The organism is Modestobacter italicus, from assembly GCF_019799965.1.
In the GTDB taxonomy this organism is placed as follows: domain Bacteria; phylum Actinomycetota; class Actinomycetes; order Mycobacteriales; family Geodermatophilaceae; genus Modestobacter; species Modestobacter italicus_A.
In genome coordinates, this window is sequence record NZ_JABGCJ010000004.1 from 55,189 (window position 1) to 111,002 (window position 55,814).

Sequence of the window (55,814 nt, forward strand, 5' to 3'; positions counted from 1 at the left end):
CGACGCCGACCGGGACGGTTCCTGGCAGCTGCTGCTGGACGGCACCCCGCAGTCCCACGTCGACCTGACCGACCCGACGTACCTGGAGTTCGAGTACGTCCGCCGGATGGGCCACGTCCTGGACCTGGTCGCCGAGCCGGGCACCCCGCTGGACGTCGTCCACCTGGGCGGCGGCGCGCTCACCCTGCCCCGCTACGTCGCGGTCACCCGGCCGGGCTCGGCGCAGCGGGTGATGGAGCTCGACGAGCCGCTCACCGAACTGGTCCGCCGCGACCTGCCGCTGCCCCGCGGTGCCCGGATCCGGGTGCGGGCCATCGACGCCCGGGAAGGGCTGGCCGCGCTGCCCGACGCCAGCGCGGACGTCGTCCTGGTCGACGTGTTCGCCGGCGCCCGCACCCCGGCGCACCTGACCACCGTCGAGTTCGCCACCGACGTCGCACGGGTGCTGCGCCCCGGCGGCACGACCGCCTGGAACGTCTCCGACGGCCCGCCGCTGCGGTTCGCCCGGGCCGAGGCCGCGACGCTGCGCGCGGTGTTCGGCTCCGTGGCCCTGCTGGCCGAGCCGGGCACGCTGCGCGGCCGGCGGTTCGGCAACACCGTGGCGGTCGCCTCGGACGGCGAGCTGCCGATCGCCGCGCTCACCCGGCGCTGCGCGGGTGACCCGATGCCCTCACGGGTGGTCAGCGGGGATGAGCTGGACCGCTTCGTCGGCCAGGCGACGCCGGTGACCGACGCCGACGCGCAGCCCTCGCCGGCGCCACCGGCCGGCGTCTTCGACTGATTGCCTCGGGGGTGCCCGGGTTCGCCGCCGGACCGTAGGGTCGGTGCATGACCGCTCCCGCGTCCCGACGGATCACCCGCGACAGCCGGCACAAGGTCGTGGCCGGCGTCTGCGCAGGCCTGGCCCGGCGCTTCGGGCTGTCCCGCAACGGCCTGCGGCTCGCCTTCGTGGCGTCCTGCATCCTGCCCGGACCGCAGTTCATCGCCTACATCGTGCTGTGGGTCGTCATGCCCTCCGACGACCGGTACTGACCCACCCCGCCGCCGGGGCGGCCGCTCACCAGCTGGTGTTGCCCCGGGAGAGACCGCGGACGGCGGGCCGGACGTCCACCAGGTAGACGACGGCGGCGATCACCGCGGGGAGGCCCAGGAAGCTGAGCGGCCCCTGCCACAGCAGGACGAGCGTGGCGATGCCGGTGATCGCCATCCAGGCGGGCTTGGTGAGCTTGCCGGCCGCGACGAACCCTGCTGCCGGACGGATCAACGCGTCGACGAAGGCCCACACCGCGAGGGCGAGGGTCGCGTAGACGACGACGAGGTTGACGAGCCCGTCGAAGGTGGCCATGCCAGCAGGATAGGCGCGTTCGCGGCCCGGCCGGCCCGGTGTCCCACGCGGCACCCCGGGGATGCCCCGGCGGAGTGAGACGCACCGCGCCCCGGCACCCGCCAGTGCGGGCGCCGGGGCGCGGTGTCAGGTCGCTCGCGGTGTCCGCTGCGCGCAGCGGGCGATGAGCTCGGTCGCGAGGAGCGTCGTCAGCCGGCGGTGTCGGGGGCCTTCGCCGGGACCGCCAGCGGGTCGGGCAGCGTCTCGGCCGCGGGGGCGGTGGCCTTCGCCGTCCGCTTGGGGGCGGCCTTGGCCGGGGTGGCCTTCGCGGCCTTGGCGGGCTTGGTGCTGGCGGGCTTGGTGGTGGCGGGCTCGCTGGTGGCCTGCTCGGTGGTCTTGGCCGCGGCGCCGCGGACCGTGCGCTTGGCCGACTCGGCTGCGGCCTCGGTGTCCTGGCCGACCTCGTCGAGGGCCTTGTCGGTGCGCGCCTTGGTCTTCTGCGCGACCGAGGTGATCTGGTCGGAGGCCTTGCCGACGGTCTCGCCGGTCTCGGCGAGCACGTCCTCCACGCCGTCCTCCACCGCGTCGACGGCGCGCTCGGTGCGGGCCGCGACCTTGCGGAACACCGGCTGGGTGCGCAGGCCGCCGACGACCTTCTCCCCGCGGCCGGCGAGCTCCTCGATGGCGGACAGGGCCTGGGTGCGGGCGGCGTCGACCAGGCCGGTGACCGTGCCGAGCACCGTCTCCGGGCGCACGGTGGAGGCGGCGCTGGTCACGGCGGCGCGGGCCTGGGTGGCGGCGTCCTCGGCCTGGCTGCGGGCCTGGCCGGCCCGGGCGCGCGCCTCGGCGGCGGCGCGGGCCGCCCGCTCGCGAGCCTGCTCGGCTCGGGTGCGGGCGTCCTTGGCGGCCAGGTCGGCCTGCACCTGCGCCTCGCCGGGCAGCGCCTCGGCCCGCGAGCGGAAGGTGCCGACGACGGAGCGGGCGCGGTCGACCGCCGCGTCACCGGCGCCGAGCGCGGCCAGCAGGCCGGTGCGGACGATGGTCTCGCCCTGCTGCTTGAGGGTCTGGTGCTTCGGGGTGTCGGTGCGGCTCATGCCGTCTCCTCCTGGGGGTTCGGGGTGGTGGGGGCAGCGGCCTGCTCACGGGCCAGCTGGGCGGCGTGCTCGCGGGCATAGGTCTCGTACAGCTCGAGGAGCACCGCCTTGTGCCGCTCGGACAGCGCCTCGTCGGCGCGGATCGCGGCGACCGTGCCGGCGGTGCCGGCGCGGCGGTCGAGGATGCCGGCCTGCTCGTAGAGCGTCTCCGCGGAGATCTTCAGGCCGCGGGCGATCTGCCCCAGGATCTCCGCCGAGGGCTTGCGCAGGCCGCGCTCGACCTGGGACAGGTAGGGGTTGCTGACCCCGGCCGCCCGGGCGAGCTCACGAAGCGACACCTGGGCGGCACTGCGCTGGCTGCGGATGAACTCGCCGACCTGCGAACCGACGGCCGGCACGTTCGAGGCCACCGTCGACGCCTCGGCGGCAGCCGTCGCGACGGTCCCCCGGACCGCGGTCACCTGCTCCCGGACGAACTCCGTGGGTCGCTGCACGCCACCACGCTAACCCAGAGTGCTAGCTCCTGCAAGCGGCGGGCAAGCGGCGCGCGAGCGAGGGTGACCCGTGGAGCGCAGGGTCGAGCCGCGTGCGCACGCGGCTCGACCCTGCCCGGCGCGGGTCGAGCCGGGCGGGGCCGAGCCGGGCGGGGCCGAGCCGGGCAGAGTCCACCCCTCCATGGGTCCAGCCGGGGCAGGGTCCAGCCGGTCCGGTCAGCCGAGGACGGCGGACGCGCGCACCGAGCCGACCACGCCCTCACCGCCGGACACCGGTGTGCTCACCCAGCGGGACAGCGTCTCCGCCGGCACGCCCAGCCGCAGCAGCCCGGCGGCCAGCGCGGGGGTCCGGCCGCGGTCCCCACCGTCGTCCAGCTTCAGGGCCACGGCGCCCTTGCCGGGCAGCGCGGCGACGTGCACGCCGTCGGCGCCGCCCTTGACCAGCAGGCCGTCCACCGCCTGCATCAGCTCGGTGTCCTCACGGCCGGTGCCGGCGATCAGCCACGGGTGGGCGCGCATCGCATCGGCCACCAGCCGCTCCGGGGTGCCCGGCTCGGCCTGCACCAGCGAGAGCACACCGCGGGCCAGGCCGGTGAGCGAGATCGCGTGCTGCGGAGCGCCACAGCCGTCGATCACGACTGCGGCCACCGGCTCGCCGGACACCTCGCCCAGCCGCGCCTCGATCGCCCGCTGCAGCGGGTGCCCTGGGTCCAGGTAGCCCGCCGTCGGCCAGCCCGCGGCCACACACGCCGAGAGCATCGCCGCGTGCTTGCCCGAGCAGTTCATCGCCAGCCGCTCCGGCGCCCGGCCGGACACCAGCCACTGCGCCCGGGTGGCCTCGTGGCCCGGCAGGGCAGGCGGGCAGCCCAGGTCGTCGGCGGTCAGCCCGGCGGCGGCGAGCAGCTCGGCGGCCAGCTCGCGGTGCCCGTCCTCACCGCTGTGCGAGGCCGCGGCGATGGCCAGCTCGCGGTCGTCCCGGGGGCGCCACCCGGCCCGCAGGTAGGCGGTCGCCTGGACCGGCTTGTTCGACGAGCGCGGCAGCACCGGCCGGGCGACGTCCCCGGCCGTCAGCAGCGGCTCGCCGTCGGCCCCCAGGACGACGAGCGCCCCCCGGTGCACCGACTCCAGCACCTCGTCGTCGAAGCCGGCCCGCCACACCTCGACCAGAACCGGGTCCTCGGGCCAGGTGGTCAGGTCGCCGGCGCCCACCGGCATCAGGCGCCGTGCCGGGACTCGTCGGCCAGCAGCTGGGCCACGTCGGCCAGGCCCTCGCGGTAGCGCCGGGCCAGCTCACCGGCGACGGCGTCCATCACCTGCTGCACCCCGCGGCGCCGCTCGGAGAGGTTCCGCTCCCCCTCGCCCAGCGCGCGGGCGGCCTGCTCCAGCCGCTCGTCGGACAGCGAGGGGACGTCGGAGAGGTCGACGCCGGGCGCCAGGCCGTTCACCCAGGTCTCGAACTGCTCGGGCGAGGTCGGCTGCACGGTCTGGTGCCGACCGAGGCCGTGCGCCGGGCCGCGGCCCTTCTCCGAGAGGATCTCCGGCAGCAGGTCGACCAGCGACCGGCCGTCGTGCTCGGCCCGCCGCTGGAGCTCGCGGCGGACGATGTCCAGCCGGCCCTGCAGCAGCCGCCGGGTGTAGGAGAGGTTGACCTCCTCCTGCTCGGCGCGGTGCCGCAGCGCACGCACCTCGGCCATCGGCAGCTCCTCGACGCCGTCCAGGAACGACGGGTCGAGCAGCTCGTCGACGCCGGCGCCGCCGGCGGGAGCGGGGGTGGGGGCAGTCATCGCGGGACCTCCACGGGAACGGGGGCGGTACGGGGGCTGATGCCCAGCAGCTGCCGGGCCTCGGTCGGAGACAGTGGCGGGCGCTGGGCGATCCGGGCGAGCCCGGCCGCGCGGGCCACCAGCTGGGCGTTGTCGCGCACCGGCTCACCGGGCGCGTAGGTCAGCGTGTCCTCCATGCCGATGCGGAGGTGGCCCCCGGCGGAGAGCGCGGCGAGCATCACCGGCAGCGAGGTGCGGCCCACGCCGGTCGCGGCGAAGGTGGCGCCGGCGGGGAGGAACGGCAGGCAGGCGGCCAGCGCCGCCGTCGTCCCGGGCATGCCGCCGGGCACGCCCATCACCAGGTCGACGTGCACGTGGCCACCGTGCGGCGGGCCGTGCCGGTCCAGCAGCCGGGTGAGCGTGGCCAGCTGCCCGAGGTCGAACACCTCGTACTCCGGCACGATCCCGCGCTGCTGCATCCGGGTGTGCAGCTCGACGATGAGGTCCCACGGGTTGTAGAAGACGTCCCGGCCGAAGTTCACCGTGCCCAGCGACAGCGAGGCCGCGTCCGGCTCGGCGTCCAGCACCGCCAGCCGGGCGTCGGCCGGGTCGGTGACCGCGCCACCGGTGGACAGCTGGACCACCAGGTCCGAGGACTCGCGGACGGCGGCGACCACCTCGCGCACCCGCGGCAGGTCCAGCGTGGGCCGGGTGTCGGCACCCCGCACGTGCAGGTGCAGCACCGCGGCACCCAGCGCCTGACCGTCCCGCGCGGTGCCGGCCACCTCCTCGACGGTGACCGGCAGCGCCGGCACGTCGGCCTTGGCCGACTCCGCGCCGGTGGGCGCGAGGGTCAGGAGCGTGCCGGGCGTCACCGGCCGATCGTCGCAGACCGGACGGCGCGCACGCGGTCACGGGCCGCGGCCTGGGTGTCGTCGAGGCCCGCCGGGGCGTCGTCGGGGTCGATGGCGGCGGTCGCCTCCCCCACGGCCAGCGCCGCGTCCTGGGCGACCGACTGCTTCACCAGGGCCAGCGCGACCATGCCCAGCTCGTGGTGCCGCACCGCGGTGCCCACCCGGCCGACCTCGCGGGTGCCGCTGGTGACCGGCGTGCCGGGGGCGGGCAGCGACTCGCTCATCCCGTCCAGGTGCAGCAGCACCAGCCGCCGCGGCGGGCGGCCGAGGTTGTGCACCCGGGCCACCGTCTCCTGGCCGCGGTAGCAGCCCTTGTCCAGGTGGACGGCGGTGTGCAGCCACTCCAGCTCGTTGGGGATGGTGCGGTGGTCGGAGTCGACCCCGGCGCGCGGCCGGCGGGCCTCCACCCGCAGCGCCTCGTAGGCGTCCAGCCCGGCCAGCACCGCGCCGCCGGAGAGCAGGGCGTCGGCGCGGGCGGCGAGCTCGGCGCGGGGCACGAGCAGGTCGACCACCGCCGCCGTCCCGTCGCCGATCGCCGGCATCCGGCGGGCCCAGCCGCCGCCGTCCAGCGGGACGACGGAGTACGGCCCCTCGGGCACCGGCCAGCCGGCCGCGGCCAGGACGGCGTCCCCGCGGGGGCCGACGAGGGACAGCAGCGCCCACGCACCGGTCACGAGCTCCGGGTCGACCCGCAGCATGAACCGCATCTTCTGCAGGAAGCCGGTCAGCGCGGCACCGGCGCCCGGCTCGACGTCGGCCCAGGTGGTGCCGGCCAGCTCGGTGAGCACGACGTGGTGCTCCACGCGGCCGTTCGGGTCGAGCACCAGGGCCTCGGCACCGGTCGCGTCGCCGAGGCGCTCCAGGTGCTGGCTGGTCAGGCTGTGCAGCCAGGAGAGCCGGTCGGCGCCGGGGACCACGAGCACGTCACGGTCACTGCGGTCGACCAGCCCGGCACCCTCGGCGAGCCGGCGCTGCTCGGGCAGCGGCTCCCCGTAGTGGGCCGCGACCGGGCCACCCCCCTCGACGTCGAGGGCGACGGCTCCGGGACGTCGCAGCAGGGGCGACGGCTCGACCCCCGACCCGGTCGCCTGCTCGCCCGTCGTCTCCGCGCTCATGCGTTCTCCTTCTCCGCGCAGGCTCGACAGGTGCCGGACAGCGCCACGTGGCCCACGTCCAGGGTGAAACCCAGCTCGGTGCCCAGACGTTCCGCCGCCGCGTCGAGCACCGTCGGGTCGACCGAGCTGATCTCACCGCAGGACTGGCAGGCGACGTGCACGTGCCGGTGCTGCTGGCCGGCGTGGTAGATCGGCGCGCCCTTGCCCAGGTGGGTGTGCCAGACCAGGCCGAGCCGCTCCAGCAGCTCGAGGGTGCGGTAGACCGTCGAGGTGTCCGGGGCCGCGCCGTCCGGCCCGGCGTCGGCGCGCAGCCGGGCGCCGATCTCCTCGGGGGTGCCGTGCTCCAGGGCGGACACCGCCGCCAGCACCCGCTGCCGCTGGCTGGTCAGCCGCAGCCCACGGGCGCGCAGCTCGGCCGCCAGGGGTGGCGCGCTCTCCTCACCGGACACGGTCGGAGCCTAGTTCGCCGGTACGGCAGGGTGGAGCCGTGAGCACCTCGCGAGTGGCGGTCTGGCGGAACGGCGCGGCCTCGGTGGTCGGCCCGGACGAACCGGTGGTGACCGCGTTCGACCTGGGCCTGGGTCGCGGCGACGGCGTCTTCGAGTCCGTGCTCGTCGCCGGCGGGACGACGCCGCACCTGGACGCGCACCTGGACCGGCTGCGCCGCTCCACCGGGATCATGGGCCTGACCCACCCCGGTGACGACGCCGTGCGCGCGATGGTCGCCGCGGTGACCACCGGCTGGCCCGAGGGCACCGAGGGCGCCTGCCGCGTCTTCCTCACCCGCGGCCTCGGCGACGGCACCCCGCCCACGCTGCTGGCCCTGCTGGCCCCGGTGCCGGCCGAGACGCTGCGGCAGCGGACCGCGGGCATCGCGGTGGTCGCCCTGTCCCTGGGCGTACCGGCCGACTTCCGCGCCACCGCTCCCTGGCTGCTCGGCGGGGCGAAGACGCTGTCCTACGCGGTGAACATGGCCGCCCAGCGGCACGCGCACGCCGTGGGCGCCGACGACGTCGTCTTCACCTCACTGGAGGGCCGGCTGCTGGAGGGGCCCACCTCGACCGTCGTCTGGGCGGCCGGAGGGCGGCTGCACACCCCACCGGTGGAGACCGGGATCCTGCCCGGCACGACCCAGGCCCGGCTGTTCGCCAGGGCGGAGGCCGACGGCTGGCCCACCGCCGTCACCGACGGCACGGTCGAGGACCTGCACCGCGCCGAGGCCGTCTGGCTGCTCTCCGGGATCCGTGGCGCCACACCGGTCACCCGGGTGGACGGCGTGGACCGCGGGGACGCCGGGCTCTCCCCACGAGTTCGGCAACTGCTCGCCCGGTAGTGTGGACCGAGGTGCGCCGGGAAGTCTGGTCGGCAACTCCCTTCCCGACCCCGCACATCGGAGCTGCCACGTGAGCACACCCACCCGCCTGTTCAGCCGCGGGTCGTACCCGGAGGCCACGCGCATCGCCGCGGTCCTCCGCAAGGAGACCATCGGCGGGGCCCTCCTCCTGGTGGGCACGGTGATCGCCCTGGTCTGGGCGAACTCGCCCTGGGCGGACTCCTACGAGGCGCTGCGCGACACCCGGGTCGGCCCGGAGTCGCTGCACCTCGACCTCACCCTCGGCACCTGGGCGGCCGACGGGCTGCTGGCGATCTTCTTCTTCGTGGTCGGCCTCGAGCTCAAGCGCGAGTTCGTCGCCGGAGACCTGCGTGAACCCCGGCGGGCGGTCCTCCCGGTCGCCGCCGCGGTCGGCGGCATGGTCGTCCCCGCCGTCCTCTTCGTCCTGGTGAACCTGGGCACCGGCGACGGCGCGCTGCGCGGCTGGGCCATCCCGACGGCCACCGACATCGCCTTCGCCCTCGCCGTCCTCGCGGTGATCAGCACCCATCTGCCCACTGCGCTGCGCACCTTCCTGCTGACCCTGGCGGTGGTCGACGACCTGCTCGCCATCACGGTCATCGCGATCTTCTACACCTCCGAGCTGGCGGTCACGCCGCTGTTGCTCTCGCTGATCCCGCTCGCCGTCTTCGGGTTCCTCGTGCAGAAGCGGATCCGCTCCTGGTGGCTGCTCATCCCGCTCGCCGTCGTCACCTGGGTGCTGATGCACGAGTCCGGGGTGCACGCCACCGTCGCGGGCGTGCTGCTGGCCTTCACGGTGCCGGTCATCCGGAGCCAGGCCGCCGGCGGCCCGGACGCCGGCCCCGGCCTGGCCGAGCACTTCGAGCACCGCATCCGCCCGATCTCCGCCGGGTTCGCCGTCCCGGTGTTCGCGTTCTTCGCCGCCGGCGTGACCATCGGCGGGTTCTCCGGTCTGGCCGAGTCGCTGTCCGACCCGGTGGCCATCGGCATCGTGGTCGGCCTGGTGTGCGGCAAGACGATCGGCATCACCGGGGCCACCTGGCTGGTCTCCCGGTTCACCCGTGCCGAGCTCGACGAGTCGCTCGGCTGGCCCGACGTCATCGGCCTGGCCATGCTCGCCGGGATCGGGTTCACCGTCTCCCTGCTCATCGGCGCACTCGCCTACGGAGAGGGCTCGCTGCGCGACGAGCACGTGAAGGTCGGCGTCCTCGTCGGCACCCTGACGGCGGCCCTGCTGGCCTCGATCCTGCTCAAGACGCGCGACCGGCGGTACCGCCGGATCGCCGCCACCGAGACCGAGGACCGCAACCAGGACGGCGTGCCCGACGTCTACCAGACCCAGGACGGCCGGGAGGTCCACACCGTGGACGACAAGGCCACCCACGACCCGGACTGGAAGGACGCGACCCCGCCCGGGCGCACCGCCGGGCCGTCGTCCGACACCTGAGAAAAGGTCGTTGCCGAGCCCCTCTCCGCGTCGTACCGTCGAGGTACACGAGAGAGGAGGTGGTCCCTAAGTTGATGACTTACAGGACGCGTGAGGTGGCTGTCCGCTAGCCGCCGTCCAGATGGGCCGCCCGCTCAGCCACCGTGGAAGACCCACGGTCAGGCCTGAGCAGCGGCATCCCGCCCGTCCGTCGATGGCGGCGAGCGAGAACCGGACAGTCACCCGACCCCCGGGCTGCCGACGTTGTCCAGTCGGCCCGTGCGCAGCTCCCCCGTTACGGTGGGCACAGCGCCACGGAGCAGCCCGGGGGTTGTCCGTTGTCCGGGGGAGGTCAGACCGTGCAGTTCGCCGGCCGGCCCGTCGCCCTGGACACCTCCGCCGGCATCTGGCTGGCCGAGGCCGCCCGCGCCGCCGCCCCCGAGACGGTCGCTGCGCTGGCCCCCGCTTCCTTCGAGGCCGTCGCCCGGGTCTTCCACCCGGCCGTGCGCTACGTCGGGGACGACGACGTCGAGGTCCCGTGGTCCTCCGTCGCCGCGGCCAACGGCACCACCGCCCACCCGCTCATGCAGTGGGGCTCGGTCACCGGCTCGATGGAGTACTTCGAGAACGACGACCAGGCGCCGCTGTGGCACGGCGCGCCGGCCCGCGGCCACCTGCCGGCCCCGGTCGCCGAACGGCTGGTCGAGGTGCTCGCCCGCTGGACGACGACGCCGGACGTGTGCTGGTTCGCCGTCGCGCAGGGCGGCGCGGTGATCACCGACCACCCGACGCTGAGCCTGCCCGGCCGGGAGTACTGGGTGGTCAACGGCCCGATCTCGCTGGCCGCGGTGAACATGGCGGCCGAGCCGTTCGAGCAGAGCGCCAACCTCTGGTGGCCGGCCGACCGCGCCTGGTGCGTGGTGACCGACATCGACCTGGTCACCAGCTACGTCGCCGGCAGCGCCGGGTGCATCGCCGACGTGCTGGCCGCCGAGGGCCTGGAGGCCGCACCGGCCGAGTTCCGGCAGCGCACCACCTGGGACGCCGACCAGGTCAACCCGACCCCCGCCGACGCCCCCGACTGCTGAAGGACCCCCTCGCCCCCCACCGCTCGCGAGCTCGCGGCGGGCCCCTGCGAGGGGGCCGGAACGACTAGAGCTGGGCGAGCTCGGCGGCGAGGTCGTCCAGGCCGAGACTGCCCTGGGAGAGGGCGGCCATGTGCCAGGCCCGCGGGTCGAAGTCCGCGCCCCGCGCCGCCTGGGCGGCCGCGCGACCCTCGAGCCAGGCCCGCTCCCCCAGCTTGTAGCTGATCGCCTGCCCCGGCATGCCGAGGTAGCGCACCAGCTCGCTGTCCAGGAAGTCGGCGTCCCGGCCGCAGTTCTCCCCGAAGAAGGCCCGCGCCAGCTCCGGCGTCCAGGGCTTGCCCCGGTACTCGGCGACGGCGCCCTCCGCGTCTGCGGGGATCGGCAGCTCCAGGTGCATGCCGATGTCGACGACCACGCGCACCGCGCGCATCTGCTGCGCGTCCAGGTAGCCCAGCCGGGCGCCCGGGTCGGAGAGGAAGCCCAGCTCGTCCATCAGCCGCTCGGCGTAGAGCGCCCAGCCCTCGACGTTGGCCCCGACCGAGCCCAGCGACGTCTGGTAGCTGGACAGGTCGCCGGAGACGTAGGCCCACTGGGCCAGCTGCAGGTGGTGGCCGGGAACGCCCTCGTGGTACCAGGTGGAGACGAGGTCCCACAGCGGGAAGCGCTCCTTGCCCAGCGTGGGCAGCCAGGTGCGTCCCGGGCGGGAGAAGTCCTGCGCCGGCCGGGTGTAGTACGGCGCCGCGGCGCTGCCCGGCGGGGCGATCATCGCCTCCACCTGCCGCACCGGCCCGGCGATGGTGAAGTGGACGCCGTCCAGCGCCTCGATCGCCTCGTCCATCATCGACTGCAGCCGCAGCCGGATCGCCTCGACGCCCTCGACGGCCTCGCCGTGCTCGGACAGCCAGCGCATCGCCTCCATCGGCGTCGCGCCGGGCAGCACCTTCTCCGCCTCGATGCGCTGCTCGGCGAGGATCCGCTGGTGCTCGGCCCAGCCCCAGGCGTAGGCGTCCTCCAGGCCGGTGCCGGCGCCCAGGTCCGAGCCGTTCCAGGAGCGGGCGAACCGGGCGTACCGCTCCCGCCCGACGGCGTCGGGGGTGCCCGTCGCCTGCCAGGCGTACTCGTCGCGCAGGAAGTCCCGGACCTCGGCCACCGCGCCGTCGGCGGCCGCCGCCGCGGCGTCCAGCTCGGCGCGCAGCTCGTCGGGGCCGGCCGCGACGACGCCGGCGAAGTACGGCCCGGCCAGCCACTCGTCGAGCTGGCCGACGACGGTCAGCACCTGGCGCGGGGCGGCGAACAGGCCGCGGGCCGCCCCGGCGGTCAGCGACTCGCGGTAACCCCGGTAGGCCGCCGGCACGCGGGCCAGCCGGCGCGCCAGCACCGCCCAGTCCTCGGTGGTCCGGGTCGGCATCATCGAGAAGACCTGCCGGATGGAGTGCACCGGCGAGAACAGGTTGGAGACGGCGCGGAGGTCCTCCCCCGCCTCGTGCAGGTCGAGCGCGGCGGTGAGGCGCTCACGCAGCAGCCGGGCGCAACGCCGCTCGACCGGGTCGTCGTCCAGCGCCGGGTCCTCGGCGAGCACCCGGTCCAGCTCGGCGAGCGTGGCCCGCATGAGGTCGGCCTCGGCGGCCAGGCCGGCCGGGCTGGTGTCCGGCAGCCGGTCGTCCCCGGGACGGGTGCCCAGCTGGGTGGCGACGATGGGGTCGAGGTCGCAGACGGCGTCGACGTAGGCGTCGGCGACCTGGCGCGGGGTGGTGGGGGCGCTCACGGGGTCAGCGGATCCTCTCGAGCCGGGCGGACATGGTGGGGCGCAGCGGCTGGTCGCCGGCCGCGCGGTCGACGGCGTAGAGCAGCGCCCCGTCGACGATGCCGTAGAGCCGCTTGGCCCGGCTGGTGTCGGGGTGGTCGGGGGTGCGGGCCAGGACGTCGGTGTCCAGCTCCCAGCTGGTCGTCGTCCGGGCGGTGCCGACGTAGATCTCCACCAGCCCGGCCGGGGAGCTGACCAGCAGCTCGACCTCGTCGCCGTCCCGCGGGCGGAGGAAGCCGGACTCCCGCTGGTCGGGGCCGACGACCCGGCCGTCCTCGCCGATCCGCCAGGTCCGCGACTCGTAGGTCAGGAAGTCGCGCCCGTCGTGGGCGAACCGCACCCACTGGCCGAAGCGGTGGTCGCCCTCGGCGCCGGCGGCCTGCCCCTCGCCGTGCCACTCGCCCAGCAGCGGCAGCACCGACAGCAGCTCGTGGGCGACCTCCGGGCCCTCACGGACGTCGACGGTGTCGACGACCGGCAGCTCGGTCGGGCCCTGGACCGGGCCGGTGGGCAAGCCGGGCGGGACGGGGGCGCTCATCGCGTGCGCTCCGGTCGGCGATCGGAGCGCGTCGCCCGCCACGCGGAGGCGGCGAACCCCAGCGCGGCGAGCCCGGTGAGGGTGATGAGCACCCAGGCGGAGACCAGACCCATGCCCGTCACGGTATCCGCGCCCCCCTCCCCGGGCAGTCGGTGCCCCGGGTCAGACCGGCACCCCCGCCCCGACGGTCGCCCGGACGACGTCGTCCCAGGGCGTCGCGGACAGCCCGAACACCGCCGTCGTCTCGGCGGCGTCCAGCACGTACTCCTGGTCCCACTGGTGCCGGATCGCCACGATCTCGCGCATCAGCGGGACGGCGAGCCCCGCGGCGCGCAGCACCGGCCAGGGGGTGCCGCTGACCTTCGCCGGTGGTGCGCCCATCGCCCGGGCCAGATCGGTCAGCGCCTGCCGTTGGGTGCGCGGCGCCGGGCTCGGCACGTGCCACGCGCGACCCCAGGACCGGTCGTCGCTGCCCAGTTCGACCAGGGTGGCCGCGGCGTCTGGCACGTGGGTCCAGCTGCGCGGGACGTCGGGGTCGCCGATCACCCAGGCCCGCCGGCCACGACGCAGGGTGTCCAGCTGACGGACCAGGTGCGACTGTGCGGCGGGGATGCCGGGCCCGACGAAGTCCGAGGCGCGGGCCTCGGTGACCCGCACCCGGCCGGCCTGCTGCGCGGCGAGCGCGTCCGCCCACATCTGCGCCCGCAGCCGCCCCTTGACGTCCGTGGCGGCCAGCGGGGTCTGCGGCGTCATCGGCCCTGCCGGACGCCCGTACCCGTAGAGGTTGCCCATCATGACCAGCCCGGCGCCGGAGCGCTCGGCTGCGGTCAGCAGCGCGGTGGCGATCGGCGGCCAGTCGCGGGCCCACGTCGTGTAGTCCGGCGGGTTGACCGCGTTGTAGAGCACGTCGGCCCGCCCGACGGCGCGCACCAGTGCCTCGGCGTCCGCAGCGTCGGCGGGAACGTGCCGCACCGCGTCGGTGCTGGTGCCGCCGCTGCGCGAGAGGACGACCACCTCGTGCCCCTGCTCGGCCAGCAACCGGGCCGTCGTCGAGCCGACCGGGCCCTTGCCGGCCACCACGTGTCGTGCCATCTCGATCTCCTCGCTCCTGGGAGAGCACCGCTCTCGGACGGCTCTGACGGTGCTCGCTACCGCCAGCGCTGTCAAGAGCACTGCTCTCGATTGCGAGCACTGATCTGCAATGCCATGCTGCGCCGGTGCCCCCGACCGCCCGCGAACGCGCCCGCGCCGAGCTCACCGCCGAGATCACCGGCCTGGCCCGCGCCCAGCTGGCCACCGTCGGTGCCGCCGGCCTGTCGCTGCGCGCCGTCGCCCGCGAGCTGGGGATGGCCTCATCCGCGGTGTACCGCTACTTCCCCAGCCGCGACGACCTGCTGACCCGGCTGATCATCGACGGCTACGACGACCTCGGGGCGGCCGCCGAGCAGGCCGACGACCCGGCGGCGCCGCCGATGCAGCGCTGGCTCGGCATCTGCCGGGCCGTGCGCGGCTGGGCGCTGGCCCACCCGCACGAGTACGCCCTCCTGTACGGCTCGCCGGTGCCCGGCTACCGCGCTCCCCGGGACACCGTCCCGGCGGCTGTCCGGGTCGGCGCCGTCCTCGGCGGGGTCCTCGGGGACGCCGCCCGGGCCGGGTTGCTCCCGCCGGCGACCGGCCGGCCGACCGGCGCGATCAGCCCGGACGTCACCCCGCTGCTGGGCGGGGAGCACCCCGCCCTGGACGACGCCGTGCGGGGCCGGGGACTGCTGGCCTGGAGCAGCGTCTTCGGCACCATCAGCTTCGAGCTCTTCGGCCACCTCACCGGCGCCGTCACCGACCCGGACGCGTTCTTCGACGACGCGATGCGCAGCCTCGCCGGGCTTGTCGGCCTGCCGGAGGGCTGAGCGTGCCGTTCACCGGCAGCCACCCCGCCGCCGTCCTGCCGTTCCTGCGCACTCCGCTGCCCGCCTCGGCGCTGGTTGCCGGCAGCATCGCCCCCGACCTGCCGTACTACGCGCCGGTGCACCCCGGGTTCGCCACGCACACCACGCTCGCCGTGCTGACCGTGGACCTGCTGCTCGGCGCGCTGCTCTGGGCACTGTGGCACGGGCTGCTGTCCGGGCCGGCGCTGGAGTTCGCCCCCGCAGGTGTCCGAGGCCGACTGGACGACGTGCGGCCGGGGCTGGGCCGGCGCCTGCGCACACCGCGGCAGGCAGCGCTGGTCGTGGCGGGGCTGCTGGTGGGCGCCGCGACGCACGTGCTGTGGGACGAGTTCACCCACCCCGGCCGGTGGGGCACCGAGCACGTCGCCCTGCTGCGGGGCTCGTGGGCCGGCCTGCCCGCGCACCGGTGGGCCCAGGAGGGCAGCGGCGTGCTCGGGCTCCTGCTCCTGCTCGGCTGGCTCGCGTGGTGGTGGCGGCGGTCGGCTCCCGTCCCAGCCACGGGACGGTCGGCCTGGTGGGCACCCTGGCTGGCCGTGGTGGTGTCCGGCCTCGTCGGCGGGCTGACCGCCCTCCCCGGCGCGGCCGACGCGCGATCGGCCGCGGTCGAGGCCGCCTTCCGCGGTGGGGGCGTGGCGGCGGCGAGCGCGCTGACCCTGGCCCTGGCCTCGTGGGCGGTCAGGTGGGCACGGACGAGCGCCCGCCCCGGCCGGAGCCGGGACGGGCGCTGATCGCGACCACCCCCGAGGGGCGTGCCGTCAGGAGATCGCGAGGGTCGTCTCGTTCAGGCCGACCTCGGCGTCGATGGCACGCTCGGCGCGCCCGACCGGCGCCAGCGACCGCAGGGTCCACTGCCCCGGCGCGGCGAAGAACCGGAACTCACCCTCCGGGCTGGTCACCACCTCGGCGGTGAACTCACCCGTGGCGTCCAGCAGCCGGACGTAGGCACCGGCCACCGGGGCGCCGTCGTGCCACACCGATCCCTGGATGACGGTCTGGGTGCTCAGGTCGACACCTGCCAGGCTGCCGCCCTGCTTCGGGGCTCCGCACATGTCAGCTCACTTCTCGATCGGGACGCCGACCAGCGAGCCGTACTCGACCCAGGAGCCGTCGTAGTTCTTGACGTCGGACTTGCCGAGCAGCTCGCGCAGGACGAACCAGGTGTGGCTCGAGCGCTCACCGATGCGGCAGTAGGCGATCGTCGGCTTGGCCTCGTCGAAGCCCTGCTCGGCGTAGAGCTTGGCCAGCTCCTCGTCGCTCTTGAACGTGCCGTCCTCGTTGGCCGCCTTGCTCCACGGGATGTTCATCGCCGTGGGGACGTGCCCACCCTTCTGCGCCTGCTCCTGCGGCAGGTGCGCCGGGGCGAGGATCTTGCCGGAGAACTCGTCGGGCGAGCGCACGTCGATGATGTTCTTGCTGCCGATCGAGGCCACGACCTCGTCGCGGAAGGCGCGGATCGACAGGTCGGGCTCGCTGGCGCGGTAGGTGGTGGCCGGGCGCTCCACGGTGTCCTTCGACAGCGGGCGGCCGTCGAGCTCCCACTTCTTGCGGCCACCGTCGACAAGCTTCACGTCGCGGTGCCCGTAGAGCTTGAAGTACCAGTAGGCGTAGGCGGCGAACCAGTTGTTGTTGCCGCCGTAGAGGACCACGGTGTCGTCGTTGCCGATGCCGCGCGAGGACAGCAGCGCCTCGAACGCCTCACGGCCGACGAAGTCACGGCGCAGCGGGTCCTGCAGGTCGGTCTTCCAGTCCAGCTTGACGGCACCCTCGAGGTGGCCGCCGTCGTAGGCGCTGGTGTCCTCGTCGACCTCGACGAAGACGATGCCCGGGTCACCCAGGTGCTCCTGGGCCCAGTCGGCGGTGACGAGCACGTCGCTACGGCTCATGGTGGTTCCTCCATCAGTGGGGGGCTGGCGGTGCGGACGTCGTGCGGTGCGGCGGTACGGAGCCGGTCCCGGTGCCGGTGGCACGGGGTGGCGACGGACGGCGGTCCAGGAGCGGCGGGACGGGGCGGGCACGTCCGGGCGGGGAGGCCCTCAGCAGGCCGGACAGAGGCAGCTGCCGACGCGGCACAGGTCGACTGTGCGGCGCGAGGTCAGCAGGGTGCCCACGGCGCGAGGGTAACGGATCACCGCGACACCGGCGTGTGGGCGTCGACCAGGGCGCTCAGCTCCGCGGAGCTCGGCGCGCCGGTGGACCGCGCGACGACGGCCCCGGAGCGGCCCAGCCAGAGCACGGTCGGGGTGACCCGGACGTCCAGGGCCCGGACGGCGTCCAGGTGGCTCTCCGCGTCGACGTGCACGTGCACCAGCCCCGGCCGGGTGCGCTGCAGCTGCTGCAGCCGGGCCCGGGTGGCCCGGCAGGGGCCGCAGAACGCGGTGGAGAACTGCACGGCGGTCAGCTCGGCGTCGCCCGGGCGCACACCCAGTCCGGACAGGACGGCGAGCTGCCGGTCGTCGGGTGCGGCGGGGGCGTCCATCACCGGGACAACGGGCGGCCGGCCGCAGGGATTCCGCCCGGCGCGAGCCGGGGTCAGCCCTGCAGCACCGTGTCGGTCGCCTCGACCCGGACGTCCACCCCGCCGGCCGCCGGCTCCACGCCGGTCAGCTGCAGCCCGAACGGGAGCGCGGGCACCGCGTAGGAGAAGTCGAGCAGGTCCGCCGCCCGGTCCACGACGACCCCGGGCACGTCCACCCCGGCCGCGGCCGCGGTGTCGACGTCGACGACGACGTCCTGCCCGTCCAGCGCCAGCGTCCCGGTGGCGGTGACCGGGAACTCGACGCCCAGCACCTCCAGCGTCCGGGTGATCCGCAGCCCGTCGCCGTCCTGCTCCAGCACGGTGTCGCCGCCGAGCTGCTGGGCCAGCAGCTCGTAGGAGAGGGTGGCCGTGCCGTCCACCTGCTCGACCGGGATCTGCTGCACCGACCCGGACAGCGCGTCGGAGAGCGGCACCTGCACACCCCGCAGCGACACGTCGGCCCGGGTGCCCGCCGGCTGCCCCAGCTCCTCGGCGGTCAGGCTGATCCGCACGTCCTCGTACCGGCCCGCGACCGCCTGGGTGAGGAACGGGAACCCGGTGATGTCCACCTCCGGGGTGCCGGCGAGCCCGCCCCGGTCGGCGAGCTGCTCGGCGACCCGTCCCTCGGCCACCCGCACGCCCACCCGGTCGGCGACCACCAGCAGGCCGACGACGATCACCAGGGAGATCAGCAGCGCCTTCACCCTGCCGAGTGTGCCCGCCCGGTCAGCCCGTGCCGTGCACCGCGAGGGCGTAGGCCACCGGCGCGGCGGCGGCCAGCGGCAGGACCGCCTGCACCACCGGCAGCGCCCAGGTGCGCTCGCCCCGTTCCACCGCGACGTAGGACGCCGCGAGGGCCACCAGGGCGGCCACCCCGCCCAGCGCCGCCCCGTAGATCGCCGCCGACAGCGCGTCCAGCAGCACGCCCTCGGTGCGCCGCAGCACCGCGACCACCACGGCGGCGGCCACCGCGAGCCCGAGGCCGAGCAGCCCCCGCGGCACGTCCGGGGCGATCTGCGGCCGGGGCAGCACCAGGTCGACCAGGTGACCGACCAGCAACGCGGCGCCCACCGCCAGCACCGCCGTCCCGACCGCCCGACCACCGCCGTCCAGCCGGCCCACGGCCAGCAGCACGGCCAGCGCGCACACCGAGCCGAGCAACAGGACGACGCCGGCCAGCGAGGCCACCAGGTAGAGCCGGGGCGCCGGCCGGGTCATCTGGTGCACGACGGCGGCCAGGAAGCCCAGGCCGAGCACCGCCAGCACGACGTCCAGCTGGGGACGGTCGGGCAGCAGCAGCGCCAGGTCGGCGCCGACGGCGGCGACCGCGCCCAGCGCGAGTGACCCGGCGAAACCGCGGATCCCGGTGGCCACCACCCACCCGGCGACCAGCGCCAGCTGCAGGGTGAGCACCGCGGCCACCCGGCCGGCGTCGCCGAGCAGCGCCGGCAGCCCGGCTGCGACCAGCACCAGGACGACGACCGCACCGGCGGCCGGCAGGTGGTGGACGCGCGGCGACATCGTCGGGTGCACGTCGGCGTCGCTCACCCTGGGATCGTCGCAGAGAGAGCCGGGCCGGCCGGGACCGTGCGCCCGCCCGTGTCGCCGGCGCCGACCGCGGTCACCGCCCACCGGCCGATCCGGTGGGCCAGCGCCGCTGTCATGCCGCTCTCCGCGTGGCCCGTGTCCGGCTCCAGCCAGACGGTCGCCGCCGGCCCGGCCGCCTGGGCCAGCGTCCGGAAGTGCTCGACCGGGAAGTACTCGTCACGGTCGCCGTGCACCAGGAGCAGCGGCAGCGGGGCGATCGCGCTGACCAACTGCACCGGCGCGGCGGGCACCGTGGCCCACGGGACGTCCAGCCGGAGCCCGAGCAGGGCTGCACCCAGCCGGCGGCCCACCGTCGTCTCCAGCAGCCAGTGCACCCGGCGCATCGGCCGGGTGTCCCGCACGTACCAGCGACTCACCGCGCTCACGCTGACCACCGCGTCGGGCCGGTGCTGACCGACCGCGGCGTGGCGGAGCACCACACCACCGCCCATCGACAGCCCGACCGTGACCACCGGCCCCGCCCCGGCGGCGCGCGCCGCGCGCACCGCGGCGTCGACGTCGGCGAGCTCCGGCTCGCCACCGGCCGACGACCCGCCACCGGAGGAGCCGTGCCCGCGCGCGTCCAGGGCCCGCACGTCTCCGAAGGCGGTCAGCCACCCGGCCAGCCGGGCGAAGGACTCCCGGGACACCGAGTGGGTGAAGCCGTGTGCGACCACGAAGGTGGGGTGCCCGGCAGGCACGCCGGGACCGGCCGGGAAGGCCAGCCCCGCCAGCCGCACCCCGTCGCCGCTGCGGACCCGGATGACACGTCCCCCCACGAGAGGGAGGGAGCGGCGGCGCACGTCGGCTATCCTGCCCTCTCACCTCGACAGCGCAGTCGACGGCCTGGGATCACACCCCAGTGAGGAGACGACATGCGACTCGTGCTCATGACCTCGGCCCGCCAGGCGACCACGGAGGTCCTCCCCGCCCTGGGGTTGCTGGCCCACCAGGTGCGCGTGGTGGCCCCGGAGCTGTCCAGCCTGCTCGACGGGGACGCCGGGGACGTCGTGCTCGTCGACGCCCGGCACGACCTCGTCTCCGCCCGGACGCTGTGCTCTCTGCTCGCCTCCACCGGGGTCGCCGCCTCTCTCGTGGCCGTCCTGTCCGAGGGCGGGCTCGTCGCACTGTCCGCCGACTGGGGCGTCGACGACGTGGTGCTCGACACCGCGGGTCCGGCCGAGGTCGACGCGCGGCTCAAGTGGGCGACCGCCCGCCGCCTGGCCGCGGCGACGCCGGCCGACGGTGCCGACGGCGGCGTGACCAAGGCCGGTGAGCTGGTGATCGACGAGCACAGCTACTCGGCCAAGCTCCGTGGCCGGCCGCTGGACCTCACCTACAAGGAGTTCGAGCTCCTCAAGTACCTGGCGCAGCACCCGGGCCGGGTCTTCTCCCGCGCCCAGTTGCTGCAGGAGATCTGGGGCTACGACTACTTCGGTGGCACCCGCACCGTCGACGTCCACGTCCGCCGGCTGCGCGCCAAGCTCGGCACCGAGCACGAGGCGCTGATCGGCACCGTCCGCAACGTGGGCTACAAGCTCGACCAGCAGGTCGCCGACGCGACCGCCGCGGCGAACGTGGCCGCCGGCGACGCCGGCGCGCCGCTGTCCTGAGCCCGGTCCGCTGAGCGCCGACCCGGTCCTCGTCGAGGCGAGCGACCGCCTGCCGACCGCCGCCGTCGCCGAGGTGCAGACGCTGCTGGCCGCAGCGTCGGCCGCCGACGGCGTCCGCCCGGTGTCGGAGGAGGCGGAGCTGCGACTGCAGCACGGCGGGCCGGCCGGCGGCGCCGACCTCACCGCCCGCTCGGCCGACGGCACGCTGCTGGGCTACGCCCGGCTGGAGGTGCCCCCGGGCGAGCCCGAGGCGGAGGCGGAGCTGGTCCCGGAGGCGGAGGCGGAGCTGGTCCCGGAGGCGGAGGCGGAGCTGGTCGTGGCGCCCTTCGCACGCCGGCGTGGGGTGGGCACCGCGCTCGCCACCCGGCTGGAGGCACTGGCCGCCGACCGCCCGTTGCGCGTGTGGGCGCACGGGGAGCTGCCCGGCTCGGCCGAGCTGGCCCGCGGCCGCGGTTACGAACGCGCCCGGGTGCTGATGCAGATGCGCCGTCCGCTGGACGGCGTCGACCCCGACCCCCGGCCAGCACTCCCCGCCGGGGTGCGGATCGCCACCTTCCGTCCCGGCGTGGACGAGGACGCCTGGCTGCAGGTCAACGCCCGGGCCTTCGCCGCCCACCCGGAGCAGGGTCGCTGGACCCGGGAGGACGTGGCCCTGCGGGAGGCCGAGCCGTGGTTCGACCCCGCCGGCCTGTTCCTCGCCTGGCGGGACGAGCCCACCGGCCCCCGCCTCCTCGGCTCGCACTGGACGAAGGTCCACCCGGCCGGTGACGTCGGCCCTGAGCCGGCCGGTGAGGTCTACGTGCTGGGGATCGACCCCGACGCCCAGGGCATGCGGCTGGGCCGGGCCCTCACCGACGTGGGGCTGGCGCACCTGCGCGCCGCCGGGCTGTCCCAGGTGCTCCTCTACGTGGAGGAGGACAACACGGCAGCCGTCTCGCTGTACGAGCGCAGTGGCTTCACCCGGCACGCCGTGGACGTCTCCTGGCGTCGCGCCCCGCGGGGCTGAACGACCGCCGTCGGACCTCCGCGAGCCCGTTCCGGGGGCCGGTTCACCCGTTGGACGTACACCGTCGGCCGAGTCGTGGCCCACGTCTCAAGGGGCGTTCATCCCTCGTTCATCGAGGCACCCGGATCCGTCCACCTGGCCTGCTTAGCGTCCTCGTCGTTCGGTTCCCCCTGCCCGGCTCCGACGTCCGGGCACACCAGCGAAAGGCACTGAGTTGAAGCTCAGCACCACGACGCGCGCCACGGCCGTGTCCGCGGCGCTCGCCGCATCCCTCGCTCTCGCCGCCTGCGGCGCCTCCAACGAGGACAACGGCAACGACAGCGGCTCCGGGAGCGACAGCGCCGAGCAGCTCAGCGGCACCCTCGTCGGCGCCGGCGCCAGCAGCCAGGAAGCGGCCATGCAGGGCTGGCGCGCCGGCTACTCCGAGGTGCAGTCCGGCGTGACGGTCAACTACGACCCGATCGGCTCCGGCGGTGGCCGGGAGCAGTTCCTCGCCGGCGGCACCGACTTCGCCGGTTCCGACGCCGCCCTGGACGAGGAGGAGCTCGCCACCGCCGAGGAGCGCTGCGGCGCCTCGGGCATCTTCGAGCTGCCGAACTACATCTCCCCCATCGCGGTCGTCTACAACCTCGAGGGCGTCGACGAGCTGAACCTCTCCCCCGAGGTCGTCGCCGGCATCTTCAACCAGCAGATCACCACCTGGAACGCCCCGGAGATCGCCGAGGACAACCCCGACGTCGAGCTCCCGGACACCGCCATCACCCCGGTGAACCGGTCCGACGAGTCGGGCACCACGGAGAACTTCACCGAGTACCTCGTCGCCGCTGCCGGCGACGCCTGGCCGCACGAGGCCAGCGGCGACTGGCCGGTGTCCGGTGGCGAGGCCGCCCAGGGCACCTCTGGTGTCATCCAGGCCGTCACGGCCGGCCAGGGCACCATCGGCTACGCCGACCTGAGCCAGGCCGGTGACCTGGGCGTCGCAGCGATCGGTGTCGGCGAGGAGTTCGTCGCGCCGTCCGCCGAGGCCGCCGCTGCGGTCGTCGAGAACTCCGAGACGCTCGAGGGTCGCGGCGAGTACGACTTCGCCATCGAGCTCGCCCGCGACACCACCGAGTCGGGCAACTACCCGATCGTCCTGGTGAGCTACCACGTCGGCTGCATCGAGTACGAGGACCAGGAGACCGCCGACCTGGTCAAGGACTTCATCGGCTACGTGATCAGCGAGGACGGGCAGGACGCTGCGGCCGAGGCCGCGGGCAGCGCCCCGATCTCCGACGCACTGCGGGAGCAGGCCCAGACCGCGGTCGACGCCATCACGGCCGGCAGCTGACAGAGTCGGCGACAAGCACCACGCGGCGGCCCGGAGTGTCCACTCGGACACCCCGGGCCGCCGTGGCACGTCCCAGCCCCCGCAGTCCCCTGCACACCGCAGCACGAACCCGACGGAGCGATCGGTGACCACCACCAGCGCACCTCCCGCGAACCCGCGCCCCAAGCGCCGGCCGGGCGACCGCATCTTCGCCGGCAGCGCCAAGGGCGCCGGCATCCTCATCCTGCTGATCCTCGCCGGGGTGGCGATCTTCCTCGTCACCGAGTCGTTCCCCGCGCTGACCGCGCCGGCCGAGGACGTCCCGGGCGGAGAAGGGCTGGCCTCCTACATCGGCCCGCTCATCTTCGGGACCCTGATGGCGGCGACGATCGCCCTCCTCGTCGCCACCCCGCTGGCCGTTGCCATCGCGCTGTTCATCACCTACTACGCGCCCCGGCGGATCGCCGCCGGGCTGGGTTACCTGATCGACCTGCTGGCCGCCGTGCCGAGCATCGTCTACGGCTTCTGGGGCATCGCCTGGTTCGCCCCGCGGCTGGTCCCCTTCTACCAGTGGCTCGAGGAGAACCTGGGCTTCATCCCGCTGTTCGCCGGGCCGGCCTCGGCCACCGGTCGCACGATGCTGACCATCGGGCTGGTGCTCGCCGTGATGATCCTGCCGATCATCAGCGCGATCTCCCGCGAGGTGTTCTCCCAGGTGCCCTCGCTGCACCGGGAAGCCGCCCTGGCGCTCGGCGCCACCCGCTGGGAGATGATCAAGATGGCGGTGCTGCCCTACGGCAAGTCCGGCATCATCGGTGGAGCCATGCTGGGCCTGGGCCGCGCGCTGGGCGAGACCATGGCCGTGGCCATCATCCTCTCCGGCTCGGCCGCCGGGATCACCTGGGCGCTCATCTCCAGCGCCAACCCGCAGACGATCGCAGCGAACATCGCCCTGCAGTTCCCGGAGTCCACCGGGCTCGCGGTCAACACCCTGATCGCCAGCGGCCTGGCGCTCTTCGTGATCACCCTGCTGGTGAACATGCTCGCCCGGTGGGTCGTCAACCGCCGGGCCGACTTCTCCGGAGCGAACTGATGAGCACCTCCACGCAGCAGCCGAGCACCGGGTCCGACGCGCCGGTCTCCGCACCCCCGCCCGGCGGGCACCGCACGCTGCCGACCTGGGTCACCTGGGCGGTGTTCGCCGCCGCCGCAGTGGTCGCGGCGGGGATCGCACTGGTCACCAGCTGGAACATCGTGCTGTTCGTCATCTACACCGTGGTGCTGGGCACGGTGGCCAACTACGTGCTCTCCCGGGCGGTCGAGGGTCACCGCAAGGCGACCGACCGGCTGGTCACCTGCCTGGTGGGCTGCGCCTTCGGCATCGCCCTCGTGCCGCTGCTGTCCCTGGTCTACGAGGTGGTCCGCCGCGGCGCCGAGCGCTTCGACGGTGAGTTCTTCAGCGCGTCGCTGGTCGGCGTCATCGGCGAGGGCGGGGGCGCGTACCACGCTCTGATGGGCACGCTGATCATCACGCTGCTCACCACGCTGATCTCGGTCCCGATCGGTCTGATGACCGCGATCTACCTGGTCGAGTACGGCACCGGCCGGCTGAAGAAGTCGATCACCTTCCTGGTCGACGTGATGACCGGCATCCCCTCGATCGTCGCCGGCCTCTTCGCCTACGCCCTGTTCGTGCTGGTCTTCGGCCCGGGCGTCCGGCTGGGCATCATGGGCGCGGTCGCGCTGTCGGTGCTGATGATCCCGGTGGTCGTGCGCTCCTGCGAGGAGGTGCTCAAGCTCGTGCCCAACGAGCTCCGCGAGGCCGCCTACGCCCTCGGGGTGCCCAAGTGGCGCACGATCCTCAAGGTGGTCATCCCCACCTCCATCGCAGGGCTCGGCACCGGCATCACCCTGGCCATCGCCCGGGTGGTCGGCGAGACCGCCCCGCTGCTGATCACCGTCGGCATCACCAACGCCATGAACTTCAACGCGTTCGACGGGCGCATGGCGACGCTGCCGGTCTACGCCTACTACCAGCTCACCCAGCCGGGCGTCCCACCGCAGTTCGCGATCGACCGGGCCTGGACGGCAGCCCTTCTCCTCATCATCCTGGTCATGGCGCTCAACGTCGTCGCCCGCCTGATCAGCCGCTTCTTCGCACCCAAGACCGGTCGCTGACCGACCCGATCCGGAGGATCCCCCTGTGGCCAAGCGCATCGACGTGTCCGACCTGGACATCTACTACGGCAACTTCAAGGCCGTGGAGGGCGTCAACGTCTCCATCGAACCGCGCAGCATCACCGCGCTGATCGGCCCCTCGGGCTGCGGCAAGTCGACCTTCCTGCGGTCGCTCAACCGGATGCACGAGGTCATCCCCGGCGCCCGGGTGGAGGGAAAGGTCGTCATCGACGGGCAGGACCTCTACGGCGCCGACATCGACCCGGTCGACGTCCGCCGTCAGATCGGCATGGTCTTCCAGCGCCCCAACCCGTTCCCGACCATGTCGATCTACGACAACGTCGTGGCCGGGGTGCGGCTGAACAGCGCGCGGATGAAGAAGTCCGACATGGACGACCTGGTCGAGCGGTCGCTCAAGGGCGCCAACCTCTGGACCGAGGTCAAGGACCGGCTCAACCGGCCGGGTTCGGGCCTGTCCGGTGGTCAGCAGCAGCGGCTGTGCATCGCCCGGGCGATCGCGGTGCAGCCCGAGGTGCTGCTGATGGACGAGCCGTGCTCGGCGCTCGACCCGATCTCCACGCTCGCCATCGAGGACCTGATGACGGAGCTCAAGGAGCAGTTCACCATCGTCATCGTCACGCACAACATGCAGCAGGCGGCCCGCGTGAGCGAGTCCACCGGCTTCTTCAACCTCAACGGCGTGGGGCAGCCCGGTCGGCTGATCGAGTTCAACCCGACCGAGAAGATCTTCAGCAACCCCGACCAGAAGGCCACCGAGGACTACATCTCCGGTCGCTTCGGGTGACCCCTCGCTGAGCCCGGACCCCGGTGCCTCAGCTGCAGGCCGACGCGGCCCCGGCCTCCGTGCTCACGGAGGCCGGGGCCGCCGTCGTCGGTACCGGCGTGCCCAGCCCGACCGCCGCGAGGCCCGCGTAGTCCGGGCCGACGACCAGCTGCACGGCCGCGCCCACCTCGTCGGTCTCCAGCAGCACCGAGCCGGGGACGGCGGCGGCCACCGTCCGGGCCGGCTCCAGGGCCGCCGGGCCGTACCGGACGACGGTCCGGGTGACCGCGGCCGGCTCCACGCCACGTGCGCCCACCCGGAACCCGGCAGCCGCCAGCCCGTCGGCGACCTCCGCGGTGCGTCCGGCACCACTGGCGTCGAGCACGTCGACGGTCACCCCGGCCGGCTCCACGGTCACCGTCGTCCCCTCGGGCACCGGGTCGGTCACCGCCGGCTCGGGCACGGCAGCGGCCGCGGGGTCGCCCTCCGCCGGCACCTCCTCCACCGCCGCCACCGGCACCCAGCCCTGGTCGATGACCGCGTCGAACAGCGCACGGGTCGCCGTCGCGTCGACCACCACGGCCGCCTGGTCGCTGCCCGCCGGCAGGTAGCCGACCTGCGCCACCGGCAGCGCCGTCCGCTCCACGGCGTCCGCGTCCAGGGTGCCCAGCGTCGCACCGAGCGCCCGGACGTCGCCGAGCGTGGTCTCCGCATCCACGGTGAACGCGTCCCCGACGCGGGTGAGGAAGCGGGTGAGCGTCCACGGGTCGGCAAGCGTCCCGGCGTCGAGGGCCGAGCGCAGCGTCGAGCTGAGCACGCGCTGCTCCCGCTCGGCCGCCGCAGCGCCGGTGACGTCGGACCCGGCCCCGGCCGCCTCGAGGTATCCGCCGACCTCCCCGGCACCCAGCTCGTGCTGCCCCGCGGGCAACCCCAGGCCGGTGTCCGGCTGCGGCAGGCAGACCGGGACGCCGCCCAGCACGTCGACGAGACCGGGCAGCCGGCTCACGTCCAGGGACAGGTAGTGGTCGACCCGCAGTCCGGTCAGCTGCTGGACCGACCGCACCAGGCAGGAGGGGCCGCCGTCCACGAGTGCGGTCGCGAACGGCTCGGTGACCGGGCCACGGACCGACCCGTCCGGCGTCCGGCAGGTCGGGGTGTCGCTCAGCGCGGTCGGGGGGACGCTCACGAGCACGGCCCGCTCGTCGTCCCCGTCGCCGGAGACGTGAACGACGACCGTGCTGACCGCCGCCAGCCCACTCCGGCCGGGCAGGTCGGTGCCCACGACGAGGTAGGTGCGGGAGGTCTCCTGCAGCTGCGGCGCGAGCACCTCCGGCCCGTCGACGACCAGGGCGTCGACCTCGTCGATCGACTGGTCGACGTAGAAGTAGAGCCCCACGTAGTAGCTGGCCACCAGGCCGAGCAGGGCCGTCAGGACGAGCGCGACGCGGGTCAGCCGGCGGCGGACCGGGCCGGCCGGTGCCCGCGCGGGCTCCACCCGGGCCGCCGTCGCGCCGTTGAGCGGCAGGTCGCGACCGGGGATCGGCGGGATCGGCAGGCTGCGCCGCACGCCCGGCACGGGCACCGAGGGCTGTGCCGTCCCGGCCCCGGGGCCGGGGCGAGCCGCGGGGCCGGCGGCCACCGGCCCATCGGCTGCCGGCCCGACCGACGGTGACGGGCCAGCCGTGGCCGACGGGGACACGGCAGGCGGTGTCGGTGTCGACGGGCGGGGGGACGCCCCCGGGGACGCCACGGGCGCAGGCGCCGGGCGGGCGGGCACCGCCGGCGCACCCGCGGGGCCGGACGGCGGTGGCGACGCAGGTCGCGACGGCACCGGCGACGGCGCACCTGCGCGGGGGGACGCAGGACCGGCCGAGGGGGCCACGGGCGCCTCGGCCGGTACGGGCCGCATGACCGGACGTGGCGGCGTCGAGCCCTCCCCCCCGGAGCCGGCCGCGGTCGCACCGGCCGGCGGCACGGGCGGCGGGGCGACGGGAGGCAGCGGAGGCGGAGCGACCGGAGGCGACGGGGGCCGGGAACCCAGCCGGGAGCCGGCCGGCGGAGCGGCTGGGACCGCCGGAGGCGTCGCCCCGGGCCGGGAACCGGACGGCGGCGCGGCGGGGGGAACCGGAGGTGCCGCGCCGAGTCGGGACGCGGGCGCTGCCGGAGCCGGACGGTCGGGGCTCCGGGGAGCCCGCTCGGGGGCGGAGGACCGCGATCCGGACGCCGGCGTCCCCTCCGGGTCGGTCGTCGGGCCGGGCATCGCGGGCTGCCAGCCGGTCGGCAGCACCGGTGGCGACGGTGCGGCCACCGGGTCGCGACGCACCCCACCCCGGGGCGCCGGGCCGGCCGGCGACGTCCCGCCCGGCACGTCCGGCCGGCCGTCCCGCCCGGTCGCCCTGCCCGACTCGTCCACCGGCTCCTGCCGGCCGGTGGCCTCGGCCTCCCGGCGTCCGGCACGCCGCCGGGGCACGCCGTTGCCCTGCCGGGCGAGCAGCTCGGCCACGGTCAGCGGAGCGGCCGGGGTGTCGTCCTCGGCCCCGCCTCGCGTCGGCTGGTCGGCCACCGGCGTCGACATCCCATCGTCGTGGTCGGCAGCCCCGGCCGGAGCTGCTCGTGCTGCGCGCGGTCCGACCGTGGTCGTCGACCTGGCGACCGGTCCACGATACGGGCGGCGCGGCCACCCACCGGCCCGGACGCGCGGGCAGTCCGGTGATCGTCGAGCCGGTGACGAACCCGTCCCGTCCGGCGGTCCGGGCGGGCGGAACGTAGCGTCCTGAGGGTGAAGCTGCCCTTCCCCGGCCCGTCGGACGTGCTCAGCGCGGCAGGTGGACTGCGCGACGGGGTCACCGAGGCCCTGGCCCTGCTGCCCCGCGTGGTCCGCATCGTCGACGACTTCGAGCACCTGCTCGGGCGGGTGACCACGCTGATCGACCGGGCCGAGCGGATCGCCGACCGCGCAGAACTGGCGGTCACCGGGATCGATGCGACCCGCCTGCTGGCCGACGAGGCGATGGCCGGGATCGCGGTCACCCAGGCCCGCGCCGACGCAGCGGTGGCCCGGATCAGCGCCACCAATGACGCCGCCGACGCAGCCGTGGCCCGCATCAGCGCCACCAATGACGCCGCCGACGCAGCCGTGGCCCGCATCAGCGCCACCAACGACGCCGCCGACGCAGCCGTCACGCGCATCACCACCACCAACGACGCCGCCGACGCAGCCGTCACCCGCATCAGCGCCACCAACGACGCCGCCGACGCAGCCGTCACCCGCATCAGCGCCACCAACGACGCCGCCGACGCAGCCGTCACCCGCATCAGCGCCACCAACGACGCCGCCGACGCAGCCGTCACCCGCATCAGCGCCACCAACGACGCCGCCGACGCAGCCGTCACGCGCATCACCACCACCAACGACGCCGCCGACGCAGCCGTCACCCGCATCAGCGCCACCAACGACGCCGCCGACGCAGCCGTCACCCGCATCAGCGCCACCAACGACGCCGCCGACGCAGCCGTCACCCGCATCAGCGCCACCAACGACGCCGCCGACGCAGCCGTCACGCGCATCACCACCACCAACGACGCCGCCGACGCAGCCGTGGCCCGGATCGGCGGCACGACCGACGCCGCCAACGGCTCGCTCGACCGGGCAGAGGCGATGCTCCGCGCCGTCCAGCCACTGCTGGACGACTACCGCCCCGCCCTCACCACGCTCGCCCCGGCGTTCACCCGGTTCGCGGCCCACCTGGACGACGACGAGGTGGCGGCGTTGATCACCCTCATCGACCGGCTGCCGACCCTGGTCGTGCACCTGGACGAGGACGTGCTGCCGGTGCTGGCCACCCTGGAGGACGTGGCACCGGACGTGCACACCCTGGTCGACACCGTCCAGGACATGCGGCAGATCGTGAAGGGCTTCCCCGGCTCCCGGCTGTTCCGCCGCCGCGGCGCTGAGGAGATCGCCGAGGAGGAGGCGGAGGCGGCCGACGGCGCGCACTGACCCGCCGCCCACCGGGTCCGGAGACGCCACCGGCGCCGCCCCGGGAGGGACGGCGCCGGTGAGCAGCCTCGCCACGACCGAGCACGGCCGGGCCGGTCAGGTCTCGGTGGGGTACCCCAGTGCGCGGACCACGTCGCCGATCCGCTCGTAGACCTCCCCCTCGGGCAGCCGGGACAGCTCGTCGGCGACGACGTCCGGCGCGCGGTGGTCGCGTGCGGCCTCGACCAGCTCGGGCCCGGTGCTGGGGAAGTCTGCCCGGTCCAGCCAGCGGGCCAGCTCGGCGCGTGCGGTGACTGCGTCCGCCGTCATGCCGACCGGCACCCCGCCGGTGAGGCTGCCGGCCGGATCGGCGTCGACGTCGGGCTGGCCCTCGCCGACCGGCTCCACCTCGCGCCACTCCTCGGACCGCGTGGCCCGTTCGGCCTTCATCATCCCCTGGGTCTCGTGCTCGAGCTCCTCGTCGAGCCGGGGGTTGTGCTTGGTGCTGCGGCTCCCGATGAAGCCGGCGTCGCTCTCGCTCACGTTCTCCTCCTCCGTGCCACCGCTCGCAGCGGGGTCAGTCCTCGTGCAGCGCACTGCCCTTGTGCACCGCGGTGCCGCCGCTCTTGTCGCTCTTCACCTCGTACTGGGGCTCGTCCTCCCTCGCGCGAACGGTCCGGCCGGCCGCCTCGGTGTCCTCGGTGATCGTGCGCTGGACGGTGCCCTCGGCCTCGCCTCCGTGGCTCTTCCAGCTCACGTGGTCGCCCTCGGCGAACTCATCGGCCATCTCGCGTGCCCTCCTCGGCGGTCGGTAGGCCAGTGCCTGCCCGGGGGGCGGCACTGCCACACATCCGGCTCGGACGGCGAACGGCCCGGTGCGGGTTCACCGCATCGGACTCACTCGATCGGGGGGACTCCGCCGGGAGCGTGGTGCTGCGACCGGAGTCGTCACGTAGCGTGCTGATCCGACGGGGCCCACGGAGCGTCTCCCCCGGTCAGCGCAGTCAGTTGATCACGCTGCGTGACCGCCCCGTCCTCGATCGCCGGCCCGGCCGGCCCCATTCCCCCGGGGCTGGTCGGGTCGGCCTCGTTAGGCTCGCTCCTCGTGAACCCGCCCGAGGATGCCGCTGTCCGCCCGGTCGACGTCCTCACCGTGACCGCCGTCCGGGACGTGACCCCCGCCGTCCGCCGGGTCACCCTCACCGCCGCCGCCGAGGTGGTCGCCGCCGCCGGACCGACGCTGTCCCTGCTCGTCCCCCGTGTCGACGACCCCGCCCCGCGCTGGCCGCAGGTCGCCCGCGACGGCCGGATCGTCTGGCCGCAGGGCAGCCACGGGGTGGCGCTGCGCAGCTACACCGCCCGCCGCCAGGACCCCGACGCCGGCGAGCTGGACATCGACTTCGTGCTGCACGGGGACGGGCCGGCCGCGAGCTGGGCCGCTGCCGCGGCTCCCGGCGCCGTGCTGGCGGTGGCCAGCGCCGCGCCGCTGGGCGCCGCGCCGGCCGGATGGCTGCTGCTGGCCGGTGACGAGACGGCGATCCCGGCGATCAGCCGCATCCTGGCGACAGCGGGGCCGCAGACCCGGGGTCTGGCGCTGCTGGAGGTGGCCGGGCCGGAGGAGGAGCAGGACCTGTCGGGGCCCCCTGGGGTCGAGCTGCGCTGGCTGCACCGCGCGGACGCCGCACCGGGCAGCAGCCTGCTGGCCGACGCGGTGGCGGCGCTCCCCCGCCCGGACGGCGAGGACCTGTTCGCCTGGGTCGGCGCCGAGTCGGCCACCGTCCGCGTCGTCCGGGCCGACCTGCGGGGCCGCTGGGGCCTGCGCCGGCACCAGCACCACGCGATCGGCTACTGGCGACAGGGCCGGGCGATGTCCCCCGCCGGCTGAGCCGGGACCCGCCCGTGTCCGCACACCCAGCTTCCTCACAGGTAGCGTCCAGGCCGGCCGCAGCCGGGGCACGGAGCCTGACGGGATGACGACGACGGCTGCACAGGGTCCTCCGGGAGGGGTCGTGTCCACCAGTTCCGGTCAGCAGGCACCCGGCTCCCCCACGCCCGAGGCCCGCCTGCTCGTGGTCGACGACGAGCCGAACATCCGCGAGCTGCTCTCGGCCAGCCTCAGGTTCGCCGGGTTCGAGGTCGCCACCGCGCCCGACGGGCAGCAGGCGCTGGCGGCCGTCGACGAGTTCCGCCCCGACCTGCTGGTGCTCGACGTGATGATGCCGGGCCTGGACGGCTTCGGCGTCGTCCGCCGGCTGCGGCAGAACGGCACGCACACCCCGGTGCTCTTCCTCACCGCCCGGGACGCCGGCGAGGACAAGGTCACCGGCCTCACCCTCGGCGGCGACGACTACGTGACGAAGCCGTTCAGCCTGGACGAGGTGCTGGCCCGCATCCGTGCGGTGCTGCGGCGCAGCCAGGCCGTGCAGCAGGCCAGCGAGTCGCCCAAGCTCACCTTCGCCGACATCGAGCTGGACGAGGAGTCGCACGAGGTCCTCAAGGCCGGGAAGCTGGTCAGCCTCTCCCCCACGGAGTTCAAGCTGCTCCGCTACCTGATGACCAACTCCGGCCGGGTGCTGTCCAAGGCGCAGATCCTCGACCACGTGTGGAACTACGACTTCAACGGCGAGGCCAACGTCGTGGAGTCCTACATCTCCTACCTGCGCCGCAAGATCGACACGACCGAACCGCGGTTGCTGCACACCCTCCGCGGCGTCGGCTACTCGCTGCGACTGCCGCGCGGAACGTGACCACTGCCGCCCCCGCGCCGCCCACCACGCCGGCGCCACCGGGCCCCATCGGCCCGGGCCAGATGAGCCGGCGACCGTCCCACCCCGGGCAGCGCATCCCGTTGCGGGTGACCCTGGTGGCCCTGCTGGTCGCCCTCGTCGCCGTGGCCCTCACCGCCACCGGTGTCGCGGCCACCTCGTTCCTCCGCGACTACCTGCTGCAGCAGCAGGACACCCAGCTCACCGCCGCCCGCGACCAGCTGGCCCAGCAGCCGGTCGCGCTCAGCGAGGCCTGCGGGCGCCAGGAGCTGCGGCTCCCCAGCAACCTGTACGTCGCATGCCTCGAGGTCGCGCCCGAGGACGCCGACCTCCTCGTCTACCAGGGCCCCAGGGACGACGACGCCCTCCCCGACGTCGGCGACCTGGACGCGGCGTCCGTCGGCCTGGACGGGACCAAGGCGTTCTCCGTGCGCTCGGAAGACCGGCACACGACCTGGCGGATGGCCGCGATCCGGGTTCCCGGCACCCCGGTGAGCGACGAGTTCGTGCTCCTCGTGGCGCTCGACCTCTCCGACGACGAGGCGGCCCTGGGCCGGCTGGTGCGGATCGAGCTGGTGGTCGGCCTGCTGGTCCTGGTGGTGCTCGGCGTGGCCGGCTACCTGCTGGTCCGCAGCAGCCTGCGTCCGCTGCAGGAGGTCGAGCACACCGCGCAGGCGATCGCCGCCGGCGACCTGTCCCGCCGCGTTCCGGTCGGGGACGAGCGCACGGAGGTCGGCCGGCTGTCCACCGCGCTCAACGGCATGCTCGGCCGGATCGAGAGCTCCTTCCGCGCCCAGCAGGCCTCCGAGGAGCAGGCGGTCGCCTCCGAGGCGCGGATGCGCCGCTTCGTCGCCGACGCCAGCCACGAGCTGCGCACCCCGCTGACCTCGATCCGCGGGTTCGCCGAGCTGCACCGGCAGGGTGCGGTCCGCGGCCCGGAGGACACCGGCCGGATCATGCAGCGGATCGAGGCGGAGGCGACCCGGATGGGCCTGCTGGTCGAGGACCTGCTGCAGCTGGCCCGGCTGGACCAGCAGCGGCCGCTGACGCTGGGCCCGGTGGACCTGGCCGAGCTGGCCGGGGACGCCGTCCACGACGCCCGGGCCGTGCAGCCCGACCGGCCGCTGGGCCTGCAGCTGGACCCCTCGCTGACCGACGCGCCGGTGGTGCGCGGGGACGAGGCGCGGCTGCGGCAGGTGATCGGGAACCTGGTCACCAACGCGCTCACGCACACGCCGGTCGACGCCCGGGTGACCGTGCGGCTGTCCGAGGACCCGGCCGAGCCGGGCACGGTGGTGCTCGCGGTCAGCGACGAGGGGCCCGGCCTGGCCCCGGCGGACGCCGAGCGGGTGTTCGAGCGGTTCTACCGGGTCGACGCCTCGCGCACCCGCGCCGCCGGCGGCACCGGCCTCGGCCTGTCGATCGTGGCCTCCCTCGTGGCGGCGCACGGTGGCCGGGTCGAGCTCCTCACCGCCCCGGGGGAGGGCGCGACCTTCGCCGTCCACCTGCCCCGGTCGGGCCCGGCCACGGTCGAGCCGGGACCCGCCTGAGTCGACCGGGCCGCCCGGCTGGTCTGATCCACCGGTGACCACGGAGACGACGGCGGACCAGGCGGAGCTGCTGGCGGCCGTCACCGAGCTCGGCAGCGCCCTGCGGGAGCTGGTCGGCACCTCGGTGACGACGACGGTGGACCCCGGCGAGCTGCGGGCCGCGGCCGCCACGGCCCGCGAGCTCAGTGCCCGGCTGGCGGCCTCCCGCCGCCGCCGCGACCAGCTGCCGGTGCTCGACGACCCGGTGCGGTTCCGCCGGGTGTTCAACCCGGTCACCGGGGTCGGCAGCGCGCTGGCCCCGCCGCTGGACATCCGGCGGGAGGGCGGCGGCGTGGTGGCCGAGGCGGTGCTGGGCCTGCCCTACGAGGGCCCGCCCAGCTACGTGCACGGGGGCATGAGCGCGCTGCTGATGGACCAGCTGCTGGGCTCGGCGGCGATCGTCGCCGGGCTGTGGGGCATGACGGCCCGGCTCGAGCTGGACTACCGCCGTCCGGTGCCGCTGGAGACCCGGCTGCTGCTGCGCGCCGCGGTCACCGAGACGGTCGGCCGCAAGGTGGTGGTCACCGGCACGATCGCGCTGGCCGACGCCCCGGAGCAGCCGCTCGTGGAGGCGCGCGGCGTCTTCGTCACCCCGCGGCCGGAGCGCTCGGCGGAGTACTTCGGCTCGATCACCGACGCCGACGGGCGCCCCTCCCCGCCCGGGCGGCCCAGCGACGCGACCGCGGTGACCGAGGCCTGAGACCCACCGGGCGACGGGGGCAGGGGCGCCATGCCGGACACTGGTGCCCGGGAATCCCCACCACACCGATGGGGTTGCCCCACTGAACTGCGTCACCGCCCGGTGACGCCTGCCGCCGTCCCCGGGAGCCCGACAGCGTGACGACCCCCGATCACCGGCTCAGCCAGCTCCAGACGCTGGAGGCCGAGTCCGTCCACGTGCTGCGCGAGGTGGCCGCCGAGTCCGAGCGCCCGGTGCTGCTCTTCTCCGGCGGCAAGGACTCCATCGTGATGCTGGAGCTGGCCCGCAAGGCGTTCGCACCGGCCCGCATCCCCTTCCCGGTGATGCACGTGGACACCGGGCTGAACTTCCCCGAGGTGCTGGAGTTCCGGGACAAGCGGGTCGCCGAGCTGGGCGTGGAGCTGGTGGTCGCCTCGGTGCCCGACGCGATCGCCGCCGGCACGGTGCGGGAGGAGCCCAACGGCTCGCGCAACCGGATCCAGACGCCGGTGCTGCTGGACGCGGTCGAGCAGCACGGCTTCACCGCCCTGTTCGGCGGGGCCCGCCGGGACGAGGACAAGGCCCGGGCCAAGGAGCGGGTGTTCTCCTTCCGCGACGAGTTCGGCCAGTGGGACCCGAAGAACCAGCGCCCGGAGCTGTGGGACCTCTACAACGGCCGCACCCACCTCGGTGAGTCGATCCGGGTGTTCCCGCTGTCGAACTGGACCGAGCTGGACATCTGGGGCTACATCGCCCAGGAGGAGATCGCGATCCCCCAGCTCTACCTGGCGCAGGAGCGGGACGTCGTCGACCGGCAGGGGATGCTCTACGCGGTCAACCAGTTCATCACCCCGCGGGACGGCGAGCCGGTGCTGCGCGAGAGCGTCCGGTACCGCACCGTCGGCGACGCGAACCTGACCGCCGCCGTCCGCTCGACGGCGACCACCGTCGCGGAGGTCATCGCCGAGATCGCCGTCACCCGGCTGACCGAGCGCGGCGCCACCCGCGGTGACGACAAGGTCAGCGACGCCGCCATGGAGGACCGGAAGAAGGAGGGCTACTTCTGATGAGCGCGCTCTCCCAGGCAGCCGCCGAGATCGCCACCGCTCGCAAGGACATCCTGCGGATCGCCACCGCCGGCTCGGTCGACGACGGCAAGAGCACCCTGATCGGCCGGCTGCTCTACGACAGCAAGGCCGTCTTCGAGGACCAGTACGCGGCGATCGAGCGGGCCAGCCGCGGCGACTACGTCGACCTGGCGCTGCTCACCGACGGCCTGCGGGCCGAGCGCGAGCAGGGCATCACCATCGACGTCGCGTACCGGTACTTCACCACCCCGCGGCGCACGTTCATCCTCGCCGACACCCCCGGGCACGTGCAGTACACCCGGAACATGGTCACCGGCGCCTCCACCGCGGACCTCGCGATCGTGCTGGTCGACGCCCGCAAGGGGATGGTCGAGCAGAGCCGGCGGCACGCCTTCCTCGCCTCCCTGCTGCGGGTGCCGCACCTGGTCGTGGCGGTCAACAAGATGGACCTGGTCGACTGGTCGGAGGAGGTCTTCGAGGGCATCCGCGACGAGTTCGCGGCGTTCGCCACCAAGCTCGAGGTGCCCGACCTGACCGTCGTCCCGATCTCGGCGCTCCAGGGCGACAACGTGGTGACCCGCTCGGCGAACATGCCCTGGTACGAGGGGACGTCGCTGCTGCACCACCTGGAGCACGTGCACGTGGCCAGCGACCGGAACCTGGTCGACGCCCGGTTCCCGGTGCAGTACGTGATCCGGCCGCAGGTCCTGGGCCCCGACAGCGCTGCGTTCCACGACTACCGCGGCTACGCCGGCCGGGTGGCTGCCGGGGTGCTGCGTCCTGGCGACGAGGTCCAGGTGCTGCCCAGCGGGCTGACCACCACGATCGCCGCCATCGACGGCCCGAACGGCCCGCTGGACGCCGCCTTCCCGCCGATGTCGGTGACGGTGCGGCTGGCCGACGACCTGGACGTCTCGCGCGGGGACATGATCTGCCGGCCGCACAACGCCCCGCACGTCACGCAGGACCTCGACGCCATGGTCAGCTGGATGGCCGACGCGCCGCTGGTGCCGCGGATGCGGCTGGCGGTCAAGCACACCACCCGCACGGTGCGCGCGATGGTCAAGGACGTGCAGTACCGGCTGGACGTGAACAGCCTGCACCGCGACACCGACGCGACCGGCCTGGGGCTCAACGACATCGGGCGGGTCCGGTTCCGCACCACCCAGCCGCTGTTCGTCGACGACTACCACCGCAACCGGGTCACCGGCCGGTTCATCCTGATCGACGAGTCCACCAACGCCACCGTCGGCGCCGGGATGCTCACCCCCGCAGGCTGACCCGGCCGGGTCCCACCCCCGGGCGCACGCGACGCCGTCCGCGAGGACGGCGTCGCGGTACCGCCCGCGTCAGGCCTGCGGGTCCGTGGCCGCGCTGGGCGCGGGGGTCTCGGCGGCCTCGCCGTTCCAGTCCTTGCCGGCCTCGTCGGCGTTCTCCGAGGCACTGTCGGTCTGACCGGCGACGGCCTGGACCATCTCCTCGTCCGACAGCCCCTCGCCGGCGGCCTCGGTGTGGCTGGTCGGCTCACTCATGCGATGACTCCTTCGTCTGGCGATCGCGGTCTCCCCGACCGTCCCCGCCGCCGGTGCGACGCAAACCCGCCGCGGTCAGCCCTCGTCCGGCTCCCCGACGCCGGTGGGCGACAGCTCGAACCACACCCGCTTGCCACCGCGGTGCTCCTCGGCGCCCCACCGGTCGGCGATGGCGGCTACCAGCCGCATCCCCCGGCCGCGCTCCGCGGTGTGCGACAGCTCACGCACCACCGGCATCACCGCGGAGCCGTCCAGCACACCGATCCGCAGCCAGGCCCCGGCGAGCGAGAGCTCGAGGGTGAGCACGTCGACGCCCGCATGGTCGACGACGTTGGCCACCAGCTCGGTGACCAGCAGCTCGGCGTCCTCGCGGTCCTGCGGGGCGTGCCAGGTGCGCAACACGTCCCGCACGAGCCGGCGGGCCAAGGGGACGCTGCTGGCGATCGGGGGCAGGTCGACGCTCGCGGTGAAGGTGGCCATGGGTCCCGTCTCAGCTGTCCTCGGCCCAGTTGGGCACAACCGGATGTTCGCCCAACCATGACACCCGTGAGAGTGACGTGCAACCCCTGTTGCATGCAACACCTACTGCATGCAATGCCTGTTCAGTCCGGTAGTGTGCAACTCAGACAGCGGTGCCAGCCCACCGCACGAGCACTCGGAGGTCCCCGTGAGCGCCACCGACGTCCCGGTCGAGGACGAGGCGACCCGCGCGCTCTGCACGCTGATGGAGGAGCTGGACACGTGCACCGCCCAGCTGGAGCAGGCCCGCGAGCGGGCCGAGGTCCTGCTGCGGAACCGGCGAGCCGGCCAGTCGTGGGCCGAGATCGTCGCCGGCGAGGAGCGGCCGCTCATCGTGGAACAGCTCAGCAGCGTGCTGTCCACCCTGTCCACCGCCGGGGCCGACTGGCGCCGGGAACAGGCCGCCGCCCTCCAGGCCGAGCACGTGAGCATCAACCGGATCGCCGCGATGTTCGGCGTCACCCGGCAGCGGGTCTCCGCGCTCCTCAAGGAGTCGGGCAGCCCCGAGACCGACTGAAGCTCGCAGGCTCGCGGCGGGTCCTGCAGCGGTGCGGTCAGGCGCTGATGGCGTCGATGGCCTTGTAGACCCGCTGCTCGGAGACCGGCCGCGGCGTGCCGACGTGCTGGGCGAAGAGCCCGACCCGCAGCTCCTCGATCATCCAGCGCACCCGGGCCACCGGGTCGTCCGGCGCACCCGACGGCGGGACGGCGGCCCGCAACCGCTCGTACTCGGCGGTCACCGCGGCCACCTGCGCCGTCCAGAGCTGGTCGCGGGCGGCGTTGGCCGGCAGCTTCTCCAGCCGGTAGGCCATCGCGGTCAGGTAGCGCACCAGGTCCGGCAGCCGACGGCGCCCGGCGGTCGCGACGAACCCGCGGTGCAGCAGCCCGCCCATCTGCCGGCGCAGGTCGGCGATGGCGGCGTCGGGCACCCGCCGTCCGGGCGCGGCGCCGATCGCGACGGCCACCTCGCGGGCCTGGGTGAGCACCGCCTCCACCCGCCGGACGGCGTCGGTGGTCAGCGGCTGCAACTGCTCCCGCGCCGTCCCGACCAGGGCGGTGAACGCCGCCTCCGTGCGCGGCGGGCCCCCGGCGGCGGCGATCAGCTCGTCGGCCGCGGCGTCGACGCAGTCGGCGACCAGGTCGGGGATCTCGCCGTCCGGGTTGAACTGCAGCGCCAGCCGGGTGCGCGGTGAGATGCCCTTGACCACCTGCTTGACCGGCGACCCGGCGACCAGCACCAGCAGCCGGCGCGCGCCGCGCCAGCTCAGCCTCGTGGCCTCCGCCTGGGTGGGCACCACCCGGACACCGACCGTCTCGCCCTCGTCGACCAGTGCGGGGAACGCGGTGACCACGTGCCCGCCGCGCTGCACCTCGACGGTGGCGGGCAGGTCGCCGAAGGTCCAGGTCGTCTGGCCGGTGCGCTCGTAGGTCGACGCCGCCCGGGCCAGGCTCGCCCGCGCCTGCGGGGCCACCTGGGCGCGCAGCGCCGACAGGTCCTTGCCCTGGGCCAGCGGGCGCTGCTGGTCGTCGAGCACCCGGAAGGTGGCGCGCAGGTGGGCGGGCACCTCGGCCGGCTGCCAGGCATCGGGCGGGATGACCACGGAGGTCGCCCGGCGCAGCTCGCGCTCCAGTGCCGGCAGCAGCGGCTCGGCCGGGTCGATGTGCGGCAGCACCTCGCGCACCCGGTCCGGGATCGGCACCAGCCCGCGGCGCAGCTGCTTGGGCAGCGAGCGCAGCAGCTCGGTGACCAGCTCGGCCCGCTGCCCGGGCACGGTGAACGACAGGGACTCCCCCGACGTGCTGGCGAGGGTGTCCAGCACGCCCAGCGGGACGTCGACGGTGACGCCGTCCTCGGCCGCCCCAGGGGCGAACGCGTAGGACAGCGGCAGGGTCAGCCCCTGGGTCAGCCGCACCTCGTCCGGGTAGTCCTCGGCCTGCACCTGCCCGGCCGCGGCCGCGTTGGTGAGCATCTCCGGGGTGAAGGTGAGCAGGTCCGGAGAAGTGCGCCGGGCCTCCTTCCACCAGCGGTCGAAGTGCCGGGTGGAGACGACGTCGGCGGGCACCCGGGCGTCGTACAGCTCGAACACCGTCTCGTCGTCCACCCGGATGTCGCGGCGCCGGGCCCGCTCCTCCAGCTCCGCGACCCGCTCGATCGCCGCCTGGTTCTCCGCCCAGAACCGGTGGTGCGTCGTCCACTCGCCCTGCACCAGGGCGTGCCGGATGAACAGCTCCCGGGAGACCACCGGGTCGATCGAGCCGTACTGCACCCGGCGGCCGACCACGAGCGGGAGGCCGTAGAGGGTGACCCGCTCGGTGGCGACGACCGAGCCGCGCTTGGCGTCCCACCGGGGCTCGCTGTACTGCCGCTTCACCAGGTGGTCGGCCAACCGCTCGACCACCTCCGGGTCGACCCGGGCCACCATGCGGGCGAACAGCCGGCTGGTCTCGACCAGCTCCGCGGCGACCACCCAGCGCGGCGGCTTCTTCGCCAGCGGGGTGCCCGGGGCGATCACGAACCGGGTGTTGCGGGTGCCCAGGTACTCCCGGCTCCCGCGCTTGGGGCCGTTGTCGCGACTTTGGCCCTTCGCGGGCTCGGCCTGCATGCCGACCTGGGAGAGCAGGCCGGCCAGCAGGGCGGCGGTGACGCCGCGCTCGTCGGGGGCCGGGGCCAGCGTGCCGGTGGTCATGCCCAGCCGGCGGGCCGTGCTGCGCAGCTGGCCGTGCAGGTCCTGCCACTCGCGGATGCGCAGGTGGTGCAGGAACTCGCGCTTCACGGTGCGCCGGAACTGGTTGCCCGACAGCTCGTCCTGCTGCTCGGCCAGGTACCGCCACAGGTTCAGCAGCGCCAGGAAGTCGGAGTTCTCGTCGGCGAACCGCTTGTGCAGCTCGTCGGCGGCCTGCTGGTGCTCGGCCGGGCGCTCCCGCACGTCCTGCACGGTGAGGCCGGCGGCGATGACCAGCACCTCCTCCAGCACCCCGCGCCGGTCGGCCTCCACGACCATCCGGGCGATCCGGGGGTCCAGCGGCAGGGCGGCCAGCGCGCGGCCGGTCTCGGTGAGCTTCCCCTCACCGTCGAGGGCGGCGAGCTCCTCGAGCAGCGCGAGGCCGTCGGCGACCGCGCGGCGGTCCGGCGGGTCGATGAACGGGAAGTCGGCGACGTCGCCCAGGTCGAGCGAGGCCATCTGCAGCAGCACCGACGCGAGGTTGGTGCGCAGGATCTCCGGGTCGGTGAACTCCGGCCGGGCGTCGAAGTCGGCTTGCGTGTACAGCCGGATCGCGATGCCCTCGCTGGTACGCCCGCACCGGCCCGACCGCTGCCGAGCCGAGGCCTGGCTGATCGGCTCGATCGGCAGCCGCTGCACCTTGGTGCGATGGCTGTACCGGGAGATGCGCGCGGTGCCCGGGTCGACGACGTACTTGATGCCGGGCACCGTCAGTGACGTCTCGGCGACGTTGGTGGCCAGCACGATCCGGCGGCCGGTGTGCGGCTGGAAGACCTTGTGCTGGTCGGCGGCGGACAGCCGCGAGTAGAGGGGCAGCACCTCGGTGTGCGGGAACCCCCGCTCGCCCAGCGCGTCGGCGGTGTCCCGGATCTCGCGCTCGCCGGCCAGGAAGACCAGGACGTCGCCCGGCCCCTCGGCCACCAGCTCGGCGCAGGCGTCGACGATCGCGCTCACCTGGTCGCGGTCGGGGTCGGCCTCCGGGTCCTCGGGGTCGACGACCGGGCGGTAGCGGACCTCGACCGGGTAGGTGCGGCCGCTGACCTCGACCACCGGCACGCTCGCGCCGTCGGTGGAGAAGTGCTTGGCGATCCGGTCGACGTCGATGGTCGCCGAGGTGATGACCAGCGTGAGGTCGGGGCGGCGGGGCAGCAGCCGGGCCAGGTAGCCCAGCAGGAAGTCGATGTTGAGGCTCCGCTCGTGCGCCTCGTCGATGATGATCGTGTCGTACTGGCGCAGCATCCGGTCGCGCTGCACCTCGGCGAGCAGGACGCCGTCGGTCATCAGCTTGACCAGCGTCCGGTCGCCGACCTCGTCGGTGAACCGGACCTTCCAGCCGACGACGTCGCCCAGCGGGGTGCCGATCTCCTCGGCGATCCGCTCGGCCACCGTGCGGGCGGCGATCCGCCGCGGCTGGGTGTGCCCGATCCGCCCACGCACGCCGCGTCCCAGCTCCAGCAGGATCTTCGGCAGCTGGGTGGTCTTGCCCGAGCCGGTCTCCCCGGCCACCACCACGACCTGGGACTCCCGCAGCGCGGCGGCGATGTCGTCCCGGCGCTGACTGACCGGCAGCTCCTCCGGATATCTCACCACCGGGACGGCGGCGCGCCGGGCGGCGATGCGCTGCTCGGCGGCGGCGACGTCCTCGGCGATCCGTTCGCGCTGGCGGGCGCGGGCCGCCGGGTCCTTGGTGCGACGGGTGCCGTCGAGCCGGCGGCCGAGCCGGTGCTCATCGGCCAGGGTGAGTGCGGACAGCCGGGACCGCAGGTCGTCGTGCGGGGTGGTCACGGGGTGCTCGCAGTTCCTTCCGGGGGGATGCCTCCCAGGGTCTCACCCCGGACGGCGACGTCGCGCGGATCACCATCCGTGCGGGCTACAACTGGTTGCGTGCATCGCGCAACGGCTTGTACCGTGCAACTGTTCCTCCGGCGCAGTGTGGCGCCCGCCGTCCCACGTCCGGAGTCCTGATGACCGATCTCGCCGCACCGGCCGCCGGTGCCGCGCTGGGCGACGAGCTCTCCCGGCTCATGCGCGCCATGCACGCGTTGAAGGCACAGGGTCAGGGCACCGAGGCCCGCGAGCGCGCCGCCCACGTGCTGCTCTTCCCGCTCACCCGGTCCGGCCCGCTCCGCCAGGGCGCGCTGGCCGAGCTGGTGCACGCCGACCCCTCCACGGTCAGCCGGCACGTCACGTTGCTGGTCGACCGCGGGCTGGTGCGCCGGGTCGCCGACGAGCAGGACGGCCGCGCCAGCAAGCTGGTCGTCACCCCGGCCGGCGAGCAGGCCCTCGAGGCACTGCGCGAGGAACGCAACGGGCACCTGGCGACCGTGACCGCCGACTGGTCACCCGCGGAGCTGGCCGCCTTCACCGCGCAGCTGCACCGCTTCGTGCAGGACCTCACCGCTCACCTCGGTGCCGCCGCCGGCGGCACCGCGAACGACTCCGAGAAGGACCGATGACCCAGACCAGCGACCGCGCGACGGGTTCCGACCGCCGGAACACCCGGGCCGCCGCGGCAGCGCCCGACGCCTCCGGGGTGTTCAGCCACCGCCAGATCATGACGATCCTGGGCGGCCTCCTGCTCGGCATGTTCCTCGCCGCGCTGGACCAGACCGTGGTCTCCACGGCCATCCGCACGATCGCCGACGACCTGAACGGCTACGACCTGCAGGCGTGGGCGACCACCGCGTTCCTGATCACCTCGACGATCACCACGCCGCTGTACGGCAAGTTGAGCGACATGTACGGCCGCCGGCCGTTCTACCTGTTCGCCATCGCCGTCTTCGTCATCGGCTCGGCGCTGTGCGGCCTGGCCGACACGATGTACCAGCTGGCCGTCTACCGGGCGGTCCAGGGCATCGGCGCCGGTGGTCTGATGTCCCTGGCCCTGGCGATCATCGCCGACATCGTCCCGCCGCGGGAGCGCTCGAAGTACCAGGGCTACTTCATGGCCGTCTTCGGCACCTCCAGCGTGCTGGGCCCGGTCATCGGCGGGTTCCTCGCCGGCCAGTCCGCCATCCTCGGCATCACCGGCTGGCGCTGGATCTTCTACGTCAACGTGCCGCTGGGCGTCCTCGCGTTCCTCGTCGTCTTCAAGGTGCTGCACCTGCCGCACACCAAGCGCGAGCACCGGATCGACTTCCCCGGCGCCCTGGCCCTGATCACCTTCCTGGTGCCGCTGCTGATCGTCGCCGAGCAGGGCCGCACCTGGGGCTGGAGCAGCACCGGCGCGCTGGTCTGCTACGCCCTGTCCGCAGTCGGGTTCGTGCTCTTCGTGCTCGCCGAGCGGGTGTACAAGGACGACGCCCTGCTGCCGCTCCGGATGTTCGCCAACCGCACCTTCGCGGTGAGCAGCCTCAGCAGCATCGTGCTGGGTGCCGGCATGTTCGGCGGCATCCTGCTGCTGCCCCAGTACCTGCAGATCGTGCACGGCTCCAGCCCCACGGTCGCCGGGCTGCAGATGATCCCGCTGGTGCTGGGCATCATGACCGGCTCGGTCATCGCCGGTCAGGTGATCGCCCGGACCAGCAAGTACAAGCTGTTCCCGCTGGTCGGCGTGGTCTTCATCGTCACCGCGCTGGTGTCGCTGTCGTTCATCGTCGGCGCGGACACCTCGATCTGGGCGATGTTCCCCTTCATGCTGCTGATGGGGCTGGGCCTGGGGTTCAACTTCCAGCCGGTGATCCTCGCCGTGCAGAACGCGGTCAGCCCGCGGGAGATCGGTGTCGCCACCTCCTCGGTGACCTTCTTCCGCCAGATGGGCGGCACCCTGGGGACGGCGGTCTTCCTCTCCGTGCTGTTCACCCGGCTGCCCACCGACATCGGCAGCAGGGTCTCCGACGCCGCCGCCGCCGACCCGCAGCTGGCGCCGCAGCTGCAGGCGGCCGCCGGCAACGCGACCGACCTGTCGGACACCTCGTTCATCCAGGAGCTGCCCAGCGCCGTGGCCCTGCCGTTCAAGGCCGGCTTCGCCGACTCGATCGACCTGGTCTTCCTGATCGCCGCGGGCGTGGTGGCCGTGGGCTTCTTCGTCCTGCTGTTCCTGCCCCAGCTGGCACTGCGGACCCAGTCCGGGATCCAGGCCCAGCAGGCCGGTGAGGGCGGGCCCGTCGACCCCGCCGCCGACGCGCCGGCTGCCGCCGCCGCCCACGCTGCCGGTGCCGCGGCGCCGACCTCGGTGGAGCCCCCGGTGGACGACGTCTCCCGGACCGCCGAGCAGGCCGACGGCGCCGTCCCGGCGGGGGGCCGGCACGAGGCGGCCGGTCCCGAGGACCGGTCGGAGGGCGGCCGGCACGAGGCGACCACCGCGGACCAGCCGACCGGGCTGGCCAGCGTGCCCGCCGAGCACCTGCCGGACGACGTCCGCAAGGGCTGACCCACACACGACGGCGGCCCCTCTCCCTCCCCGGGAGGGGGCCGCCGTCGTCCGCCGTCATCGCCGGCCGCAGCGGATCAGGGCTGGAAGACCGCCCGCACGCAGCCGTCGGTCTTGTCCTTGAACATCTGGTAGCCCCGGGGCGCCTCGCTCAGCGGCAGCACGTGGGTGGCCAGGTGCTCGGTCACCAGCTCGTCGCGGGCCATCCGCTCCAGCAGCTCGGGGATGTAGCGCTGGGCGTGGACCTGCGCCCCCCGGAAGGTGAGCCCCTTGTTCATCAGCGCGCCCATCGGGAACTTGTCCACCATCGCGGCGAAGACGCCCAGGCTGAACACCGAGCCGCCCTTGCGACAGGCCAGGATCGCCTCGCGCAGCGCGGTGGGGCGGTCGGTCTGCAGCCGCAGCTGCTGCTTGACCTGGTCGTAGGCGCCCGCCACACCGGTGCCGTGCGCCTCCATGCCGACGGCCTCGATGCAGACGTCCGGCCCGCGGCCGCCGGTGCGCTCGCGCAGCTCGGCCAGCACGTCGGTGGTCGTGTAGTCGACGGCCTCGGCGCCCACGTGCTCGCGCACCTGCTGCAGCCGCTCCGGGACGCGGTCCAGCACGACCACCTGCTCCGCACCCAGCAGCATCGCCGCGCGGGCGGCCATCTGCCCGACGCCACCGGCGCCCCACACCGCGACGACGTCCCCGGGCTTCGTGCCGGCGAGGTCGGCGCCCATCCAGCCGGTCGAGGCGGCGTCGGAGGCGAACAGCGCGCGGGTGTCGGAGACGCCCTCGGGGACGACGAAGGTGCCGACGTCGGCGTAGGGCACCCGCATGTACTCCGCGTGGCTGCCGGCGTAGCCGCCCATCGCGTGGGAGTAGCCGAAGCAGCCACCCGGGCTCTGCCCCCACAGCCCCTCGGTGATGCCGGGGTTGGCGTTGCCGTTGTCACACAGGGAGTACTGCTCCTGCTCGCAGTACCAGCAGTTGCCGCAGGCGGCGAACGGCGCGACGACGACCCGGTCGCCGACCTTGCGGTCGCGCACCGCGGGCCCTGCCTCGACGACCTCGCCGATGAACTCGTGGCCCAGCACGTCACCGGCGCGCATGAACGGGATGTAGCCGCCCAGCAGGTGCAGGTCCGAGCCGCAGGTGACCGACTGGGTGATCTTCAGGATCACGTCGTGGTCGTTGAGCAGCTGCGGCTCGGGGACCTCTTCGACGGAGACCTCGTTCACGCCGGTCCAGGTCGCGGCCTTCACAGCACGCCCTCCTTCGGTGCCTGCGCGATGACGCCGTCCAGGACCTTGCCCTGCGGCGTCTGCTTGCGGTGGCCGTGCGGCTGCGGCTCGTTGCGCAGCACCTCGCCCACCTCGACCAGCTGCTTGGCCTCACGCAGGGCCGAGCGCAGCTCGCCGATCTCCTCCTCGGTGACCGGGCCGCGGAACCGGGCGGCCAGCTCGGCGCCGCGGTCGCCGGGGGCCTGGCTCACCCGCACCTCCAGCCGGTCGCCGAACGCCGCCAGCGGGGCCGGCGTCGCCGTCCGCAGCTGGTCGGGGTCGGTGAGCACGGTGACCGCGCGCCATCGGCGAGCGGACGTGCGCGGGTCATCGGTCACCGACGCCTGTCCGACGCCGGGGATCCGGACGTGCTGCAGCTGCTTGAGGGCGGTGCCGCCGGCCTCGCTGGCCAGCCCGGCGGCGCGGGCGACGATCTTCGGTAGGGGCATGGGGCTCCTCCTACCCGACGTCAGCGGGAGGCCAACCCGCGGAGTGCGATGCGCTGCACGCGAGCGGGCCTCAGCTGGTCACCGCGCACGACCGGGCACCGCGCGGTGGCGCCTAACCTGGCGGGGTGGGCACCCGCCGCCCGCGCCGACACCGCCGTCGTCCCAGGAGTCCATCGTGCGCTCGTCGCTCGTCCTGTCCCCCCGCGACCTCGAGTTCCTGCTGCACGAGTGGCTCCAGGTCGAGACGCTGACCAAGCGCGAGCGGTACGCCGAGCACTCCCGGGAGACCTTCGACGCGGTGCTGGAGCTGGCCGCCGACATCGCCACCGAGCACTTCGCCCCGCACAACCACGCGGCCGACGAGAACGAGCCACACGTCGTGGACGGCAAGGTGGTGCTGATCCCGGAGGTGGCGGCCGCGCTGCGCGTCTTCGCCGAGGCCGGGATGACCGCCGCGGCGCTGCCCGAGGAGCTCGGTGGCCTACAGCTGCCCGCCGTGGTGAACCAGGCGGTGCACGCGTGGTTCCAGGCGGCCAACATCGGCACCTCGGCCTATCCGTTCCTGACCATGGCGAACGCGAACCTGCTGGTCGCGCACGGCACGCCCGAGCAGGTGCAGACCTACGTGCCGCCGATGGCCGAGGGCCGCTGGTTCGGCACGATGGCGCTCTCGGAGCCGCAGGCGGGCTCCTCGCTGGCCGACATCACCACCCGCGCGGAGCCACAGGACGACGGCAGCTACCGGCTGACCGGCAACAAGATGTGGATCTCGGCCGGCGACCACGAGCTGACCGAGAACATCGTCCACCTGGTGCTGGCCAAGGTGCCCGGGGGCCCGGCCGGGGTGAAGGGCATCTCGCTGTTCATCGTGCCCAAGTTCCTGGTGCGGGACGACGGCAGCCTCGGCGAGCGCAACGACGTCGTCCTGGCCGGGCTGAACCACAAGATGGGCTACCGCGGGACGACGAACACCCTGCTGAACTTCGGCGAGGGCGTGCACACCCCCGGCGGGCGGCCCGGTGCGGTCGGCTTCCTCGTCGGCGAGCTGCACCGCGGCCTGACCTACATGTTCCACATGATGAACGAGGCGCGGATCGGCGTCGGGATGGGCGCGACGGCGCTGGGCTACACCGGCTACCTGCACGCCCTGGACTACGCCCGCACCCGCACCCAGGGCCGTCCACTGGCCGGCAAGGACCCCGCTGCACCGCCGGTGCCGATCATCGAGCACCCCGACGTGCGCCGGATGCTGCTGGCCGGCAAGTCCTACGTGGAGGGCGGGCTGGCGCTGGGGCTCTACTGCGCCCGGCTGGTCGACGAGGAGCGGACGGCGGAGACCGAGGAGGAGCGCACCCGAGCGCACCTGCTGCTGGAGGTGCTCACCCCGATCGCGAAGAGCTGGCCCTCGCAGTGGTGCCTGGCCGCCGACGACCTGGCGATCCAGGTGCACGGCGGCTACGGCTACACCCGCGACTACCCGGTCGAGCAGTTCTACCGGGACAACCGGCTCAACCCGATCCACGAGGGCACCCACGGGGTGCAGGCCCTGGACCTGCTGGGCCGCAAGGTCGTGATGCGCGGCGGGGCCGGGCTGGCACTGCTCGGCGAGGCGATCGCCGCCACGACGCAGCGGGCCGCGGGCACGGAGTGGGCCGACCTCGGTGAGCAGCTGGACGGGCTGGTGCAGCAGCTGGGCGCGGTCACCGCGACCCTGTGGGGCCAGGGCGACCCGCAGGTGGCGCTGGCCAACGCCAGCGTCTACCTGGAGGCCGCCGGCCACGTGGTGGTCGGCTGGCTGTGGCTGGAGCAGGCGCTGGCCACCGAGGGCCGGGAGGGCGACTTCTACACCGGCAAGCGGCAGGCGGCCCGGTACTTCCAGCGCTGGGAGCTGCCGAAGGTGGGGCCGCAGCTGGCGCTGCTCGCCTCGCTGGACACCACGGTGCTGGGGATGCGCAGCGACTGGTTCTGAGCGGCCCGCCGCCGTCGGGGCGTCCGGCAGGCTCCCGGACGCGCCGATGGCGGCCCTCCCGGAGGAGGGCCGCCATCGGTGGTGAGGTCTGGCGCGGGCTGGTTCAGGCCGCGGTGGCCGCCTGCCGCGAGGTGGGCTCCGGGGCTGCGTGCCGGGGGCGGGGAGCAGACGCTGCCCGCTTCTCCGCCTCGTACCGCGCCGTGGACTGCGTGCCCATCGCGATCACCAGTGCCGTCAGCACCAGGAAACCGATCAGGCTCACCGCCGGCCACATCACCATCTGTCACTCCACGTTCTCTCGGGCCCGCCGGAACGCTCCCGGCGACTCACGTCCGGCACTCCACTGCCCGGCCGCACACGTCCCGAACCCTCGTGGACCCGCTCAACAGGTCACGATCGTGTGACTCTCCTCGCACCCAGTGACGGCGACACGCCGCGTTCTCGGTGATCCCGGTGCTCACGGCCGCCCGAGACCTGTCAGGACCGGAATTCGCTGCGACCAGGCGTGCGACCGGCACTCCCGGGGCACCCATCGGTCCGACCAGCCCGCGTACGACCCCCGGAGGCCCCGATGGCCGGAGCAAGCTCACGCCCCCCACACGAGGGTCGCCACACCTCGACCGACGACCGCGCTCCGGCAGCCGGCCGCGACGGGGGTGACATCGCCCCAGGCGACGACAACATCACCCACGAGCGGGCCGACTTCGCCCCCACCGGCGCCGACCCGAAGCCGACCACCGGCGGGACGTTCAAGCGCACGCTCAAGGAGTTCAGCGAGGACGGCCTGACCGACTGGGCCGCCTCGCTCACCTACTACGGCGTGCTGGCGCTCTTCCCCGCGCTCACCGCGCTGGCCTCGGTCGTCGGCCTGCTCACCGACCCGGAGGAGCTCACCACTGCACTCACTGAGGTCGTCCCCGAGCAGGCAGCCAACACGCTCAACCCGGTGATCCAGCAGGTCGCGGGCAGCTCGGGTGCGGCCGGGTTCGGTCTGATCCTGGGTCTGGCCGGTGCCGTCTGGTCGGCCTCGGGCTACGTCGGCGCCTTCACCCGGGCGGCCAACGTGGTCTACGAGGTGCGCGAGGGCCGCAAGATCTGGAAGCTCAAGCCGCTCCAGCTGCTGGTCACCCTGATCGGCATCCTGTTCGCCGCCCTCATCCTGGCGATGCTGGTGCTCAGCGGCCCGGTCGTCGACGCCATCGGCCAGACCCTGGGGCTGGGCGACACCGTGCTGACCATCTGGACCTGGGCCAAGTGGCCGGTCATCCTGGTGCTCCTGGCCCTGATGATCGCGGTCCTCTACTACGCCACCCCCAACGCCAAGCTGCGCGGGTTCAAGTGGGTCAGCCCCGGCGCCGGCGTGGCCATCCTGGTGGCGGTCGTCGCCTCCGCGCTCTTCGCCTTCTATGTGGCGAACTTCAGCAGCTACAACGCCACCTACGGGGCGCTGGCCGGTGTCGTGATCTTCCTGATCTGGTTCTGGCTGATCAACCTGGCCCTGCTGTTCGGCATCGAGCTCGACGCCGAGATGGAGCGGACCAAGGAGCTGAAGGCCGGCGTGCCGCGCGCGGACAAGGAGATCCAGCTCGACGCCCGCGCCGAGCCGAAGCGTCAGCAGACCACCTGATCCACCCCGCACACCCGACGACGGCCCCCGGTCCAGCTGGACCGGGGGCCGTCGTGTGTCGTCAGTCGGTCGGCCGGCGCATCGACCACATCTGCGCGGGGCGCTCGAACTGAGTGGCGATCTCCCAGCTGACGCCGGGCGGCCCGGTCTCCTTGCGGAAGTTGCCGACCGCCAGCCGGGCGAGCGCGGGGTCGCGGGCCACCCGGGCGGCCAGCTCAAGGGCGCGGCCCTCGACGGCGTCGTCGTCGTGGGTCTCCCAGGCCAGACCGAGCCGCACCGCGGTCTCCCCGTCGACCTCCTCGCCGAACAGCGCCATCGCCGCCGCCGCCTCCCGGCCCACGAGCCGGGACAGCAGCACGAAGTGCCCACCGCCGGGGTGGATGCCGCGCTTGAGGAACCCGCAGATCAGCCGGGCGTCCCGGGCCACGATCCGCAGGTCCGCGGCGAGCAGCATGTTCATCCCCGCGCCCACCGCCGAGCCGCGGACGGCGGCGATGGTGGGCACCCGCACCTGGCCCAGCCGGTAGAAGGAGTCGTAGATGGCGCCCATGCCGGCGTAGGCGTCGGGTGCGGCCGGGTCCTTGCCGGCGTCGGTGAGGGTCTGCACGTCCCCGCCCGCGCAGAACGACTTCCCGACCGCGCGCACCACCAGGGCACCCACGTCGTCGCGGGCGTCGACCTCGTCGAAGGTGGCGATCAGCTCGGTGGCCATCGCGGGGGTGAGCGCGTTGCGCCGCTGCGGGGCGTTCAGGGTGACGACGGCGACGCCGCCGTCGACCTCGAGCTGGACCTCACCGGAGGTGCTGTCGGACATGCCGCTCCCTGGTGTCGGGGCCGGCGACGGTGCCGGCTCTCCGGTGGATCAGACCACGGCCGGCGAGGCTCCTCAGCGGCTGGTCGACTGCCCGTCGTCGCCGCGCCGGGCCAGCGGCACCCGCTCCACCCAGCCGGCCGCTGCCGCCAGTCCGCGGCTGACCGCCTCGCCGACCGGGGCGAGCCGCTCGGGCGCGCGCTGCACGCCGGCGTCCACCAGGTCACGGGAGCGGTCCAGCACCGACAGTGGCAGCCCGGAGACGGCGTTGCCCGGGGGGCGGCGGGACACGGTCGGGTGCGGCCGGGTCGGCGAGACGCGTCGGGCGACCTCCCACTGCAGGCCCAGCCGGCGCAGCGCCTTGGCGTCCAGCGCCTCCTGCAGCCGGGGGAACATCTCGTCCTCCTCGTCCCGGACGTCCTCGCGCAGCACCTCGACCAGCCGGGCCAGCACCGTCGCGCGTCGCGGGTCGTCGTGCGGGGTGGTCTCCAGCCGGCTGACCAGCTCGTTGACCTCCTGGTGTTCCTCCTCGACCTGCCGCGTCAGCGCCTCGCCGTCGGGCAGCATCCGGCGGATCACCGGCCAGAGGACGGTCTCCTCGGCGAAGGCGTGGCTGAACACCAGCCGGTCGATCCGGCGCAGCACCCGCTCCTGCTCCGTGCCGGTGGTGCCGTCGAGCTCGTGCAGCAGCCGGTCCAGCTCCTCGTGGTCCCTGCGCTGACGGACGAGGACGCTGGTCGGGCCGCCGAGCTCCTCGACGGTCTGGTCGGCGATCGAGCGGGGCATGGTGGCTCCTGAGCGGTGCGGCGGTGCGGCTTGCGGGGCTGGGACACCCGCCTGCCTGCCCCGGACCGGTCCGTCCCATGCACCGGGAGGGCAGAGTGGGGGCATGGCGAACCTGATCGGACGGGCCCGGCGGACGGCGGAGGACCCGGTGGGCGAGAAGCTGGCCGGGCCGCTGCACGCGGTCGAGGAGTCCGTCGGCGCACCGGCGCGCGAGACGCACACCGACGTGCCCGCGCTCTGCGGCACCCCGGTGCAGGTCGTCGCCGTGGAGGACGTGCCCGACGACGCCGGGCTCTGCCAGGTCTGCCAGTACGGCAGCTGAGCCACCGCACGCCGTCCCGGGTCCCGTCGGACCCGTCGGCGACACTGCGGAGGTGACCGCCGGCCCGCCCCCGACCGACGCCGGGGCGGTGCACCGGGTGGTGCTCGCCCGCCGCGGTCCGGACGCCGTGACGGCCACCGCGCTGGCCGGCGACGGCGCCGTGGCCGAGGTGACGCAGCTGCCGGCCGACCGGCTGGCCGCCTTCGTCGGCGACCGCGAACCGGGGCGCACCCGCTGGGTCTGGGACGACACGACCCGCTGGTACCCGGGGCTGCTGGCCGCCGGCGTCCGGGTCGAGCGCTGCACGGACCTGCGGCTGAGCCGGGCGGTGCTGCGCCGCTCCCCCCTGGTCGAGCCCCCCGCACCGGACGACGCCTGGGACGCGCTCCAGCCGGTCACCGCCGACGACCCGGCGCTGTTCGCCCTCGACGACCCGGCCGACCGGCTGGACCCCGTCGCCGAGCACGCCCGGCAGCAGGCCGCGCTGGCCGGCTCGCCGCAGCGGGGGCGGCTGGGGCTGCTGCTGGCCGCCGAGTCCTCCGGTGCGCTGGTCGCCGCGGAGATGACCCACGCCGGGCTGCCCTGGCGCGCCGACGTGCACGACGAGCTGCTGACCGCGCTGCTCGGCCCCCGCCCACCCCGCGGGCAGCGGCCGGCCGGGCTGGAGCGGCTGCTGCCGGCGATCCGCGGGCCCCTCGGTGCGCCGCAGCTCAACCCCGACTCCCCCACCGAGCTGCTCCGCGCGCTGCAGACCGCCGGGCTGCCGGTGCCCGACACCCGGTCCTGGACGCTGGAGCAGGTCGACCACCCCGCCGTCCCGCCGCTGCTGGAGTACAAGAAGCTGTCCCGACTGCTGGCCGCCAACGGCTGGGCGTGGCTGGACACCTGGGTGCAGGACGGCCGGTTCCGGCCCACCTACCTGCCCGGCGGCGTGGTCACCGGCCGCTGGGCGTCCTCCGGTGGCGGGGCGCTGTCGGTGCCCGCCCAGGTGCGCCCGGCGGCGGTCGCCGACGACGGCTGGCGGTTCGTGGTCGCCGACGTGGCGCAGCTGGAGCCGCGGGTGCTCGCCGGGATGAGCGGGGACGCCGCCATGGCCGAGGCGGCCCGGGCCTCGGACCTCTACCAGGCGATGGTGGACAGCGGCGCGGTCGCCAGCCGGGCCGATGCCAAGGTCGGGATGCTGGGCGCGATGTACGGCGGCACCCGCGGCGAGAGCGGGCGGATGATGCCGCGGCTGACCCGGCGCTACCCGCGGGCGATCGGGCTGGTCGAGGAGGCGGCCCGGGCCGGGGAACGCGGCGAGGTGGTGCACACCCTGCTCGGCCGGGGGTCACCGCCGCCCACCGGCGCCTGGGCGGAACGGGCCGTCGAGCCGGCCGAGGGCGCGATGTCCCGGGAGGACCGCGACCGCCACCGCCGGTCGTGGGGCCGGTTCACCCGCAACTTCGTCGTCCAGGGCACCGGCGCGGAGTGGGCGCTGTGCTGGCTGGCCGACCTGCGCAACCGGCTGTGGCGGCTGGGCGGCACCGGCCCGCTGACCGACCGGCCGCACCTGGTGTTCTTCCTGCACGACGAGGTCGTCGTCCACACGCCGGCCGGCCTGGCCGAGGAGGTCGGCGAGGCGGTGCGCCAGGCGGCTGCCGAGGCCGGCCGGCTGCTGTTCGGCGGCTTCCCGGTGGACTTCCCGCTCGACGTCTCCGTCGTCCGGTCCTGGGCCGACGCCGACTGAGCCGCGCCGGTCAGGCCTGCAGCAGCGTCAGCACGGCGCGGGGCGACTGGTTGGCCTGGGCGAGCATGGCGGTGCCGGCCTGGACGACCACCTGGCTGCGGGTCAGGGCGACCGTCTCCTGCGCCATGTCGGTGTCCCGGATGCGTGACTCCGCCGCCGCGGTGTTCTCGATCGACACCCCGAGCCGGGCCAGGGTGTGCTCGAACCGGTTCTGCGCAGCGCCCAGCTCGGCCCGCTGCGTCGACACCACGCTGATCGCGGCGTCGACGACGGCGATCAGACTCGGACCCGGCCGGTACACCGGCGTGGCCGCCGCCACCTCGGCGCTGGTCGCGTCCACGGCGGGCACCGGCCCGGTGAAGAGGACGGCGGGCCCGTCGTCCGGGGAGCCGGACCCGACGCTGGTGAGGGTGAAGGCGGCGTCCTCGGTGGTGATGCCGGCGGCCTTGGCTGCCGCGTTCAGCTCGGCCAGCGCCTGGTTGCCGGCGCCGCTGTAGGCCACCCGGCCGAGGTCGAGCGTGTGCCCGTTGGCGGTGACCGTGCCCCGCAACGCGAGCAGGTCGGCCGGCGTCGTCCTGGTGAACAGGAGCGTGCCGGCCTCGGGGGGCGGCGCCGCCGTCGGCGCGGACGTCCAGACCGGCAGGCTGAGCGCCGGGGTCGGCTGGGTGAACGCCGCGGTGATCGGGGGGAGGTCGGACGCCGTGTCGGTCAGGGCCGGCGTGGGTGAGCGGAAGATCAGGTCGTCGCCGTCGTCGATGAACACGTCGGCACCGGAGCCCTGGAACCAGGTGAAGCCGGCCGCGAGTGCCGCTGCGTTGAGCTGCGTGATCGCCGAGGCGTTGTCGATGACGCCGGGGGCGGGCACGTAGCCGACCGCGCCCAGGTCGAGGCTGACGCCACCGACCGTGAGGACGCCGGTGAGCTGGCCGACGCCCACCGGTGACACGGTCGCCCCGATGAAGGACACAGCGCCGCCGAGCGGCTGGCCCACGCCGCGCGCGGCGGATCCGTGGACGGACGACGCATCCCGGGTCACGTCGATCGCGTTGACCCCGAGGCCCACCGCTCCCAGGGCGCCGGAGATGCTGACGTCGATCGTGTCGCCGACGTCAGCGCCCACCTGGAACCTGCCGGTGTACCCGCCGTCGAGCAGCCGGGTGCCGTTGAACGCCGTGGCCCCGGCGATGCGGGTGAGCTCCGCCTTGAGCTGGGTGATCTCCGCCTGGACGTGCGCCTTCGCCCCGGCGTCGACCGCGCCGTCGTTGGCGGCCTGCACCACCAGGTCGCGCATCCGCTGCAGGACGGCGGTCGTCTGGGCGAGCGCACCCTCGGCCGTCTGCACGACGCTGATGCCGTCGCGGGTGTTCCGGACGGCCTGGGTCATGCCGCCGAGCTGGGCACGCAGCCCCTCGGAGATCGCCAGTCCGGCTGCGTCGTCCGCTGCCCGGTTGATCCGGTAGCCGGAGGAGAGCCGTTCCAGCGACGTGCGCATCGCGTGGTCCGCGGTCGACAGGCTGCGGGAGGCCGACAGCGCCGCGACGTTGGTGCTGACACCGAGCCCCACGCTGCCCTCCCTGACCGCTCGCCCACCACGTCCGTGCGGCGGGACCTGCACCTGCGACTACGGCTGACCGGCCGGGGAGTTGACCCGAACAACGAGATCGTCACCACGGCCCGGCTGGGAGCCGTCTCAGCCCCGGGGCACCGTGACCAGGACGCAGCCCGTGGACCCGAACGGCTCGACGGAGTAGCCCAGCGCCTGCA

At 74.5% G+C, this 55,814-nt stretch carries 57 protein-coding genes (2 of these 57 only partly in view); 27 read left to right on the forward strand and 30 right to left on the reverse strand.

Features of this window, described 5'->3' with window-relative positions; genetic code table 11:
* Positions 1-781 carry the 3' portion of a spermidine synthase gene (locus HLA93_RS10750; RefSeq protein ID WP_308128058.1) on the forward strand. It extends 80 nt beyond the left edge of the window, so the window shows 781 of its 861 coding nt (coding positions 81-861); its start codon lies beyond the left edge, outside the window; the stop codon is at positions 779-781.
* 47 nt (positions 782-828) lie between these two features.
* The gene (locus HLA93_RS10755) at positions 829-1,032 is read left to right on the forward strand and encodes a PspC domain-containing protein (protein WP_222194394.1); all 204 of its coding nucleotides are present in this window, start codon (positions 829-831) and stop codon (positions 1,030-1,032) included.
* Positions 1,033-1,057: 25 nt separating this feature from the next.
* Here HLA93_RS10755 and HLA93_RS10760 read toward each other — a convergent pair whose 3' ends face one another.
* The 8 genes from HLA93_RS10760 to HLA93_RS10795 form a co-directional block, all read right to left on the reverse strand.
* Positions 1,058-1,345 carry a DUF2516 family protein gene (locus HLA93_RS10760; RefSeq protein WP_222194395.1) on the reverse strand — a complete coding sequence of 96 codons (288 nt, stop codon included), beginning with the start codon at positions 1,343-1,345 and terminating at the stop codon, positions 1,058-1,060.
* A 188-nt stretch (positions 1,346-1,533) separates the two neighbouring features.
* Positions 1,534-2,418, reverse strand: a complete 885-nt coding sequence (locus HLA93_RS10765; protein WP_222194396.1) for a hypothetical protein — start codon at positions 2,416-2,418, stop codon at positions 1,534-1,536.
* Positions 2,415-2,912: a helix-turn-helix domain-containing protein gene (locus HLA93_RS20940; protein ID WP_222194397.1), complete on the reverse strand. Its 498-nt coding sequence runs from the start codon at positions 2,910-2,912 to the stop codon at positions 2,415-2,417. Before HLA93_RS20940 ends, HLA93_RS10765 begins: the two co-directional genes overlap by 4 nt.
* Before the next feature lie 216 nt (positions 2,913-3,128).
* The gene (locus tag HLA93_RS10775; protein ID WP_222194398.1) at positions 3,129-4,127 is read right to left on the reverse strand and encodes an asparaginase; all 999 of its coding nucleotides are present in this window, start codon (positions 4,125-4,127) and stop codon (positions 3,129-3,131) included.
* The gene (locus HLA93_RS10780; protein WP_222194399.1) at positions 4,127-4,696 is read right to left on the reverse strand and encodes an RsiG family protein; all 570 of its coding nucleotides are present in this window, start codon (positions 4,694-4,696) and stop codon (positions 4,127-4,129) included. The genes HLA93_RS10775 and HLA93_RS10780 overlap by 1 nt, the downstream gene beginning before the upstream one ends.
* Positions 4,693-5,550, reverse strand: a complete 858-nt coding sequence (locus tag HLA93_RS10785) for a 3-keto-5-aminohexanoate cleavage protein (protein ID WP_222194400.1) — start codon at positions 5,548-5,550, stop codon at positions 4,693-4,695. The genes HLA93_RS10780 and HLA93_RS10785 overlap by 4 nt, the downstream gene beginning before the upstream one ends.
* Entirely contained in the window at positions 5,547-6,704 is a 1,158-nt protein-coding gene (gene ygfZ, locus HLA93_RS10790; RefSeq protein WP_222194401.1) for a CAF17-like 4Fe-4S cluster assembly/insertion protein YgfZ, read from the reverse strand. The genes HLA93_RS10785 and ygfZ overlap by 4 nt, the downstream gene beginning before the upstream one ends.
* On the reverse strand, positions 6,701-7,153 hold the full coding sequence (locus HLA93_RS10795) for a Fur family transcriptional regulator (protein ID WP_222194402.1): 453 nt from the start codon (positions 7,151-7,153) through the stop codon (positions 6,701-6,703). The genes ygfZ and HLA93_RS10795 overlap by 4 nt, the downstream gene beginning before the upstream one ends.
* 38 nt (positions 7,154-7,191) lie before the next feature.
* On the opposite strand from HLA93_RS10795, the gene HLA93_RS10800 reads away from it, so the two are divergent.
* From HLA93_RS10800 to HLA93_RS10810, 3 genes are all read left to right on the forward strand, one after another.
* Positions 7,192-8,037, forward strand: a complete 846-nt coding sequence (locus HLA93_RS10800) for an aminotransferase class IV (RefSeq protein WP_222194403.1) — start codon at positions 7,192-7,194, stop codon at positions 8,035-8,037.
* 70 nt (positions 8,038-8,107) lie between these two features.
* Positions 8,108-9,505 (forward strand): Na+/H+ antiporter NhaA, encoded by a 1,398-nt coding sequence (gene nhaA, locus HLA93_RS10805; RefSeq protein ID WP_222194404.1) that lies wholly within the window; start codon positions 8,108-8,110, stop codon positions 9,503-9,505.
* A 338-nt stretch (positions 9,506-9,843) separates the two neighbouring features.
* A complete protein-coding gene (locus tag HLA93_RS10810) occupies positions 9,844-10,572 on the forward strand; it encodes a hypothetical protein (RefSeq protein ID WP_222194405.1) in 729 nt (242 codons plus the stop codon).
* Between the two features lie 64 nt (positions 10,573-10,636).
* Here the strand turns inward: HLA93_RS10810 and HLA93_RS10815 are convergent, their stop codons facing one another.
* The 3 genes from HLA93_RS10815 to HLA93_RS10825 all read right to left on the reverse strand — a co-directional run bounded on the left by HLA93_RS10815 (position 10,637) and on the right by HLA93_RS10825 (position 14,003).
* Positions 10,637-12,334, reverse strand: a complete 1,698-nt coding sequence (locus tag HLA93_RS10815) for a DUF885 domain-containing protein (RefSeq protein WP_222194406.1) — start codon at positions 12,332-12,334, stop codon at positions 10,637-10,639.
* A 4-nt stretch (positions 12,335-12,338) separates the two neighbouring features.
* Positions 12,339-12,911 (reverse strand): FABP family protein, encoded by a 573-nt coding sequence (locus tag HLA93_RS10820; RefSeq protein ID WP_222194407.1) that lies wholly within the window; start codon positions 12,909-12,911, stop codon positions 12,339-12,341.
* Between the two features lie 162 nt (positions 12,912-13,073).
* Positions 13,074-14,003 (reverse strand): NAD-dependent epimerase/dehydratase family protein, encoded by a 930-nt coding sequence (locus HLA93_RS10825; RefSeq protein ID WP_246626401.1) that lies wholly within the window; start codon positions 14,001-14,003, stop codon positions 13,074-13,076.
* A 125-nt stretch (positions 14,004-14,128) separates the two neighbouring features.
* Between HLA93_RS10825 and HLA93_RS10830 the strand changes: the two genes are divergently transcribed.
* Together HLA93_RS10830 and HLA93_RS10835 are read left to right on the forward strand one after the other, a co-directional pair.
* The gene (locus HLA93_RS10830) at positions 14,129-14,815 is read left to right on the forward strand and encodes a TetR/AcrR family transcriptional regulator (RefSeq protein ID WP_222194408.1); all 687 of its coding nucleotides are present in this window, start codon (positions 14,129-14,131) and stop codon (positions 14,813-14,815) included.
* A 2-nt stretch (positions 14,816-14,817) separates the two neighbouring features.
* Positions 14,818-15,582, forward strand: a complete 765-nt coding sequence (locus HLA93_RS10835) for a DUF4184 family protein (RefSeq protein WP_222194409.1) — start codon at positions 14,818-14,820, stop codon at positions 15,580-15,582.
* Positions 15,583-15,609: 27 nt separating this feature from the next.
* Here the strand turns inward: HLA93_RS10835 and HLA93_RS10840 are convergent, their stop codons facing one another.
* From HLA93_RS10840 to HLA93_RS10865, 6 genes are all read right to left on the reverse strand, one after another.
* Positions 15,610-15,903 carry a DUF1416 domain-containing protein gene (locus tag HLA93_RS10840; RefSeq protein ID WP_222194410.1) on the reverse strand — a complete coding sequence of 98 codons (294 nt, stop codon included), beginning with the start codon at positions 15,901-15,903 and terminating at the stop codon, positions 15,610-15,612.
* A 6-nt stretch (positions 15,904-15,909) separates the two neighbouring features.
* Complete coding sequence (locus tag HLA93_RS10845; RefSeq protein ID WP_222194411.1) at positions 15,910-16,737, reverse strand: sulfurtransferase; 828 nt, start codon at positions 16,735-16,737, stop codon at positions 15,910-15,912.
* Between the two features lie 242 nt (positions 16,738-16,979).
* The gene (locus HLA93_RS10850; protein ID WP_222194790.1) at positions 16,980-17,330 is read right to left on the reverse strand and encodes a thioredoxin family protein; all 351 of its coding nucleotides are present in this window, start codon (positions 17,328-17,330) and stop codon (positions 16,980-16,982) included.
* 53 nt (positions 17,331-17,383) lie between these two features.
* Positions 17,384-18,073: an LmeA family phospholipid-binding protein gene (locus tag HLA93_RS10855; RefSeq protein WP_222194412.1), complete on the reverse strand. Its 690-nt coding sequence runs from the start codon at positions 18,071-18,073 to the stop codon at positions 17,384-17,386.
* Positions 18,074-18,095: 22 nt separating this feature from the next.
* Positions 18,096-18,917, reverse strand: a complete 822-nt coding sequence (locus HLA93_RS10860; RefSeq protein ID WP_222194413.1) for a hypothetical protein — start codon at positions 18,915-18,917, stop codon at positions 18,096-18,098.
* Positions 18,914-19,735 (reverse strand): alpha/beta fold hydrolase, encoded by an 822-nt coding sequence (locus HLA93_RS10865; RefSeq protein ID WP_222194414.1) that lies wholly within the window; start codon positions 19,733-19,735, stop codon positions 18,914-18,916. Before HLA93_RS10865 ends, HLA93_RS10860 begins: the two co-directional genes overlap by 4 nt.
* 96 nt (positions 19,736-19,831) lie before the next feature.
* Here HLA93_RS10865 and HLA93_RS10870 point away from each other — a divergent pair, with 96 nt between their 5' ends.
* The 6 genes from HLA93_RS10870 to pstB all read left to right on the forward strand — a co-directional run bounded on the left by HLA93_RS10870 (position 19,832) and on the right by pstB (position 25,867).
* A complete protein-coding gene (locus tag HLA93_RS10870; protein ID WP_222194415.1) occupies positions 19,832-20,569 on the forward strand; it encodes a winged helix-turn-helix transcriptional regulator in 738 nt (245 codons plus the stop codon).
* Between the two features lie 49 nt (positions 20,570-20,618).
* Entirely contained in the window at positions 20,619-21,575 is a 957-nt protein-coding gene (gene mshD, locus HLA93_RS10875; protein WP_281425295.1) for a mycothiol synthase, read from the forward strand.
* A 214-nt stretch (positions 21,576-21,789) separates the two neighbouring features.
* Complete coding sequence (pstS, locus tag HLA93_RS10880; protein ID WP_222194416.1) at positions 21,790-22,905, forward strand: phosphate ABC transporter substrate-binding protein PstS; 1,116 nt, start codon at positions 21,790-21,792, stop codon at positions 22,903-22,905.
* A gap of 124 nt (positions 22,906-23,029) precedes the next feature.
* Positions 23,030-23,977 carry a phosphate ABC transporter permease subunit PstC gene (pstC, locus tag HLA93_RS10885; RefSeq protein WP_222194417.1) on the forward strand — a complete coding sequence of 316 codons (948 nt, stop codon included), beginning with the start codon at positions 23,030-23,032 and terminating at the stop codon, positions 23,975-23,977.
* Entirely contained in the window at positions 23,977-25,062 is a 1,086-nt protein-coding gene (gene pstA, locus HLA93_RS10890) for a phosphate ABC transporter permease PstA (RefSeq protein ID WP_222194418.1), read from the forward strand. The genes pstC and pstA overlap by 1 nt, the downstream gene beginning before the upstream one ends.
* Before the next feature lie 25 nt (positions 25,063-25,087).
* The gene (gene pstB, locus HLA93_RS10895; RefSeq protein ID WP_222194419.1) at positions 25,088-25,867 is read left to right on the forward strand and encodes a phosphate ABC transporter ATP-binding protein PstB; all 780 of its coding nucleotides are present in this window, start codon (positions 25,088-25,090) and stop codon (positions 25,865-25,867) included.
* Positions 25,868-25,895: 28 nt separating this feature from the next.
* Here the strand turns inward: pstB and HLA93_RS10900 are convergent, their stop codons facing one another.
* A complete protein-coding gene (locus HLA93_RS10900) occupies positions 25,896-27,485 on the reverse strand; it encodes an LCP family protein (RefSeq protein WP_308128059.1) in 1,590 nt (529 codons plus the stop codon).
* Positions 27,486-28,625: 1,140 nt separating this feature from the next.
* Here HLA93_RS10900 and HLA93_RS10905 point away from each other — a divergent pair.
* Entirely contained in the window at positions 28,626-29,846 is a 1,221-nt protein-coding gene (locus tag HLA93_RS10905; protein ID WP_222194420.1) for a hypothetical protein, read from the forward strand.
* A gap of 96 nt (positions 29,847-29,942) precedes the next feature.
* Here HLA93_RS10905 and HLA93_RS21800 read toward each other — a convergent pair whose 3' ends face one another.
* Positions 29,943-30,368: a DUF2795 domain-containing protein gene (locus tag HLA93_RS21800; protein ID WP_222194421.1), complete on the reverse strand. Its 426-nt coding sequence runs from the start codon at positions 30,366-30,368 to the stop codon at positions 29,943-29,945.
* Between the two features lie 34 nt (positions 30,369-30,402).
* Positions 30,403-30,612 (reverse strand): DUF2945 domain-containing protein, encoded by a 210-nt coding sequence (locus HLA93_RS10915; RefSeq protein WP_222194422.1) that lies wholly within the window; start codon positions 30,610-30,612, stop codon positions 30,403-30,405.
* A 318-nt stretch (positions 30,613-30,930) separates the two neighbouring features.
* On the opposite strand from HLA93_RS10915, the gene HLA93_RS10920 reads away from it, so the two are divergent.
* From HLA93_RS10920 to HLA93_RS10945, 6 genes are all read left to right on the forward strand, one after another.
* Positions 30,931-31,710, forward strand: a complete 780-nt coding sequence (locus HLA93_RS10920; protein ID WP_222194423.1) for a siderophore-interacting protein — start codon at positions 30,931-30,933, stop codon at positions 31,708-31,710.
* 124 nt (positions 31,711-31,834) lie between these two features.
* On the forward strand, positions 31,835-32,572 hold the full coding sequence (locus tag HLA93_RS10925; RefSeq protein ID WP_308128060.1) for a response regulator transcription factor: 738 nt from the start codon (positions 31,835-31,837) through the stop codon (positions 32,570-32,572).
* Entirely contained in the window at positions 32,569-34,140 is a 1,572-nt protein-coding gene (locus tag HLA93_RS10930; RefSeq protein ID WP_308128061.1) for a sensor histidine kinase, read from the forward strand. The genes HLA93_RS10925 and HLA93_RS10930 overlap by 4 nt, the downstream gene beginning before the upstream one ends.
* 34 nt (positions 34,141-34,174) lie before the next feature.
* Complete coding sequence (locus tag HLA93_RS10935) at positions 34,175-34,879, forward strand: PaaI family thioesterase (RefSeq protein ID WP_222194425.1); 705 nt, start codon at positions 34,175-34,177, stop codon at positions 34,877-34,879.
* 137 nt (positions 34,880-35,016) lie between these two features.
* The gene (gene cysD, locus HLA93_RS10940) at positions 35,017-35,925 is read left to right on the forward strand and encodes a sulfate adenylyltransferase subunit CysD (RefSeq protein ID WP_222194426.1); all 909 of its coding nucleotides are present in this window, start codon (positions 35,017-35,019) and stop codon (positions 35,923-35,925) included.
* Positions 35,925-37,226, forward strand: a complete 1,302-nt coding sequence (locus HLA93_RS10945) for a sulfate adenylyltransferase subunit 1 (RefSeq protein ID WP_222194427.1) — start codon at positions 35,925-35,927, stop codon at positions 37,224-37,226. The genes cysD and HLA93_RS10945 overlap by 1 nt, the downstream gene beginning before the upstream one ends.
* A gap of 69 nt (positions 37,227-37,295) precedes the next feature.
* On the opposite strand, the gene HLA93_RS10950 is transcribed toward HLA93_RS10945, so the two are convergent.
* Positions 37,296-37,478 (reverse strand): hypothetical protein, encoded by a 183-nt coding sequence (locus HLA93_RS10950; protein ID WP_222194428.1) that lies wholly within the window; start codon positions 37,476-37,478, stop codon positions 37,296-37,298.
* Positions 37,479-37,553: 75 nt separating this feature from the next.
* The gene (locus tag HLA93_RS10955) at positions 37,554-37,958 is read right to left on the reverse strand and encodes an ATP-binding protein (protein WP_222194429.1); all 405 of its coding nucleotides are present in this window, start codon (positions 37,956-37,958) and stop codon (positions 37,554-37,556) included.
* 187 nt (positions 37,959-38,145) lie between these two features.
* Here HLA93_RS10955 and HLA93_RS10960 point away from each other — a divergent pair, with 187 nt between their 5' ends.
* On the forward strand, positions 38,146-38,514 hold the full coding sequence (locus HLA93_RS10960) for a hypothetical protein (protein ID WP_308128062.1): 369 nt from the start codon (positions 38,146-38,148) through the stop codon (positions 38,512-38,514).
* 37 nt (positions 38,515-38,551) lie between these two features.
* Here HLA93_RS10960 and hrpA read toward each other — a convergent pair whose 3' ends face one another.
* Complete coding sequence (gene hrpA, locus HLA93_RS10965) at positions 38,552-42,505, reverse strand: ATP-dependent RNA helicase HrpA (protein WP_222194430.1); 3,954 nt, start codon at positions 42,503-42,505, stop codon at positions 38,552-38,554.
* Positions 42,506-42,684: 179 nt separating this feature from the next.
* Between hrpA and HLA93_RS10970 the strand changes: the two genes are divergently transcribed.
* Positions 42,685-43,176 carry a MarR family winged helix-turn-helix transcriptional regulator gene (locus HLA93_RS10970; protein WP_222194431.1) on the forward strand — a complete coding sequence of 164 codons (492 nt, stop codon included), beginning with the start codon at positions 42,685-42,687 and terminating at the stop codon, positions 43,174-43,176.
* Entirely contained in the window at positions 43,173-45,092 is a 1,920-nt protein-coding gene (locus HLA93_RS10975; RefSeq protein WP_222194432.1) for an MDR family MFS transporter, read from the forward strand. The genes HLA93_RS10970 and HLA93_RS10975 overlap by 4 nt, the downstream gene beginning before the upstream one ends.
* A 77-nt stretch (positions 45,093-45,169) precedes the next feature.
* Here HLA93_RS10975 and HLA93_RS10980 read toward each other — a convergent pair whose 3' ends face one another.
* A complete protein-coding gene (locus tag HLA93_RS10980; RefSeq protein WP_222194433.1) occupies positions 45,170-46,339 on the reverse strand; it encodes a zinc-dependent alcohol dehydrogenase in 1,170 nt (389 codons plus the stop codon).
* A complete protein-coding gene (locus HLA93_RS10985; RefSeq protein WP_222194434.1) occupies positions 46,336-46,806 on the reverse strand; it encodes a hypothetical protein in 471 nt (156 codons plus the stop codon). Before HLA93_RS10985 ends, HLA93_RS10980 begins: the two co-directional genes overlap by 4 nt.
* A 175-nt stretch (positions 46,807-46,981) precedes the next feature.
* On the opposite strand from HLA93_RS10985, the gene HLA93_RS10990 reads away from it, so the two are divergent.
* Positions 46,982-48,775, forward strand: coding sequence for an acyl-CoA dehydrogenase (locus HLA93_RS10990; protein WP_308128063.1), 1,794 nt, complete (start codon positions 46,982-46,984; stop codon positions 48,773-48,775).
* Between the two features lie 103 nt (positions 48,776-48,878).
* Here HLA93_RS10990 and HLA93_RS10995 read toward each other — a convergent pair whose 3' ends face one another.
* Positions 48,879-49,037 (reverse strand): hypothetical protein, encoded by a 159-nt coding sequence (locus HLA93_RS10995; protein WP_222194837.1) that lies wholly within the window; start codon positions 49,035-49,037, stop codon positions 48,879-48,881.
* A 309-nt stretch (positions 49,038-49,346) separates the two neighbouring features.
* Between HLA93_RS10995 and HLA93_RS11000 the strand changes: the two genes are divergently transcribed.
* Positions 49,347-50,402, forward strand: coding sequence for a YihY/virulence factor BrkB family protein (locus HLA93_RS11000; RefSeq protein WP_222194435.1), 1,056 nt, complete (start codon positions 49,347-49,349; stop codon positions 50,400-50,402).
* A gap of 61 nt (positions 50,403-50,463) precedes the next feature.
* On the opposite strand, the gene HLA93_RS11005 is transcribed toward HLA93_RS11000, so the two are convergent.
* Together HLA93_RS11005 and HLA93_RS11010 are read right to left on the reverse strand one after the other, a co-directional pair.
* Positions 50,464-51,216 (reverse strand): enoyl-CoA hydratase/isomerase family protein, encoded by a 753-nt coding sequence (locus tag HLA93_RS11005; protein ID WP_222194436.1) that lies wholly within the window; start codon positions 51,214-51,216, stop codon positions 50,464-50,466.
* A 72-nt stretch (positions 51,217-51,288) separates the two neighbouring features.
* Positions 51,289-51,999, reverse strand: coding sequence for a hemerythrin domain-containing protein (locus HLA93_RS11010; protein WP_222194437.1), 711 nt, complete (start codon positions 51,997-51,999; stop codon positions 51,289-51,291).
* Positions 52,000-52,102: 103 nt separating this feature from the next.
* On the opposite strand from HLA93_RS11010, the gene HLA93_RS11015 reads away from it, so the two are divergent.
* Both HLA93_RS11015 and HLA93_RS11020 read left to right on the forward strand, forming a co-directional pair.
* Positions 52,103-52,321, forward strand: coding sequence for a hypothetical protein (locus HLA93_RS11015; protein WP_222194438.1), 219 nt, complete (start codon positions 52,103-52,105; stop codon positions 52,319-52,321).
* A 52-nt stretch (positions 52,322-52,373) separates the two neighbouring features.
* Positions 52,374-54,050: a bifunctional 3'-5' exonuclease/DNA polymerase gene (locus tag HLA93_RS11020; RefSeq protein ID WP_308128064.1), complete on the forward strand. Its 1,677-nt coding sequence runs from the start codon at positions 52,374-52,376 to the stop codon at positions 54,048-54,050.
* A gap of 10 nt (positions 54,051-54,060) precedes the next feature.
* Here the strand turns inward: HLA93_RS11020 and HLA93_RS22025 are convergent, their stop codons facing one another.
* A complete protein-coding gene (locus tag HLA93_RS22025; RefSeq protein ID WP_308128065.1) occupies positions 54,061-55,614 on the reverse strand; it encodes a flagellin N-terminal helical domain-containing protein in 1,554 nt (517 codons plus the stop codon).
* A gap of 126 nt (positions 55,615-55,740) precedes the next feature.
* Positions 55,741-55,814, reverse strand: partial view of a hypothetical protein gene (locus HLA93_RS11035; protein ID WP_222194798.1) — the end only. It continues 793 nt past the right edge of the window; 74 of the gene's 867 nt are visible here — the last part of the coding sequence; the start codon falls outside the window, past its right edge; the stop codon is at positions 55,741-55,743.

What these genes read in the sequence shown, in the direction of transcription:
- pstA (WP_222194418.1), top strand. Translation starts at nt 23,977, where the DNA reads ATGAGCACCTCCACGCAGCAGCCGAGCACCGGGTCCGACGCGCCGGTC.
- HLA93_RS10950 (WP_222194428.1), bottom strand. Translation starts at nt 37,478, where the DNA reads ATGAGTGAGCCGACCAGCCACACCGAGGCCGCCGGCGAGGGGCTGTCG.
- HLA93_RS11000 (WP_222194435.1), top strand. Translation starts at nt 49,347, where the DNA reads ATGGCCGGAGCAAGCTCACGCCCCCCACACGAGGGTCGCCACACCTCG.
- HLA93_RS10955 (WP_222194429.1), bottom strand. Translation starts at nt 37,958, where the DNA reads ATGGCCACCTTCACCGCGAGCGTCGACCTGCCCCCGATCGCCAGCAGC.
- HLA93_RS10985 (WP_222194434.1), bottom strand. Translation starts at nt 46,806, where the DNA reads ATGCCCCTACCGAAGATCGTCGCCCGCGCCGCCGGGCTGGCCAGCGAG.
- HLA93_RS10840 (WP_222194410.1), bottom strand. Translation starts at nt 15,903, where the DNA reads ATGTGCGGAGCCCCGAAGCAGGGCGGCAGCCTGGCAGGTGTCGACCTG.
- HLA93_RS10755 (WP_222194394.1), top strand. Translation starts at nt 829, where the DNA reads ATGACCGCTCCCGCGTCCCGACGGATCACCCGCGACAGCCGGCACAAG.
- HLA93_RS11005 (WP_222194436.1), bottom strand. Translation starts at nt 51,216, where the DNA reads ATGTCCGACAGCACCTCCGGTGAGGTCCAGCTCGAGGTCGACGGCGGC.
- HLA93_RS10820 (WP_222194407.1), bottom strand. Translation starts at nt 12,911, where the DNA reads ATGAGCGCCCCCGTCCCGCCCGGCTTGCCCACCGGCCCGGTCCAGGGC.
- HLA93_RS10945 (WP_222194427.1), top strand. Translation starts at nt 35,925, where the DNA reads ATGAGCGCGCTCTCCCAGGCAGCCGCCGAGATCGCCACCGCTCGCAAG.
- HLA93_RS10845 (WP_222194411.1), bottom strand. Translation starts at nt 16,737, where the DNA reads ATGAGCCGTAGCGACGTGCTCGTCACCGCCGACTGGGCCCAGGAGCAC.
- HLA93_RS10825 (WP_246626401.1), bottom strand. Translation starts at nt 14,003, where the DNA reads ATGGCACGACACGTGGTGGCCGGCAAGGGCCCGGTCGGCTCGACGACG.
- ygfZ (WP_222194401.1), bottom strand. Translation starts at nt 6,704, where the DNA reads ATGAGCGCGGAGACGACGGGCGAGCAGGCGACCGGGTCGGGGGTCGAG.
- HLA93_RS10765 (WP_222194396.1), bottom strand. Translation starts at nt 2,418, where the DNA reads ATGAGCCGCACCGACACCCCGAAGCACCAGACCCTCAAGCAGCAGGGC.
- HLA93_RS10975 (WP_222194432.1), top strand. Translation starts at nt 43,173, where the DNA reads ATGACCCAGACCAGCGACCGCGCGACGGGTTCCGACCGCCGGAACACC.
- HLA93_RS11015 (WP_222194438.1), top strand. Translation starts at nt 52,103, where the DNA reads ATGGCGAACCTGATCGGACGGGCCCGGCGGACGGCGGAGGACCCGGTG.
- HLA93_RS10775 (WP_222194398.1), bottom strand. Translation starts at nt 4,127, where the DNA reads ATGCCGGTGGGCGCCGGCGACCTGACCACCTGGCCCGAGGACCCGGTT.
- HLA93_RS10970 (WP_222194431.1), top strand. Translation starts at nt 42,685, where the DNA reads ATGACCGATCTCGCCGCACCGGCCGCCGGTGCCGCGCTGGGCGACGAG.
- HLA93_RS11010 (WP_222194437.1), bottom strand. Translation starts at nt 51,999, where the DNA reads ATGCCCCGCTCGATCGCCGACCAGACCGTCGAGGAGCTCGGCGGCCCG.
- HLA93_RS10760 (WP_222194395.1), bottom strand. Translation starts at nt 1,345, where the DNA reads ATGGCCACCTTCGACGGGCTCGTCAACCTCGTCGTCGTCTACGCGACC.
- HLA93_RS10870 (WP_222194415.1), top strand. Translation starts at nt 19,832, where the DNA reads ATGCGACTCGTGCTCATGACCTCGGCCCGCCAGGCGACCACGGAGGTC.
- HLA93_RS10850 (WP_222194790.1), bottom strand. Translation starts at nt 17,330, where the DNA reads ATGGACGCCCCCGCCGCACCCGACGACCGGCAGCTCGCCGTCCTGTCC.
- HLA93_RS10780 (WP_222194399.1), bottom strand. Translation starts at nt 4,696, where the DNA reads ATGACTGCCCCCACCCCCGCTCCCGCCGGCGGCGCCGGCGTCGACGAG.
- HLA93_RS10915 (WP_222194422.1), bottom strand. Translation starts at nt 30,612, where the DNA reads ATGGCCGATGAGTTCGCCGAGGGCGACCACGTGAGCTGGAAGAGCCAC.